The organism is Gynurincola endophyticus (genome assembly GCF_003991195.1).
GTDB classification, from domain to species: Bacteria; Bacteroidota; Bacteroidia; order Chitinophagales; family Chitinophagaceae; genus Gynurincola; species Gynurincola endophyticus.
This window is the reverse complement of the sequence record NZ_RCWL01000003.1, coordinates 115,343-173,013: the sequence shown is the minus strand read 5'-3', so window position 1 is coordinate 173,013 and position 57,671 is coordinate 115,343. Positions and strand designations below refer to the sequence as shown.

47 protein-coding genes (1 of these 47 cut by a window edge) are annotated in these 57,671 nt (G+C 38.0%); 27 read left to right on the top strand and 20 right to left on the bottom strand.

What is annotated here, in order from left to right; translation table 11 throughout:
* On the top strand, positions 1 to 1,134 hold the 3' portion of the coding sequence (locus D9O48_RS07285; protein ID WP_233589200.1) for a chromate transporter. Its footprint begins 126 nt before the window's first position; 1,134 of the gene's 1,260 nt are visible here — the last part of the coding sequence; its start codon lies off the left edge, out of view; the stop codon is at positions 1,132 to 1,134.
* 37 nt (positions 1,135 to 1,171) lie between these two features.
* Positions 1,172 to 3,778 (top strand): MGH1-like glycoside hydrolase domain-containing protein, encoded by a 2,607-nt coding sequence (locus tag D9O48_RS07280; protein ID WP_126972166.1) that lies wholly within the window; start codon positions 1,172 to 1,174, stop codon positions 3,776 to 3,778.
* On the opposite strand, the gene D9O48_RS07275 is transcribed toward D9O48_RS07280, so the two are convergent.
* A complete protein-coding gene (locus tag D9O48_RS07275; protein WP_126972164.1) occupies positions 3,775 to 4,257 on the bottom strand; it encodes a hypothetical protein in 483 nt (160 codons plus the stop codon). The two genes, D9O48_RS07280 and D9O48_RS07275, sit on opposite strands and share 4 nt — an antisense overlap.
* 220 nt (positions 4,258 to 4,477) lie before the next feature.
* Between D9O48_RS07275 and D9O48_RS07270 the strand changes: the two genes are divergently transcribed.
* The 3 genes from D9O48_RS07270 to D9O48_RS07260 are packed head-to-tail and all read left to right on the top strand — an operon-like array spanning position 4,478 to position 7,419.
* Complete coding sequence (locus D9O48_RS07270) at positions 4,478 to 5,500, top strand: DUF4421 domain-containing protein (protein ID WP_126972162.1); 1,023 nt, start codon at positions 4,478 to 4,480, stop codon at positions 5,498 to 5,500.
* Positions 5,501 to 5,531: 31 nt separating this feature from the next.
* Positions 5,532 to 6,557 carry an LLM class flavin-dependent oxidoreductase gene (locus D9O48_RS07265; protein ID WP_126972160.1) on the top strand — a complete coding sequence of 342 codons (1,026 nt, stop codon included), beginning with the start codon at positions 5,532 to 5,534 and terminating at the stop codon, positions 6,555 to 6,557.
* A 58-nt stretch (positions 6,558 to 6,615) separates the two neighbouring features.
* Positions 6,616 to 7,419, top strand: a complete 804-nt coding sequence (locus D9O48_RS07260; protein WP_126972158.1) for an amidohydrolase — start codon at positions 6,616 to 6,618, stop codon at positions 7,417 to 7,419.
* Here D9O48_RS07260 and D9O48_RS07255 read toward each other — a convergent pair.
* The 7 genes from D9O48_RS07255 to D9O48_RS07225 form a co-directional block, all read right to left on the bottom strand.
* The gene (locus tag D9O48_RS07255; RefSeq protein WP_126972156.1) at positions 7,399 to 8,892 is read right to left on the bottom strand and encodes a S41 family peptidase; all 1,494 of its coding nucleotides are present in this window, start codon (positions 8,890 to 8,892) and stop codon (positions 7,399 to 7,401) included. The genes D9O48_RS07260 and D9O48_RS07255 overlap by 21 nt on opposite strands.
* 3 nt (positions 8,893 to 8,895) lie before the next feature.
* The gene (gene thiL, locus D9O48_RS07250; RefSeq protein WP_126972154.1) at positions 8,896 to 9,930 is read right to left on the bottom strand and encodes a thiamine-phosphate kinase; all 1,035 of its coding nucleotides are present in this window, start codon (positions 9,928 to 9,930) and stop codon (positions 8,896 to 8,898) included.
* A gap of 10 nt (positions 9,931 to 9,940) precedes the next feature.
* Positions 9,941 to 10,711 carry an inositol monophosphatase family protein gene (locus D9O48_RS07245; RefSeq protein WP_126972152.1) on the bottom strand — a complete coding sequence of 257 codons (771 nt, stop codon included), beginning with the start codon at positions 10,709 to 10,711 and terminating at the stop codon, positions 9,941 to 9,943.
* 191 nt (positions 10,712 to 10,902) lie between these two features.
* Complete coding sequence (locus D9O48_RS07240; RefSeq protein WP_126972150.1) at positions 10,903 to 11,943, bottom strand: serine hydrolase domain-containing protein; 1,041 nt, start codon at positions 11,941 to 11,943, stop codon at positions 10,903 to 10,905.
* A 14-nt stretch (positions 11,944 to 11,957) separates the two neighbouring features.
* The gene (locus D9O48_RS07235; RefSeq protein ID WP_126972148.1) at positions 11,958 to 12,920 is read right to left on the bottom strand and encodes an NAD(P)-dependent alcohol dehydrogenase; all 963 of its coding nucleotides are present in this window, start codon (positions 12,918 to 12,920) and stop codon (positions 11,958 to 11,960) included.
* A 50-nt stretch (positions 12,921 to 12,970) separates the two neighbouring features.
* On the bottom strand, positions 12,971 to 13,810 hold the full coding sequence (locus tag D9O48_RS07230) for a universal stress protein (RefSeq protein ID WP_126972146.1): 840 nt from the start codon (positions 13,808 to 13,810) through the stop codon (positions 12,971 to 12,973).
* 18 nt (positions 13,811 to 13,828) lie between these two features.
* Positions 13,829 to 14,440: a hypothetical protein gene (locus tag D9O48_RS07225; protein WP_126972144.1), complete on the bottom strand. Its 612-nt coding sequence runs from the start codon at positions 14,438 to 14,440 to the stop codon at positions 13,829 to 13,831.
* Positions 14,441 to 14,714: 274 nt separating this feature from the next.
* Between D9O48_RS07225 and D9O48_RS07220 the strand changes: the two genes are divergently transcribed.
* The 5 genes from D9O48_RS07220 to mtgA all read left to right on the top strand — a co-directional run bounded on the left by D9O48_RS07220 (position 14,715) and on the right by mtgA (position 19,553).
* On the top strand, positions 14,715 to 15,845 hold the full coding sequence (locus tag D9O48_RS07220) for a glycosyltransferase family 2 protein (protein WP_126972142.1): 1,131 nt from the start codon (positions 14,715 to 14,717) through the stop codon (positions 15,843 to 15,845).
* Between the two features lie 134 nt (positions 15,846 to 15,979).
* A complete protein-coding gene (locus D9O48_RS07215) occupies positions 15,980 to 17,512 on the top strand; it encodes a GH3 family domain-containing protein (protein WP_126972140.1) in 1,533 nt (510 codons plus the stop codon).
* Positions 17,513 to 17,548: 36 nt separating this feature from the next.
* Entirely contained in the window at positions 17,549 to 18,196 is a 648-nt protein-coding gene (locus tag D9O48_RS07210) for a LysE family translocator (protein WP_126972138.1), read from the top strand.
* A 35-nt stretch (positions 18,197 to 18,231) separates the two neighbouring features.
* Positions 18,232 to 18,801, top strand: coding sequence for a hypothetical protein (locus D9O48_RS07205; RefSeq protein WP_126972136.1), 570 nt, complete (start codon positions 18,232 to 18,234; stop codon positions 18,799 to 18,801).
* Between the two features lie 44 nt (positions 18,802 to 18,845).
* The gene (gene mtgA / locus D9O48_RS07200; RefSeq protein WP_126972134.1) at positions 18,846 to 19,553 is read left to right on the top strand and encodes a monofunctional biosynthetic peptidoglycan transglycosylase; all 708 of its coding nucleotides are present in this window, start codon (positions 18,846 to 18,848) and stop codon (positions 19,551 to 19,553) included.
* A 1-nt stretch (position 19,554) separates the two neighbouring features.
* Here the strand turns inward: mtgA and D9O48_RS07195 are convergent, their stop codons facing one another.
* Positions 19,555 to 21,228, bottom strand: coding sequence for an ArnT family glycosyltransferase (locus D9O48_RS07195; protein ID WP_126972132.1), 1,674 nt, complete (start codon positions 21,226 to 21,228; stop codon positions 19,555 to 19,557).
* A 27-nt stretch (positions 21,229 to 21,255) separates the two neighbouring features.
* Complete coding sequence (locus tag D9O48_RS07190) at positions 21,256 to 21,783, bottom strand: AAA family ATPase (RefSeq protein WP_126972130.1); 528 nt, start codon at positions 21,781 to 21,783, stop codon at positions 21,256 to 21,258.
* Between the two features lie 41 nt (positions 21,784 to 21,824).
* Here D9O48_RS07190 and D9O48_RS07185 point away from each other — a divergent pair, with 41 nt between their 5' ends.
* Both D9O48_RS07185 and D9O48_RS07180 read left to right on the top strand, forming a co-directional pair.
* Positions 21,825 to 22,412 carry a Crp/Fnr family transcriptional regulator gene (locus D9O48_RS07185; RefSeq protein ID WP_126972128.1) on the top strand — a complete coding sequence of 196 codons (588 nt, stop codon included), beginning with the start codon at positions 21,825 to 21,827 and terminating at the stop codon, positions 22,410 to 22,412.
* A 61-nt stretch (positions 22,413 to 22,473) separates the two neighbouring features.
* Positions 22,474 to 23,346, top strand: coding sequence for a pirin family protein (locus D9O48_RS07180; protein WP_126972126.1), 873 nt, complete (start codon positions 22,474 to 22,476; stop codon positions 23,344 to 23,346).
* A 167-nt stretch (positions 23,347 to 23,513) separates the two neighbouring features.
* Here D9O48_RS07180 and D9O48_RS07175 read toward each other — a convergent pair whose 3' ends face one another.
* Together D9O48_RS07175 and D9O48_RS07170 are read right to left on the bottom strand one after the other, a co-directional pair.
* Positions 23,514 to 24,110 (bottom strand): NifU family protein, encoded by a 597-nt coding sequence (locus D9O48_RS07175; RefSeq protein ID WP_126972124.1) that lies wholly within the window; start codon positions 24,108 to 24,110, stop codon positions 23,514 to 23,516.
* A gap of 107 nt (positions 24,111 to 24,217) precedes the next feature.
* A complete protein-coding gene (locus D9O48_RS07170; RefSeq protein ID WP_126972122.1) occupies positions 24,218 to 24,610 on the bottom strand; it encodes a MerC domain-containing protein in 393 nt (130 codons plus the stop codon).
* 100 nt (positions 24,611 to 24,710) lie between these two features.
* Between D9O48_RS07170 and D9O48_RS07165 the strand changes: the two genes are divergently transcribed.
* Complete coding sequence (locus tag D9O48_RS07165) at positions 24,711 to 25,358, top strand: SCO family protein (protein ID WP_233589199.1); 648 nt, start codon at positions 24,711 to 24,713, stop codon at positions 25,356 to 25,358.
* A gap of 11 nt (positions 25,359 to 25,369) precedes the next feature.
* On the top strand, positions 25,370 to 25,786 hold the full coding sequence (locus D9O48_RS07160; RefSeq protein WP_126972120.1) for a Fur family transcriptional regulator: 417 nt from the start codon (positions 25,370 to 25,372) through the stop codon (positions 25,784 to 25,786).
* A 174-nt stretch (positions 25,787 to 25,960) separates the two neighbouring features.
* On the opposite strand, the gene D9O48_RS07155 is transcribed toward D9O48_RS07160, so the two are convergent.
* Together D9O48_RS07155 and D9O48_RS07150 are read right to left on the bottom strand one after the other, a co-directional pair.
* Positions 25,961 to 27,679 carry a M3 family oligoendopeptidase gene (locus D9O48_RS07155; RefSeq protein WP_126972118.1) on the bottom strand — a complete coding sequence of 573 codons (1,719 nt, stop codon included), beginning with the start codon at positions 27,677 to 27,679 and terminating at the stop codon, positions 25,961 to 25,963.
* Positions 27,680 to 27,759: 80 nt separating this feature from the next.
* Complete coding sequence (locus D9O48_RS07150) at positions 27,760 to 28,404, bottom strand: DUF5606 family protein (protein WP_126972116.1); 645 nt, start codon at positions 28,402 to 28,404, stop codon at positions 27,760 to 27,762.
* A 197-nt stretch (positions 28,405 to 28,601) separates the two neighbouring features.
* Here D9O48_RS07150 and D9O48_RS07145 point away from each other — a divergent pair, with 197 nt between their 5' ends.
* The gene (locus D9O48_RS07145) at positions 28,602 to 29,021 is read left to right on the top strand and encodes a hypothetical protein (RefSeq protein ID WP_126972114.1); all 420 of its coding nucleotides are present in this window, start codon (positions 28,602 to 28,604) and stop codon (positions 29,019 to 29,021) included.
* A gap of 41 nt (positions 29,022 to 29,062) precedes the next feature.
* On the opposite strand, the gene D9O48_RS07140 is transcribed toward D9O48_RS07145, so the two are convergent.
* From D9O48_RS07140 to D9O48_RS07130, 3 genes are read right to left on the bottom strand one after another with little or no spacing between them, the layout of a single operon-like run.
* Positions 29,063 to 30,475 carry a nicotinate phosphoribosyltransferase gene (locus D9O48_RS07140; RefSeq protein ID WP_126972112.1) on the bottom strand — a complete coding sequence of 471 codons (1,413 nt, stop codon included), beginning with the start codon at positions 30,473 to 30,475 and terminating at the stop codon, positions 29,063 to 29,065.
* Positions 30,475 to 31,278, bottom strand: a complete 804-nt coding sequence (locus D9O48_RS07135) for a rhomboid family intramembrane serine protease (RefSeq protein ID WP_126972110.1) — start codon at positions 31,276 to 31,278, stop codon at positions 30,475 to 30,477. The genes D9O48_RS07140 and D9O48_RS07135 overlap by 1 nt, the downstream gene beginning before the upstream one ends.
* Positions 31,279 to 31,281: 3 nt before the next feature.
* Complete coding sequence (locus tag D9O48_RS07130; RefSeq protein WP_158624842.1) at positions 31,282 to 31,758, bottom strand: GNAT family N-acetyltransferase; 477 nt, start codon at positions 31,756 to 31,758, stop codon at positions 31,282 to 31,284.
* A 64-nt stretch (positions 31,759 to 31,822) separates the two neighbouring features.
* Between D9O48_RS07130 and D9O48_RS07125 the strand changes: the two genes are divergently transcribed.
* From D9O48_RS07125 to D9O48_RS07115, 3 genes are read left to right on the top strand one after another with little or no spacing between them, the layout of a single operon-like run.
* Complete coding sequence (locus D9O48_RS07125) at positions 31,823 to 33,013, top strand: dipeptidase (protein WP_126972106.1); 1,191 nt, start codon at positions 31,823 to 31,825, stop codon at positions 33,011 to 33,013.
* A gap of 1 nt (position 33,014) precedes the next feature.
* Positions 33,015 to 35,186 carry a penicillin acylase family protein gene (locus D9O48_RS07120; RefSeq protein ID WP_126972104.1) on the top strand — a complete coding sequence of 724 codons (2,172 nt, stop codon included), beginning with the start codon at positions 33,015 to 33,017 and terminating at the stop codon, positions 35,184 to 35,186.
* A 21-nt stretch (positions 35,187 to 35,207) separates the two neighbouring features.
* Positions 35,208 to 36,788 carry an N-acyl-D-amino-acid deacylase family protein gene (locus D9O48_RS07115; RefSeq protein WP_126972102.1) on the top strand — a complete coding sequence of 527 codons (1,581 nt, stop codon included), beginning with the start codon at positions 35,208 to 35,210 and terminating at the stop codon, positions 36,786 to 36,788.
* 92 nt (positions 36,789 to 36,880) lie between these two features.
* On the opposite strand, the gene D9O48_RS07110 is transcribed toward D9O48_RS07115, so the two are convergent.
* The 3 genes from D9O48_RS07110 to mqnC form a co-directional block, all read right to left on the bottom strand.
* Positions 36,881 to 37,174, bottom strand: coding sequence for a hypothetical protein (locus D9O48_RS07110; protein WP_233589198.1), 294 nt, complete (start codon positions 37,172 to 37,174; stop codon positions 36,881 to 36,883).
* Between the two features lie 95 nt (positions 37,175 to 37,269).
* Complete coding sequence (locus tag D9O48_RS07105) at positions 37,270 to 41,487, bottom strand: response regulator (RefSeq protein WP_126972098.1); 4,218 nt, start codon at positions 41,485 to 41,487, stop codon at positions 37,270 to 37,272.
* 171 nt (positions 41,488 to 41,658) lie between these two features.
* Positions 41,659 to 42,783, bottom strand: a complete 1,125-nt coding sequence (gene mqnC / locus D9O48_RS07100; protein WP_126972096.1) for a cyclic dehypoxanthinyl futalosine synthase — start codon at positions 42,781 to 42,783, stop codon at positions 41,659 to 41,661.
* A 169-nt stretch (positions 42,784 to 42,952) separates the two neighbouring features.
* Between mqnC and D9O48_RS07095 the strand changes: the two genes are divergently transcribed.
* The 9 genes from D9O48_RS07095 (at position 42,953) to D9O48_RS07055 (ending at position 57,038) form a co-directional block, all read left to right on the top strand.
* A complete protein-coding gene (locus D9O48_RS07095; protein ID WP_126972095.1) occupies positions 42,953 to 44,191 on the top strand; it encodes a M16 family metallopeptidase in 1,239 nt (412 codons plus the stop codon).
* A gap of 3 nt (positions 44,192 to 44,194) precedes the next feature.
* Positions 44,195 to 45,481, top strand: a complete 1,287-nt coding sequence (locus D9O48_RS07090; RefSeq protein WP_126972093.1) for a M16 family metallopeptidase — start codon at positions 44,195 to 44,197, stop codon at positions 45,479 to 45,481.
* A 7-nt stretch (positions 45,482 to 45,488) separates the two neighbouring features.
* Entirely contained in the window at positions 45,489 to 45,848 is a 360-nt protein-coding gene (locus D9O48_RS07085; protein WP_126972091.1) for a phage holin family protein, read from the top strand.
* Positions 45,849 to 46,436: 588 nt separating this feature from the next.
* On the top strand, positions 46,437 to 48,446 hold the full coding sequence (locus D9O48_RS07080; RefSeq protein ID WP_126972089.1) for an alpha-ketoacid dehydrogenase subunit alpha/beta: 2,010 nt from the start codon (positions 46,437 to 46,439) through the stop codon (positions 48,444 to 48,446).
* Positions 48,447 to 48,525: 79 nt separating this feature from the next.
* Positions 48,526 to 53,769 (top strand): alpha-2-macroglobulin family protein, encoded by a 5,244-nt coding sequence (locus D9O48_RS07075; RefSeq protein WP_126972087.1) that lies wholly within the window; start codon positions 48,526 to 48,528, stop codon positions 53,767 to 53,769.
* Positions 53,770 to 53,988: 219 nt separating this feature from the next.
* A complete protein-coding gene (locus tag D9O48_RS07070; protein WP_126972085.1) occupies positions 53,989 to 54,576 on the top strand; it encodes a hypothetical protein in 588 nt (195 codons plus the stop codon).
* A 17-nt stretch (positions 54,577 to 54,593) separates the two neighbouring features.
* Positions 54,594 to 55,229, top strand: a complete 636-nt coding sequence (locus tag D9O48_RS07065) for an HD domain-containing protein (RefSeq protein WP_126972083.1) — start codon at positions 54,594 to 54,596, stop codon at positions 55,227 to 55,229.
* A gap of 984 nt (positions 55,230 to 56,213) precedes the next feature.
* The gene (locus tag D9O48_RS07060; protein WP_126972081.1) at positions 56,214 to 56,621 is read left to right on the top strand and encodes a cupin domain-containing protein; all 408 of its coding nucleotides are present in this window, start codon (positions 56,214 to 56,216) and stop codon (positions 56,619 to 56,621) included.
* A gap of 6 nt (positions 56,622 to 56,627) precedes the next feature.
* Positions 56,628 to 57,038, top strand: a complete 411-nt coding sequence (locus tag D9O48_RS07055; RefSeq protein WP_126972079.1) for a DUF1801 domain-containing protein — start codon at positions 56,628 to 56,630, stop codon at positions 57,036 to 57,038.
* Positions 57,039 to 57,671 lie beyond the last annotated feature (633 nt).

The window sequence follows — 57,671 nt, the reverse complement described above, 5'->3', positions numbered from 1 at the left end:
GTGACTGAAAAAGAAGTACTCGATTACAATTCATTTTGCCAGTTATTGCCCGGCGCCAGCTCTACCCAGGTACTTACTCTGATCGGATATAAAAGAGGAGGAATTCCTCTCGCTATTCTTTCTCTATTAATCTGGATCTCCCCTGCCTGCATCATCATGGGTGCATTCTCTTTTTTTATTAATATTATTAACCCGGCAGTTAGTGAACAAATCTTTCGCTTTATTCAGCCGATGGCAGTAGGTTTTCTCGCTTTTGCTGCGCAGAAATCTTTTCACTTAGCCATTAAAAATACTATTACCTGGGTTATAATGATTGTTAGCTGTATTGCAACAGTTCTTCTATTTAAAACACCCTGGGTTTTTCCTATACTTATTATAGCCGGTGGCTTTGTTACTAACCTTAGTGATAAAAGAATTCCTGAAAAATATGACCGTCCTAAGAAAATTAAATGGGCGAATATCTGGCTCTTTGCGAGTATCTTTTTTGTTGCCGGGGTGGGCTCAGAACTGGCAAGAAAGTATGACCTTCCCCATCGCCGCCCCTTAAACCTATTTGAAAATACTTACCGTTTCGGAAGCCTCGTATTTGGTGGCGGTCAGGTACTTATTCCCATGATGTTCGAGCAATGGGTTGAAAGACCAAAAAACGAAAGAGTTATTCTCAAAAACCAGGATAAAAAAGAAGGTGTAATTGAAATCTATCGCGATGAATTTTATACCGGAGCAGGTATAGTGCGTGCCGTACCCGGACCAGTATTTTCAATTGCCTCTTATATGGGTGGACTTGCAATGAAAGACAAAGGTTTCTGGTGGCAATGTCTGGGTATAACATTAGGAGGAATTGCCATCTTTCTTCCCAGTGCATTGCTGGTATTATTTTTCTATCCGATCTGGCACAACTTGCAACGGTATGTAATCGTTTTTAGATCTATAGAAGGTATTAATGCCGTAGTAGTTGGAATAATGATTTCTTCTACTTTGTATATGATGCGTGATATCAGTTTGATTAATATGCAAACAATCAGTATCGCCAATATTGCAGTTATCGTCGGCACTTGGTTTATATTATCTTATACCAAAATATCGTCTCCTTTTATCGTAATCGCTTGCTTATTATTGGGATGGATGTGGTAAATACGGCTAAATCGATTTAGCGAAAACTTTAATAGAAATGATGAATCAAAATACTGAACAACAGCGTTTGATCTTAAATGCTGCTAAAAAAATTCCTTTAGAACTTTGGGGCCCTTACATTAGCGAACGTCAGTGGGGAACCGTACGAGAAGATGAAAGTATCAATGCTGACGCCTGGGGCTACCTGCCTTTTGAAGAAGCGCATTACCGTGCTTATAAATGGGGTGAAGATGCCATCGCAGGAATCTCTGATATGTCGCAGAACCTTTGTTTCGGAATTAGTATGTGGAATCACCACGACCCAATTCTGAAAGAACGCCTTTTCGGTTTAAACAATTATGAAGGAAATCATGGTGAAGATGTGAAAGAACTATACTATCATCTGGATAATGTTCCTTCGCATTATTACATGCGCTATTTGTATAAATACCCGCAAAAAGAGTTTCCTTATAAAGAGATTAAAGACCAGAATCACAAAAGAGGAAAACTCGATACAGAGTTTGAAATATTGGATACCGAAGCTTTTCAGAATAATGAATACTTCGATGTAGAAGTAACTTATGCGAAAGAAAACTCAAAGGATATTTTTATCAGAGTAGTAGTTACTAACCGGTCAGCCACCGAAGCTCCCTTTACACTCATCCCTACCCTTTGGTTTTTTAATCGCTGGCAAACGGAACCGAATCTGAAAAAACCGTCTATTCAACGAATCGATGACCAGTATGTAAAAACAGTACACGACAAACTGGGAAATTATCATTTTTATTTTCCGCAGCCTGCTGCGTCACTGATGACTGAAAACGAAACGAACTGGAAGTTGGTTTCTGGAAAAGGACAGGATATTTTCACGAAAGATGCTTTCAATAATGCTATTATCGGGGGCTTGTACAATGAAGCATTGATGTCGAAAAAATCAGGAACTAAATTCGCACCGGTATACCAAACTTCTATACCGGCGAACAATAAGAAAATCTGGTTTTTCCGGCTAACAAATAAAGCAGTTGAGAAGCCTTTTGATCTTGATATTGATGCTCTTTTTCAAACCAGAATGAAAGAGTGTGATTCTTTTTATGAGTCACTTACCGAAAATGTTACCGATAAAAATCTTAGGTCTATTCAGAAAAAAGCACTGCAGGCTCTTTTATGGAGTAAACAGTTTTATTATTACGACGTTGAAAAGTGGATTGAAATCTCTAATTACGAGCTTAAACAAACCGGTCGTAACAGCGGATGGAAACATTTAAAAAATGAAGATATTATCAGTATGCCCGATAAATGGGAATACCCATGGTATGCAGCCTGGGATCTGGCATTCCAGTGTGTGCCGATGGCAATGGTAGATCCTACTTTTGCTAAACACCAGCTACTGCTGATCATGCGGGAATGGTACATGAAACCCGACGGACAGTTACCAGCGTACGAATGGAACTTTTCAGATGTAAATCCTCCGGTACAGGCATGGGCAGCCCTGCAGGTATATCGAATCGAAAAACAACGGATCGGTAAAGGAGATATTCCATTTCTGAAGAGAGCTTTTCATAAACTGATTATCAATTTCACGTGGTGGCTTAACCGAAAAGATCCAAGTGGTAATAATATGTTCGAAGGAGGATTCCTCGGATTAGATAATATCGGTGTATTTAACAGAAGTCTTCATTTACCAAATGCAAAACTCGAACAGGCCGACGGTACCAGCTGGATGGGTATGTATGCCCTCAACATGATGGACATCGCATTGGAAATAGCCCTTTATGATAACAGCTATGAAGACAGCGCTACCAAATTTTTTGAACAGTTTGTACTGATTGCCGAATCGTTGAACGAACACGGCATGTGGAATGATATCGATAAATTCTTTTACGATACGCTTACCCTTCAGGATGAACAACCTAAACAAATGCAGATTTTTTCTATAGTCGGACTCACTTCATTGTTTGCCGTGTCTACTATTGAAAAGAGAAAGTTTGATAAACTGAAAGATTTTAAAAAACGGGTAGAATGGTTTGAGAATTACCGTAAGCGGAATAACAAATTCTGGCCGAATACGGAAAATGAAAACTCTAATTACCTGCTACTGTCGTTAGTTCCGAAAGACAGATTGTTAAACCTGCTCGACAGACTATTGGATGAATCACAATTTTTATCAAAGTACGGAATCAGGGCTTTGTCTAAATACCACAAAGATCATCCCTATACTGTTCAGATAGGCGGACAAATTTATTCTATTCAATATGACCCGGGCGACTCTACATCAGATCTCTTTGGTGGAAACAGCAACTGGCGTGGCCCCATTTGGATGCCGATCAATCACATAACCATTCACTCCATTCATAAATACGGCGAATTTTATGGTGATGATTTAAAAGTTGAATGCCCTAAGGGTTCAGGAAACTGGTTAAATCTTGAAGAAGTTGCAGCAGAACTCGTGCAAAGATTATTGAAATTATTCAGCCGTGACGAAAAGGATGAAATTCCGAGCTACGGTATTCATAATGCTTTTTATCAGCGACCTGAAAATAGAGACCTGCTCCTGTTTTATGAATATTTTCATGGCGATGATGGAAACGGACTGGGCGCATCACATCAAACCGGATGGACAGCTTGTATTGCCGAATTAATTCATGAATTATATACAAAAGATTAACGATCGAGAGAGACCTCCTCTCTCGATTTTTTGTATTCGAATTGTAAATCTTCGTGAAGTGTTTCCAGAACCTGGTCAATCTTTTTAAGCTGAGTTTTATACAAATTCATCATTACGGCGGAACGATGCACATCGTAGCCTGAATGTTTAAGCAGGTGAAGAAAATAAATTAATATTTCTGCCTGGGCTTCTTTCTGACCAATGTAGCGGATATGTTTATTAGCTATTCGTAAAACTTTCCGGATCGTTTTTTTTGCCAGAAAAGTTTGTTGTGTATTAAGCGTTTCAAATCCTATCTCCATTTCTTCTTTTACATGTTGAAGATAACCGGACAAATCAGATTCGTCAAAAAGCAAATAACTCAGCAATTCTTTATTTTCAGCTTTGAACCGGGCCAGCCTTAAACAAAGCTCTACCAGTTCTGATTGTTTTTTATCTTTCAGAGCCTGTTTTAAAACCTGAACATTTGCTGCTTTCATCTCAAATAACTTTTCTTTTCGTAAAACAGATTTGAATTCGTAAAATCTGATATCTGTAAAAATAACTACTTATAAATGATTTATTATCACTCATGACGATAAGAGAAACTGGAATAAGAAAATTATATATTATTTTTCTGACCCGGTTGTTTCAACTTATTTTTGACACCCCTGCACAGAGGTATCACATTTGTAGTAATTTTCATATATAAATAATTATATGTTATTGAAAAGGCTTTTTGTTTTATTGGTAGCGGTATTGCCTTGTTCATTGTATGCACAGGATGCAGACACTGCGTTTAATGAAAATTATTACGAATCATTCAGTAATCTGATTACTGCCAGAACTTATTTTTCGCAGAAATATACCAATTTTACGATTGCCAGTGGCAGTTCGCTCAAAAATCTGACTTATAACCCAAATACGACTTTAAATTTTGGGATAGGTGCTACTTATGAATGGTTCACTTTAAACCTGGCGTATGGATTTGGTTTTCTGAACGGAAATGACGAAAAAAAAGGCGAAACCAAATACCTTGATCTTCAATCTCATATTTATACCCGTAAGATGACCATTGATTTTATGGGTCAGTTTTATAAAAGCTTTTATTTACGCCCGCAGGGAAATGCGGCGCCAGACGCTTCTTCTTATTACATCAGGCCTGATATTAAAATCCGGCATTTTGGAATTGCCCCTTATTATGTATTAAACTGGAAAAAATTGTCTTTACGAGCTCCTATGATTCAAAATGAATGGCAAAAGAAATCAGCCGGAAGTATTTTACTGGGCGGTGATATTTATTATGGAGTAACGATGGCAGACAGTGCCTTTGTTCCTGCTTCCTTGTCACATAACTATGATCAGTTTGAGGTAAATAAAATCAGGTATTTTAATATAGGACCCGGAGCAGGTTATGCTTATACACACGTAATTGATGAACGATTTTATGCTACCGGAGCCATGACGATCAGTTTTCCGTTGGGCTGGCATAAAGAATGGACGGATAATGGCTATTCAAAAGATGTAAAGTTTTTGCCAAACCTTACCTACAGAGCGGGAATCGGTTACAACGATGAAAAAAAGAGTTTTGGCCTGATGTGGGTAAACTCCAGTTTTCAGACGATGGGCGAAACAGGAAAATATAAAGTACGCACCGGAAATGTACGCTTAACATATGCGTATAGATTTACACCGGGCCCAAAATTGAAAAAGAAACTCAAAATATTCGAGAAGAAAGATTAAACAACTGATTTCCTTTGGTTGTTAATTCTACATGAAAACAATTCGTTATAGTGTTTTAGACCAAACCCAGATGCGCAGTGATTTAAATGCGCACGAGGTTTTTGAAGAATCGGTTGAATTGGCACAATATGCTGAATCATTGGGTTTTACCCGTTATTGGTTTTCTGAACATCATAACTCCCGCACATTAGCAGGTGGTTCTCCTGAGATTTTAATCGCCAGAATCGGCCAGGTTACCAAAACAATTAAACTCGGATCGGGTGGAATCATGTTACCCAACCACTCTACGCTAAGAATTGCCGAACATTTTAAAGTGTTAGAAGCGATGTATCCTAACAGAATTGACTTAGGCATTGGCCGTGCACCGGGTGGAGACAGGCAAACCGCACAGTTGTTAAATCCTTCTAATACATTCGATCCCAAGCAATACGTTCAACAGATTGCCGAACTTCAGTTCTACTTTAATGTAGAAGAGCAAAAAAAGCCCGGTAATATCAAGGCTATTCCTGTGATTGACACGGCTCCTTCCATCTGGATGTTAACTTCAAGTGGAGAGAGCGCTTACCTGGCAGCACATTTTGGCGTGCCAATATCTTTTGCTCAGTTTATCAGCCCATATGGTGTACCTGAAGCGTTAAACGGATATCGTGAAAGTTTCAAACCTTCTATTCAATCTGCCTCCCCCCAAACGATGGTCAGCTTTTTTGCATTTTGTTCTGAAGATGAAACAGAAGTACATGCGATCGGTACTATGATGGACTATCGTTTGTTGAGTTTTGAAAAAGGAAGATTTGAAGAAATTCCGACCATAGAAGCAGCCTTAGATTATCCTTATAATGATTATGACCGTGCCCGCATACTGGAAAACCGCAAAAGAATGATTGTTGGTACACCGGCACAAGTAAAAGCACAAATACAAAAAGTTATTGAAGAAACGGATGCGGAAGAAATTATGTTTGCTACAATGACTGAAACTAAAGAACAGCGATTTGAGTCGTATCGCTTATTTGCAAAAGTGATAAATGAAATAAATGATGAATTGAAACTTGAAAAGTAAGTACGAATGATACTTTTTTCAGGATCAATGCTTAATTTCCAATTGCAAAAATCATCGTATGTCAACGCTCACCATTACTACTATTCAATCGAATCTTCATTGGGAAAATAAACCGGCTAATCTTAAAATGTTTAGTGATAAAATTGCCGGCATTGAAGGCAAAAAAGAAATTGTGGTTTTACCAGAAATGTTCAATACGGGCTTTTCAATGAAACCCGAACTTTTTGCTGAAACAATGGATGGTGAAACCGTAGAATGGATGAAAAAGATAGCTGCTGATAATAAAATTGTATTGGTAGGAAGTATAATGGTGAAAGAAAATGACCGGTTTTTTAACCGGTTGATATGGGCTTTGCCGAACCGGCAGATTGCACATTATGATAAGCGTCACTTGTTTGCCTATGCCGGGGAGGATGAACATTACACACCAGGTTCAAAGAGGTTCATTGCCAGCATAAAGGGGTGGCGCCTGAACGGATTAGTTTGTTATGATTTACGTTTTCCGGTTTGGTCGCGCCAACAAATGAATATTGAAGATGATTATGTAGAGCCGGAGTATGACATTTTATTATACGTAGCTAACTGGCCCGAACGTCGTAATCTTGCCTGGAAAACTTTATTACAGGCACGCGCAATCGAAAACCAGTCTTATGTTGTTGGTGTTAATCGTGTAGGAAATGACGGTAATAATATTTATCACAGCGGCGACACTATGATCATTAATCCGATGGGCGAAGTTTTATATCACTGCGAACATAAAGAAGAAATAAATACCATTACACTTGAGAAAAATGAACTGGCCGAAACAAGAACCAAACTACCGTTCTTGCTGGATGCAGATTTATTTTTGATCCACACGTAAATTGCTTAGATAATCTTTCAGATACAAGGTTACCGGATCTCTTTTCAGCCGGAAATCCATAAGTGTTACCGGTAAAGCAATATCAGGTTCAACGCCTCTTCCGGTTTGCTGAAGCGTTGAGTCAATTATTAAGCGGTATAAGGGAACATTGACATTGATTTTACTATTAGGTAATAGTATTTTGTAGCTACCCATTGCAGTGGTTCCATAAGCACCGCCACCGGTTTCTTCTCCTATAATGGTAACATTTTGTTGCCCCTTCATTTTTTGAGCAAAAATTGCACTGGCAGAATAAGATAATCCTCCGTTTAACACAAAAATTTGTCCGTCGAAGTGATTCTTTTTCTTCAAACGGAAAGTATGTTTTTCATAAAACTTCAAATGAAATAAACCTTTATCATCTTTTGTACTGAAGAGGTGAATGACTCTGTTTTTCCAGTAGTTGGTAATGTACTTTTTATAAGAAGAATTTCTCCTGATTCCATAAGCCTCCTGTGCCATATGAAAAGAGCTGTCTTTTACATATGATAAAAGTTTGGTAGTGCTGCTCATCAATCCACCTGTATTTCTGCGAAGATCTATTACGAGGTATTGAATATTGTTTTTTCGAAGTGCTTTAAAACTTCTTCTGAAAAAAATATCAAGATTACCATCATTTTTGAAAGTATTAATGGTCATAAACCCCGATGAAAGAGAGGTGTCAATTTGTAAGTTTCTGTAGCTATTCAGTTTTGGTAAAGCCGGTTTGGGAATGCTTGAAGTATCCTTTGGAGTTTCTTTTACTGTACTGTCTTTTTTTACAGGCTTTTTAACTTTGAAGCTGGCAGATTCGGTTTCCCCGAATCTATTTACGAATTCGATGTTCCAGATAGAATCTCTGGCTATAATCTGGTAAAAGTAAGCTGTTAAAATGATGTTGCCATTTAACTGACTGATTTTTCCGCTTTCGTTAAAACCGTCAGATTGAACATAATTTTTTAAAGTAGAGATAATTTCATTACCCGGGATATTATTGATTTTTTTTATAATAGTACCGCGGATAAAATTCTGATTAACGGTAGTATCTGTAACATTGGCTGTTACCAGGGTATCACCTATCGCTCTTAAATGAAAAGGATACACGACGCTCGGGCTGTTGTTACTTCTTGACAAATGATAACCCGAGAAAGAACAGGACGTGTGGGCACACTTAATCGGAGAAAGTGTGGCAGATATAAAATGTTTAAAATCAAAAATGGTCATGGAGTCTTTTAAAGACTCATATTGATTTTCAAAAAAATGATAGATAGAATCTTTGGGCGCAAACCAGTCAAGGCTGGGGTGCGACTCTTCTAATACCCCCTTCAGAACAGCAAAATCTTCGCGTAATTCTGAAGGGGATAATTTGGTAGATACAGGAATAGACTTAGTGGCAGAACAGCTGCTTAAAAAAATAAACAACACAAGTAACAAGCCGCAATAATTCCTGATCATACATTACTTTTTAAAAGCATTCCATCCCTGAGCGGTAATATTATGAGTACTGCCCCCTTTGGTGATAATTTTTCTTCCTTCTTCCAAATCAGTCATATAACCGATAACACTGATTTGTTCATTTAAAACGAGTTTATCGTATTCTGATTGTGGAATAGTGAACAATAATTCATAATCTTCCCCGCCACTTAAAGCGCAGGCAGTCGGATCTATTTCGAACTTAAAGGCGGCTTTTTTCATGTCTTCATGAACCGGAATTTTATCCTCATAAATCACACAACCTAAACCACTTTGTTCGGTAATATGAATGAGCTCTGAGCTTAATCCGTCAGAAATATCCATCATCGAAGTCGGCTTAACGTCGTTCTGTTCCAGAAACTCAACAATATCTTTTCTGGCTTCCGGCTTTAACAGCTTTCCGATAACATAAGCTTCGTTTTCAAGGTCGGGCTGAACATTTGGGTGTTCAAGATAAATTTGTTTTTCTCTTTCGAGAAAAAGCAAGCCTACATAAGCACCACCCAGATCACCGCTACAACAGATAAGGTCTCCTTTTTGAGCAGTGCTTCTTTTCACAAACTGATCAGGCTTCACCTCGCCGATAGCGGTTACTGAAATCACGAAACCTTTTTGCGACATAGAAGTATCGCCTCCGATCAGGTCAACACCGTATTTTTCGCAGGCAGCGTACACGCCTTCATAAAACTCATTTAATGCCTCAACACTAAAGCGATTGCTGATACCGATACTTAAAGTTATTTGGGTTGGAGTCGCGTTCATCGCATAAATATCGCTGATGTTTACAACTACTGATTTATAGCCCAGGTGTTTGAGCGGAGTATATACTAAATCAAAATGTACGCCTTCAATTAACAAGTCAGTAGTAATAACGGTTTGTTTACCGAAGTGATCAATCACTGCAGCATCGTCTCCTACTCCAACTATCGAAGAAGCATTTTGAAATTCAATATTCTTAGTGAGGTGTTGAATTAACCCAAACTCTCCTAACTCTGCGATTTCTGTTCTCTGTTGACTCATAACAAAAAGTTTATTGGTGAATTCTGGCTAACATGTCTTCGTGTAATATCGTATTGGAAGCAAGAATACCCGGTTGATAAACACTGTATTCATTTCCCTGAAGATCGGTTACTTTACCACCGGCCTCTTTTACAATAATATATCCGGCGGCGCCATCCCATGAATGAATCTTGTGTTCATAGTAAGCATCTAAACGACCGGCGGCAACCCAACACAAGTCTAACGCTGCGGAGCCAAGTCTTCTTACGCTGATACCGTTTTTAATAAATTTTCCTATACTGGTTAGCGGATCATTTTCAGACTCTACGTAGTTATAGGGAAAACCGGTAGCGATACAAGCTTTGTTAAGATCAGCTTTTTTGGTAACATGAATTTGCTCCCCATTTAAGGTAGCACCTTTTCCTTTTTCAGCAAAGTAAAATTCATTCATGAACGGGTTATATACAGCTCCCATGATAATTTCTCCGGCCTTTTCTACCGCAATGCTCACACAACAAACAGGAATACCCTGTGCAAAGTTCACCGTTCCGTCAATAGGGTCAATTATCCACTTGTATTCACTTGCCTGCTCCATTTCTCCAGACTCTTCACTTAAAATAAAATGATCGGGAAAGTGTTTACGAATTACTTCAAAAATTGCCTTTTCAGAAGCCGTGTCGGCCTCCGTAACCGGATTATAAGCACCCTCTTTATTGCTAATCTGTAAGTTTTTTGTATTGAAATAGTATTGGATGACTTTTGCACCCGCTTCCGTTGCTTCTAAAAGTACGTTCTTTAACATTCTGCAAAGATAATCCGATCAGTCTAAACAAAGTTATAAAAGAAGTATTGTAGTTGACTGTATCAGCTACTGAAATGGCTACCAGCAATTTTCGCAGTATGGTTTGTGCCGGGAGTTGTTAAAAAACACAAAACTTCTTTCTTTTTGGCCCAAAGGTTCTTATGATCTGTTAGTGTGATATTTCCAATAGCTCATAATAAGGTTTGCATGAGTTTAATCATAAGACGAAATGATGAATCGGCGTAGGCCACCTGATTAACGGTGCCACTTATATACAGGTTTTTTTCAGGGTTGCAAAATGCTACAGCACCGGAAAGTCCTGAGTGGCCAATGAGTGCCGGTATGGCTCCTGTAGGATTAAATATCCATAATAGTTTAAAACGGTGAATGCCTATCCCCGATTGAAGAGGAAAAAAAATAGGTTTCCATTGAGTTAATTCCTCAAGATATTCATACGGAAAAAGCACTCCTGTAAAAAAAGCATGCAGAAATACCATCATCTCACGAGACGTTGATACCATACCTCCATCTGCACCGAAAGACGACATGGCCTGAGGAATGTGCAAAATCTTGTTTTTGTAATATAACGGCTTTGGGCGTATATCCAGTTTATCCGAATATTGATAGGTTCTTTTAAGATTTAAAGGCTCAAACAGTTGTTCTTCATATACTTTCTGAATCTGTTCCTGAGAAATAAATTCTATTATTTTCCCAAGTAACTGGAAATTAGTGTCTGAATAATGCGCTTTATTTTTAGCTCCGGGTGGAAAAGGAGGCGGCAGACTTTTGCTGCGGGCTATCGCCTCATCAAACGTCCAGCTAAAATCAATTCCGCTCAGTAGTTGGTTTTCCCAACTATTTCCTGAGGCGTCTTTCTTTTGAAAGTAATCTGGTATTCCTGAAGTGTGCGCAAGTAAGTCTCGAATAGTAATTTCGTGAGAATAGTCTCTTCCCTTAACGACATTTAAGCCCGCTACAATATCAGAGGAAAGATATTTTCCAATTCTATCGTTTAAATCCAATAATCCTTGTGACCGGTATCGTAAAATAATCGCCGTAATAAATAACTTGGTCGTGCTGGCGATAAAGTATGATTGATCTGTTCCTAAATTTCCTGAAGCACCACACCAATTTTCTTTTCCATGCTTTATACAAAAGGAGGTACCAAATATTTTTTTATTGTCAACAGCACTGTCTAAAATTTTCTGTAGCAGCTTGTGTTTAATAATCATGAATAGCTTTGGGTTTAAATAATGTTAAGGATAACATTACCTGTTTTCTGACCGGTTTCAACATAACGGTAAGCGTCAATTATATCTTTCAGCGGATAACTTCTATCTATTACCGGAGTGAATAATCCATTTTCGGCAAGGCTCTTCAGAAATAAAAGATCCTGTTTATTTATAGACGGAATCGGAAAAAGTACTCTCTTTCCTCGCAACATAGGTGTTATGAATGCCAACCATATATTTTCAGCATTTTTTCCTAATTCCGTAGAGATATAAATGCCTTTTGGTTTCATTAAATGCCTGCACTGCCTGAAAGAGCTTTTGCCTACTGCATCGAAAACAAAATCAAAGCGATGAGTAATGGCGGTAAAATCCTCTGTTTCGAAATCGACCACAAGATCTGCTCCCAGAGATTTTATTAACGGCACATTTTTACTATTTGAAACGGCAACCACGTATGCACCGATCTGTTTGAGCAGTTGAACGGCAGCCGATCCGATTGCTCCGGATGCTCCATATACCAATACCCGATCATTCGCTTTTACCTTTGCAGCACGGATATTTCCAAGTGCGTAATGACTTCCTTCCGTCATTGCAGCTGCAGTTTGAAAGTTGAGTTTTTCGGGCATCAGTACCACCGCTTTGTTTTCCTGTATAACCTTGTATTCAGCATGAGAACCGAAACGCTGATCATCGTAGCCAAAAACCCGGTCACCCGGTTTAAAACTTTTTACTCCGGCACCAATATTTACCACAACTCCTGAGAACTCACATCCCAGAACCTGGTTCCTGGGATAAACTAATCCACTAAAGAAGCGCGATACAAAGTATTGTGCACTTCTGAACCCGGCATCAGTTCTGTTTACGGTACTGGCATGTACCTGAATTAACAATTCGCCGTCTTTTGCAGACGGAGCTGCTGTTTCGGCAATACTTACCACCTCAGCACCCCCATAGCGTTTATATACAGCAGCTTTCATGTAACTAAATTTATCAACTTAAACAGATCATTTAGCAGGCCTTTTTAATTTTATTGAACGTCTCTTAAAATAAGCAACGGTGTTTCTGTTTTACCGGTAAGGCCTTTGCTTATGCTACGTTTGAATAGTCCTTCAAAAAACCCATAAGATTTTGGTATGGTAATAATTAATCCAGCGCTTTCCTTTTCAGAAAACGTTGTAATTTCTTCTACAATGCTACTCCCTTCCGTGTAATGATAATCAGGATTGAATACATCCAGCATTGCATGCATTTTATATTGGTCAGTTACGGTTTGAGGACTAAATGCTTTATTTTTTAAAGCAACGTTTAAAACCAGTAGCTTTGCCTCAAAAGACTTTAACCACCAGGCTATAGCTGACACAGGAGTATTATTATTAACCTGCTTTAAGTCACAGGCAAAAACTATTTTGCGAATAGGAAGAAAGGAATATCCGTCTGGAATAATAAGCAATGGTACCGTACAGGAGTCAGCAAGCGCCACGGTATTACTACCTACCAGAAACTTTTCAAGATTGCTCTTGCCTGTTGCCCCGGCAACGACTAACCCTGCATTTCTTTGTTCAACCAGTTGTTGTACCCCGGATTCTAAGGGAAGTTTGTTAGTGATTGCTTCTATTGAAACATTATGTTCATCGTTCAATAGGTTCTTGATTTCATTTAGAGTGATTTCAAGCGCCAGCATACTTGCTTCATGCGCCAGAGTTGTATTGGTAATAGGTATCGATACGTCAGAAGATGCTGTTGCATTGTGGTAAGAATGATAAACGATGATTTCCGAAACTTTTACAACCTGCGCTAGTTTTGCTGCATATTTTACGGCATTCATAGCAGGAGCAGAAAAATCAGTGGTGATAATGATCGTATTCATAAAACAAATAATTTTATTTTACTGTTTGTTATCTTCACGTACAACACTCACATCAATTTGATTGGCATTTAAGCCATGACATAATTCAATCCAGATATTTTCATTTTGCCTTCTTAACAAAAACTGTTTGTACTTGTAGGGCATCGGGTCATACATATCTGTTACATAATTGGGTTTTTCATGTTGAATCATTTCGCTTGCTGCGTAGGGCAAACCCCCGGAAAATATTTCTACTCCCCCTAACTGTTCTATTTGTTCTTTTAACATATTTACCAGAAACGTATCTTCAAAAACATCTCCGTTTTGATAAACAGTTGCATGAAAATATTGACCATTTACTTTTTTTACCAATGAATCATTATGGAAAAAATACTTCTCCTCTATTCTTTTTTCTTTTTCATTGGCAAATCTATATCCTTCGGGTGCTACAACATAAGGAAAATTCCCGACTTCTTTAGTTGATAATGGAATCTTTTCAAAATTAAAAGCTTCGGTTGATTTGTTTTTTTCAACTGCTTCTTCTTTTTGACGATCGTTATTATGTGTGGTATCCTCGTTGGGCTTCTTATTCTGATTGCAAGAAATCATTCCTAACAAGGCAACGGAAAAGAAAACGGTTGTTATTTTCATGTTTATAATTTTAAGATAGCAATGTGTATTTATTTACAAGAAGAGTGATGTATTCAATCGGTAAACTTAAAGAACTAGTTTTAAGAGATCATAAACAAATTGTTAAGTATCTGAACAAAAACCGGTGAGCTTCAGACAGCTTACATTTTTAGCAGTAACTTTTACAAATAATAGCGGTCTTGTTTTTCCGGACCTTCAAAGGAAAAATTGCGGTAATCTGATTTTGTAATTGTTTTTGATTGATTTATGAAGAAAATCCACTTAATTCGTGTTGATGAAGTTATCTGTGATTATAGTAAACTATAATAGTGTGCCGTTTTTAATTCATTGTTTACATACGGTTCATCAGGCTAAAGAGGCGTTGATGAAACAACTGTCTGTAGCAACAGAATTGATTGTGATAGATAATGCCTCTACCTCTGGCGACATTCACCTGATAAATCAGTATTTTTCTGATGTAAAGATTCTGGTGAATGACGAAAACCTTGGCTTTGCCAAAGCGAACAATCGGGCGTTGACAATGGCTACAGGAAACTTTGTATTGTTTTTGAATCCGGATACACTCGTTCAGCCACAAACCTTCGTATATACAATAGAACAGCTATTGAAAAACGAAAAAATAGGCGCGGTGGGAGTAAGAATGATTGATGGGGCCGGTCGCTTCCTGCCAGAATCGAAACGCGGATACCCTTCTCTCTGGGCTTCTTTCATGAAAATGAGTAAGCTGTATAGATTGAATGAAAGGTCCTCGTTTTTAAACAAATATTATGCTCCCCATATAAAAGAAAAAGCGAATGGAAGGGTTACGGTACTAAGCGGAGCGTTTATGTTGGTCAGAAAGAATATTCTGGATGAAGTAAACGGTTTCGATGAGCGCTATTTTATGTATGGAGAAGATATTGACCTTAGTGTGCAGATAGAAAAAGCAGGGTATGAAAACTGGTATCTGGGGCAACACACCATTGTGCATTACAAGGGAGAATCAACCGTTAAAGACAGGGTTTATCTCAAACGTTTTTATGGAGCGATGGAGCTGTTTGTAGCAAAATACCACCCATGGCAAACACCCTATCTTAATAAGATACTAAAAAGTTTCGTAAAAATCAAATCTGGAAAACTGCAGCCTGAAGATAATCAGAATCATACTATAACAAATGAAATTTCGTTAGAATATGAGCTTTTAAATAGCTCATTATTGCCGGAACATAAAATTTTTGCAGCCAATAAGCCAAAGGCAACCAAAAAGGTATGGGTAATTAACCGCGAGGAAGGGATCGAGGGCTTTATTAAATTTTTGGAAACAAACATTTCACGGTGGAAAGGAGTTTATATCCACCCTTATCCCTTCATAATAGAAAGCGTTTCGGGTGACCGCCGGGGTAGCATTTATCGAACGGATCTGTAACTTTATCGAAGGTTGAGCGTCCTATTAAAAAAACGCTAATTTTTACCAGTTTTTAGTCAATCAAAATTGAAAATGGAGAATTAGCCATAGTTTTCATTAATTTTGAATTTGCCGAACTTTAAAAGGCTTCATGCATGGGTTTGAAAGACATAAATTTACCTTCAAGTATCAGGAGCGTATTGCGTTTGTCAAAGACGCCACCTGCTCAACATCAAAAAAAGGTATTAAAACGATTGCTTAAAAAAGCAAAATATACGGCTTTTGGCCAGGCCTATGATTTTGAGTCGATGTTAACACAAGAAGATTGGGTAAAAGCCTTTCAACAAGCGGTTCCCATTCATGACTATAATTCCATTACAGAAAAGTGGTGGCACAGAACGCTCGAAGGCGAGGCAGATGTTTGCTGGCCTGATAAGGTAAAATATTTTGCACTTAGCTCGGGTACTTCTGAATCAGCCTCTAAATATATTCCTATCACGAACGACTTAATGCGTGGTAATCAGCGCATTATGATAAAGCAGCTATTGAGCTTAAGGTCTTATCAGGATCTTCCGATGAGAAGTATCGGTAAGGGCTGGTTAATGCTGGGTGGGTGTACAGATCTGGAAAAGGGTCCCGGATATTTCGCCGGTGACTTAAGCGGTATTACCGCCAAAAATGTTCCTTTTTGGTTTAGCCCGTTTTATAAACCGGGTAAAAAGATTGCAAAAACCAAAGACTGGCATGAAAAAATCGAAAAAATTGTTGAAGAAGCCCCTAAATGGGATATTGGTTTCGTAGTGGGTGTTCCGGCATGGATTCAGATGTGCATGGAAAAAATCATAGAACGATACCAATTAAAAACAATTCATGATATCTGGCCTAACCTCGCTTTTTTTGTACACGGCGGCGTTAGTTTTGAACCTTACAAGAAAGGATTCAATAAATTGGTTGCCAAACCGTTAATATTTATAGAAACATATCTGGCGTCTGAAGGTTTTCTGGCTTATCAAGACAGGCAGAATGCGCAGGGGGGAATGAAACTGGCGTCGAAAGATCATATTTTCTTTGAGTTTGTTCCTTTTAATGATCAGAATTTTGACGTAAATGGCAATATCAATCCGAACGCGATCGCTTACACCATTGGTGAAGTAGAAGAAGGAAAAGATTATGCATTGTTACTGTCAACTCCGGCCGGAGCATGGCGTTACCTGATCGGTGATACCATCCGGTTCGTAAATCTTGAAAAAAGAGAGCTGATTATTACCGGCAGAACCAAACACTTCCTGAGTTTGGTGGGCGAACACCTCAGTGTAGACAATATGAACAGGGCTATTCAGTTAGTTGCAGATGAGCTGAATGTTTCTATACCGGAATTTACAGTGGCCGGTGTACCTCACGGATTATTCTTTGCGCATCAATGGTGGATAGCCAGCAGCGAAGTAATAGATTCACAGGTATTCAAGGAAAGACTGGATTTTCATTTGAAAAAATTAAATGACGATTACGCAGTTGAAAGAACCAGTGCGTTGAAAGATATATATGTAGATGTATTGCCGGTGGATACCTTTATGGCATTTTTACAACATAAAGGTAAAGTAGGAGGACAACACAAGTTTCCGAGAGTGATGAAGGGCAAAATGTTAGAAGATTGGAATGATTTTCTACAAAATGTATCACTACCATAATTTTGAAACTTATAGTAAAATATCCGAAAATATCGCATGTGGGAGGCTATTATTAGTGGAGTAACATTAGGATGTATTTTAGCATTATCTGTAGGACCGGTCATATTTACTGTCATTAAACAAAGTTTAACCAACGGTTATGTTGGCGGATTTAGTTTTGTGACGGGGGTATGGGTGAGCGACCTGGTATTGATTGTGGTTTCGAACGGTTTTTCATCGTTGGTAACTACTTTGTTAGAATATAAACATGTAATTGGCTACGTAGGAAGTTCTTTTCTGGTGATAACCGGTATTTACTATTTGTTTTTCAAGAAAGTTTCTATTTCTGCAAACTGTGATGATGTTAGTAAATTTTCGAAGAAAACCATGATGAAAATTTTTTCAAGTGGTTTTTTGATCAATACGCTTAATCCCAGTGTACTCATTTTTTGGTTAGGGGCAGCTACTGCCTTTTCTGCCAAATATAATTTTCAGGAAAGAATTATTATTTTCTCGGTTTGTTTATTGGTGAATATCGCTGCTGATTCTGCGAAAGTATTGTTGGCGGGCAAATTACGCAAGCGTTTAACACTGAATACACTCTCTGTAGTAAATAAGGTTTCAGGTATAATATTAGTAGGTTTTGGTATTGCATTATTGTACGGTACCATCTTTTACGCAAATCAAATATTAAATCAACATTGATACGTCTCGTACTTTTACTTATTCTGTTTTGTTCTGTGCAACCGCTTGTTGCGCAAAAAAGCGATGTAGTGATTATAAAGAATAAAAAAGGAAATACCGTAAAAGTTTACGGAGAGGGTTCTTTTATACGCGGGGTAACAAAATATGGCCATTCTGTAAATGGCTTTATTTCTCACATCGAAAATGATACGCTTGCCATTCTTCACGGAGAAACGGCTTTGTTCAAAACAGAGATGGGAACCGTCATCGATACGATTCACAGAACCATGAAGTTCCATTATCTCGATTTTCAAAAACTGGATCTTGATGCGAACACTCAATTCGGTGGAAAGAATAAGTTTGTAGATGTATATCTTGATAAAATTCTCGCTATCGGATCGTTAGGTTTTATTGCGCTTGAAACTGTAAACGGCCTCAGAAGCAGTGAAAAATTCAGTAGTAACAACCGTTGGAGATCAATTGGTATTGCTGCAGGTGTATATGTTGTATCCAGGGGTATTAAGAAAATCCGCACCAGTAGAGATAACGTTAAAAAGTCATATTACTTCATGTATATAAAAGCTGACGAAATTAAAGACTTAATCAAGTCAGACAAGGATATATAAACATGAAATATTAAATTGCAGCTTCCTAGCAAAATACAACTCGGATGCCTATTAAACGACGTGGATTGGGATTGCGCATATTACGTTTTCTCAAAAAACTCTTTATATTTTTAGTTCTCTTTCAATTCTTCTACATCTTACTCATCCGGTGGGTAAACCCTCCTATTACTTTTACACAACTTGGAAGTGTATTAAAGTTCGACGGTTTAAAACGAGATTATGTTGACCTTGATGAAATGTCTTCTTATGCAAAACTGGCTGTAATTGCATCAGAGGATCAGCTTTTTGCAGAACATAGAGGGTTTGATTGGAAAGGAATAGAAAAAGCCATTGAGTATAACAAAACCAATGAGGGAAAAAAGGTTCGTGGCGCATCAACTATTTCACAACAGGTTGCAAAAAACGTATTCTTATGGCAAGGAAGGAGCTGGGCAAGAAAAGGTCTGGAAGTTTATTTCACCTTTATGATTGAAACCTTCTGGCCGAAGAAAAGAATACTGGAACTTTATCTGAACATATCGGAAATGGGAACCGGCGTATATGGTATTGAAGCTGCAGCACAGCATTATTTTCAAAAACCAGCCTCTAAACTAACCCGGAAAGAAGCTGCATTGATTGCCGCTTGTTTACCTAACCCTAAGGTATATACAGTACAACCTCAGTCAAAATACGTTAGCAGAAAATATCCATGGATATTAAAACAGATGACGAATATTCAAAAAGACGAAAAGATTCTGGCACTGATTCAATAAGCTATTTTATTTCAATTGTGTACCCTGTACTATTCAATGAGGGGTGATGCTCTATTGCTGATTCAATACCTAACCGGGCAAAGTATTTTCCTTTTGGTAAGTCATTAGGTAGTTCAAATGAGATCACAAAATACTGCTCACTGTATTCTATATGCTCTACTGTATAACCATTGGAAACTACGCTTAGTTTTCCGGTTTCGTCTTTTAAACCCAACAATATTTTTGCGTCTTTATATTTTGGATTTTTAAAGTGAAACAAATACCCCTGCGGGCTACGGAATAAACCACTCACCGAAATTATTGAATCACGTACAACCGGAGCCCTTCCTAATAATATTTGCACCCGGCCAAAAGAAAAATAATCAGTTGTATAGTAATGGCCCATGTCAGGCTTTTCTTGTAACGCACCGGCAAACGGAGCTTCCTTGTTGCTGCCGAATACATAAGCAGGTTTGCCAATTAAACTGTCTTCAATCGTCCAAAAGTTATAATTATTTCTTCTATAGTTTAACGTATTTAAGCTATAAGATAATTGTTGATTGTAAAACCAAAACTTTGAAGGACTTTGATAAGAGTTTATGAAAACCACATGCTCACCCCGGGCAATACTATTGACTTCTGACACCCATTCAGGGTTGTTATGAAACTCATTGTGTTTGGCTACTTTTCCTGCAAAAGGTATTTCAACAATCAGAATAATTCTGGCAAAGAGTACCAACAATAGAGTGACCGGCAGTAGTCTGTATACCCATTTCACATATTGGCGATGACTGTCAATGTATTGATAGCTGATGACCATTAATCCGACTAACGCGGGCAATGTCCAGTTGGCTTCTACCCTTCCTTTTAAAGAACTGAATAAAAAGAAAATCAGAAAGCCCCAAACGCTGAATTGCAAAGCCTTTTCAGTAAGATTCTGACTTTTATATTTAAAATTCATCCATAAGAATAACCATCCTAATAATGGTCCCATCAATGCAAGTTGCCCTAAGATATATTCGGTTGTAAAACTGAATTTGTAAACAGGAGCATTTCTTTCATACAGATGATATTGTACAGAGGGAAAGTCGTGTTCCCATTGCCAATATAGATGAGGCGCAAATAATAGTAAACCAATCAATCCTGCAACATACATTTTTCCTGTTGCTGCAAGTTTTATATTAGAAAGAACGGTAAATAGAATTACCAGAATACCATGGTACTTACTATACATTAGTAAAGCGGCACTTAATGCGAGTAAGAAAGTATTGAACCATGAATCATTATCAGTAAATCTTCTGTACACCCAAAACCATAATGCTGTAAAAAAGATAAGGGGAATATCCGGCACGGTTATCATACCACCGAGATGTGCAACAGCAATAGATAAAGCAATGGCGTAAAAGAGAAAAGGATTTTTTTTATTGGTTAAATCATAGATAATAAGAATAGTAACCGTATTGAGTATAATACTCAACAATCTTACACCCAGTTCATTTGGAAAAATTGCGTACCCCAGTTTAATCATCCATGCAATCATTGGAGGATGATCGTAATATCCCCAATCAAAGAATTGGCTATAGACCCAATAATAAGCCTCATCATGAAACAGTTCGGTAAAAAAAGCCTGAATGATATTTACTAAAAACCAACCGGCAAAAAAGAACTTAAAATGATTCTTTGAAAGGAAACTCATCAGGTAAAAGTGTTATAGATATGAATGCTACAAAATTGCTTCCAATCCATTAACAGCATTTAAGAGTCGTTGTTCACTATCTCCCGAAATTTCTATCCAGGGAACCTGTTGAAATTGTAAAATTGTTTTATAATAGTTGTAAACAACTTTTCTTGCTTCTATATCGGGTAGCTCTCGTAGTGGGTCTTCTTGCCACGGAAGATCAATGTTACAGAGTAAATACAAGTCGTATTGTTGTTGATTGTGCATCCGGAAAACTGACTCATCACAGTTTCCAAAAACATATTCACTCCATACCTGTATAACATATAAGTTGGTATCGATAAAAAGATATGGATGTTTATTTTCAATAGCAATAGTAGTGTATTTATTTTCAAGATGAATTTGGCCCTCTGCTATTTTTTTTAAATCATCATATTGATAATCGGCTCCGTTCTCTTCTAAAAATGTTCTGGCATATTCGGGTACCCACAGGCATCCATAATGTTTAGCCAATGCTTCACATAATGTACTTTTTCCTGTAGATTCGGGTCCTATTACAACAATTTTCTTCATCTTCGTGTGAAGTTACATTATTGCTCATAAAAACTGCAAAGATGGAATACGCAATCAGTTTGGCAGATCATTTAAAGAAGTATATCCGTTTGTCTGATAACACGATCAACGAGCTTACAAACCTTACTACAAGAACCGTATTAAAGGGTGAGTTTCTTTTGCGGGCAGGAGAAACCAGTCGTTATTCTTATTATGTAGAAAAAGGATTATTGTCGTATTATTCAATAGACGAAAAAGGCAAATATCATATTATACAGTTTGCCGCTGAAGAATGGTTTATGGCTGACAGGTGCAGTTTGTTTTTTCAGCAACCATCACCCTATTTTATTGAGGCAATAGAAGATACGGTAGTTACTGTAATTCCGCTGGATTTTTTTTCAAAGCTTTCTGAATCAGAACCGGCTTTTGTAGAGATGAATACCAAAGCATTGCATCATCATATCTTACACTTGCAAAAGCGTATACATCAGCTCTTATCTGCTTCGGCAGAAGAGCGGTATAAAGATTTTCTTGAAATGTATTCGTCTATTGCTGCACGAATTCCACAAACATTGTTAGCAGCTTATCTGGGAATTGCTCCGGAAAGCCTCAGCAGAGTACGAAAAGAAATAGCGCAAAAACGATCTTAACCTACATCAATGTTCAGCTTAAGGTAAAGGAAGATCTTTGTGTTATGTAAAACAGAAAGCTATGAAACATAGAAATGTGGAAAGAGTTCTTTCTTTAGGCGAACCCCATTTTGTAGGTGACGGATTCAGGGTTTTTACATACAATCCTTCTGCTGCGATTGATATGAAAAGAATGGATCCCTTTATTGTAATTGATTATCATCCTGAATATTACTATTCACCAACTGATACACCGCGTGGTGTGGGTGCACATCCGCACAGAGGTTTTGAAACGGTAACGATTGCACAAAAAGGCAAGCTTGCCCATAAAGACAGTAGCGGTGGCGGTGGCATTATTGAAACCGGACAAACACAGTGGATGACCGCCGGTGCGGGCGTATTGCACAGTGAGTTTCATGAACGTGAATTTGCTCAGGAGGGCGGTTCTTTACAAATGGCCCAGATATGGGTGAATCTTCCTGCTGCAGTAAAAAATACTGCTCCCGATTATATAACATTTAACAACCATGACAGAACTGTTGTGCTACCTGAGCAAAACGGATATGTAGATGTGCTGGCTGGTAGTTTTATGAATGTAGAAGGAAGTGCAAAACCTTATTCTAAAATAGAAATGTATAATATTTACCTGGCTAAAGGAGGAAAGATCAAACTCAATTTACCCGCCAATTATAATACCGGAATGATCGTTTGGAACGGCAATATACAGGTTAATGATGAAGCTGTTGAAAAAGACGAATTTGCGTTAATGGAAAATAGCGGCGACAGCAGCTTCGAAATCAGCAGCAAGGACGGAGCGGCGATCCTGTTATTGAGCGGAGAGCCTTTGAACGAACCTATTATTGCGCACGGACCTTTTGTAATGAATACAAGAGACGAGATCGTTCAGGCTTATAGAGATTATAGTGCAGGTAAGTTCGGCACATTAGATGAGTAATAGCGACAACAAAACTTCTTGCAGCACGCGTAACAGAAGAATGAGGTAACCGCAAGAACAGCTCTTATTGATGCCCGGAGGATTGTGCCGTCAACAAGCATGTCATAACAATAAACAGCCCCCAACATTGTCGGGGGCTGTTTTACTATTGTTGAGTTATATAGAACTTATTCAGCCTCTGCTAAAACTTCTTTTACTTCAGGAATCATGCGTTTCATCATCTGCTCGATACCCGCTTTTAATGTAATCATTGAAGAGGGGCATCCGCTGCATGAACCTTGAAGCATTAAGTTTACAACGCCGTCTTCATAGCTTTTGAACTGGATAGCTCCTCCATCCATTTCTACTGCCGGTTTTACGTAGTTTTCAAGAAGTTCTTTAATACGCTTTACAACATCGTCGTCATCTGCTGCAACAATATTGCTGCTTTCCGGTTGAATGGCTGCGATTTCGTCTTCATTGATCACCGGTTTGTTTTCTTCCAAGTAATCTTTCAAAAACTGACGAATGGTAGGAATAACGTCATTCCACTCGGTTTCATTCGTTTTTGTAAGTGTTACGAAATTGCTTGCAATGAAAACAGCTCTGATGAATGGAAATCCGAAAAGCTCAACAGCTAATGGGGAAGGCTTAGCACTTTCTACATCAGGAAAATCAACGCTTTTACCAGGATACAACAGTTTGTTTGCCACAAACTTCATTGTTTCCGGATTGGGAGTCATTTCTGTATAGATGCTAATAACCGGGTTTCCTGTTTTAATCATGATGCCACTTATTTTAATATATACAAAAGTAACAAAGAGTCACGACTATTGTTGGCTGAAATGCAAAAAATACTTTTGTTACCGAAAAAAATCTTTAGAGAATCCGCTTAGTGATTACAGTCGTCGTGATGGGCATGGTTATGTACCCTGCATTTTCTGTAATTGACCCAGTGAGCGGTTACGATCAGAATAACGGCAGGAATCAGGAGAAAATAACTTACTTCGTGCCATATTTGTTTGGAAATCAATAAAATAAACCCTGCAATGAATAACAAAATAGGAAATAAAGAATGGTGATGTTTTCTGAACCCATGCCACAAACTCCAGATACCCACCACCAGGGCCAATAAAATCATCAGATATTCAAACATTTCATTGTTTAAAATGTTGATTCCAAAGAGTGGTAGACTTGTGGCTACAAGAGGTAAAACTGCACAATGTATCGCACAAGCAACCGAAGTTGCTATACCCAACGCGTCCCAGTTTACTTTAAAATTCATTGCGCAAAAATAAACAAAAAAAGTAAATATTTGCAACTCTGTTGCAAAGTTATGTTAAATAGTATTTTTGAGTGTAATTTTGCGGTTTAAATAGGTGATTATGAAAAAAGCGCTTTTGTATTTCGGATTTTTTATTGTGATAGCTATTGGATTCTATTTTGCAATGACCAAATTGATTCCGGGATATGGAATAGTTAAACTGCCGGTATTGTCATATGTTCAACCGTTTGAGTTTTATAATCAGGACGGTAAAAGAATCTCGAACAGAGACCTGGAAGGAAAAGTATATGTGAGTGAATTCTTTTTTACTACCTGTAAATCAATCTGTCCGATCATGAATACAAATATGCTTGATTTATACACGAGCTATAAAGACAGTACTCAATTCAGAATTTTATCACATACCTGTGATCCTGAAACCGACACTGTTGACCGCTTGAAGGTATATGCTGATTCTTTAGGAGTGGATACGGATAAGTGGATTTTCCTTACTGGAAGAAAAGACAGCCTCTACAATGCAGCCAGAAACTCATATCTGCTGGATGATCCGAAAAATAATCTGAAAAGTATTGAAGAGCAGTTCATGCATACACAGTTTTTTGCGCTGGTTGACAAAGCCGGCCGTGTAAGAAAAGTGTATGACGGATTAAAGAAAGAAGAATTGAAAGAGCTTCACCAGGATGTTAAGAAGCTCATCGAAGAACCGGTTGACCAAACCCGCTTTGTAAATAATATTTTTGGTAATTAAAAGTAGTTGTTATGGATAACCTGATTGATGATATGCTAAAATCAAACAATCTGAGTATTACGGGGAGCAGAAAAAAAATTCTGGAAATATTTTTTTCGAGTAACGGCGCATTGGCTCACGGCGACATCGAAAAACGAACCAGCGAAAAGTTCGACAGGGTTACCGTATATCGTACACTTCAAACATTCCTTGAAAAAGGAATTATTCATACCATTCCTACAGCGGATAATGCTATCCGTTATGCACTCTGTAAAGATTCTTGCGGAGAAGGCCATCATCATGATAATCACGTTCACTTTATCTGTAGCGGTTGTAATATTACGATTTGTTTAGAAGATGTTTTGATTCCTTCCGTTAGGTTGCCATTTGGTTTTGTTGCGGAAGAACAACAAATGGTAGTGAAAGGAGTATGTAAAGACTGTAAATAAAAAAAGCCCCGATGTAGAAACATCGCGACTTTTGGTTAAGGCTCTGATTAGTAGCTTCTTTATATATAAAAGCAATACAATTGCTTTATACAGATCAAAAATGTGTATACCAAAGATAATAAAAAAAATGAAATAAAAACTACCCTAAAAAGGGTATTTAAAATTTTAATTTATTCATAACGTTTCCATTTCTTTTTGCACAAATTGCATCAACTTTGCAATATGTTGTTCACTAAAGTCGAACTTTAAACCTGCAGCCTGATATAATTCAGGTAGTGTTTTTGTGTTGCCGAGTTTTAGTGCATTTATATAGTTTTCAATAGCACGTTCTTTATTCTCTTTATATTGAGCATATAAACCGATTGCACCCAGTTGTGCAATTCCGTATTCTATGTAATAGAAAGGAACTTCGAATAGGTGTAACTGTTTCTGCCAGAAATATTTTCTATATAATTCCAGTCCGTCTATGTTTAACTCTTTAGAAGTAAATTCATTGAATATAGAAACCCATGCGGCCTCTCTTTCTGCTGCCGTATGTTGCGGATTCTTATATAACCAGAACTGAAATTTATCAATTGTTGCAATCCACGGAAAAATCGTGATGACACGTTCAAACTGATAAAACTTTGCACGTTTTAATTCGTCTGCGTTTTCAAAAAATGTATCCCACTCATCCATGGTGAACAATTCCATACTCATCGATGCTACTTCAGCAATCTCCATCGGATACTCTTTAAACGATGTTAACGGTAATGGGTGCGCGAGAAATGAATGCACGGCGTGCCCGCCCTCATGAACCATTGTTATAACATCGCTCATCTGCCCGGCAGCGTTCATGAAAATAAACGGAGCTCCGGATTCTGCGAGCGGGCAATTATATCCACCCGGTGCTTTTCCTTTACGGCTGTCTAAATCAAAATGATTCATTGCTTTCATTTTCTTCAGGCAGTCGGCGAAAAAAGGATTCACTTTTTCAAAACAATTAATACTTTTTGCCAAAAGCTCATCACCTGATGTAAACGGTTTTAACGGTTTTACGTTTGCCGGTAAAGCTTCCAGGTCCCACGGACGAAGTTCGTTCAACCCCAGGTCTTTTTTCTTTTGCTGATAGATCTTATCTACCAACGGCATGATAGCTGTTTTTACTGCTGTATGAAACTGAATACAATCTCTTTCAGAATAATCGAAACGCCCGAGTTCCTTGAATTTATAATCAACATAATTCTCATAGCCTGCGTTTTTCGCCACCTGATGTCTTAATTGTATCAGTTCGTTGAATAAATCATCGAGTTTGTCTTTTACAGTCAATCTCTTTTCCTGTATCTGTCTGTAAACCGATTCTCTTTTTGCACGATCGGGATGTTCCAGGTACTTGGCAGCTTGTTGCAAAGTATATTCCTGGCCATCTACTTCTACGGTTAATGCGCCTACAATTCCTCCGTACTCCTGTTGCTTTACGCTAAGCTTCGTAGTAAGGGGAATGTTTTCTTCGCGAAATAAATCAATACTTTTCTGTATACTTCTGATATAAGTAAAGTAAAGGTCTTTATCTAATTCGCTCAGATAGGGAACAGCCAGCAATTTTTTGTTTAACTGATCGGCGTACACCTGAATTTCCGGTTGAATCGTTGAAGCAAAATCTATAAACGATTGTTTAATGGCTTCGTTTTCGGTATCGCAGGTCATTCTGATATGCCTCCAACAGTAATCTTCACTTACAACAGCTTCCAGCTCACTAAGGTCTTTCAGCCATTGTTCCAGTTCTGCCCTATTGTTGATTTCTCTATTAACTAATTGATCGAAAAAGGGTTGTAAATCGCTCCATTTGTTGATGCTAAATACTTCCGGTAAAAAGTTCCTTTCAATTTTTTTAATATCTGCTGATAAATTCATAGTCATAGTATTTAAAACAAAAGCTACAACGGATCGGTTGTAGCTTTTGTAAAATAAATATTTTGAAACAAACAGAGTAATTATTCTCCGTCAGATTTTTTTGTTGATTTAGCAGCTGCTTTTTTTGCTGCTTTTTTGGGAGCCGGGGCTTCTTCGCCTTCAGCATCCGCTTTTTTTGCTTTTGGAGCTGCTTTTTTAGCTGCTTTTTTTGGAGCCGGAGTTTCTTCTTCAGCAGCTTCTGCCTTCGGTTCTTTAGCGGCCGCTTTTTTAGCGGTTTTTTTCGGAGCCGGAGCTTCTTCTTCAACAGGAGCCGGAGCTTCAGTTTCTTCCGCTAAAGACTCTTCATATCTTTTCAGTTCGATATTGTTTTTATCAATAATAGCGAACCATTTTACCATTTTCTTTAAATCGCTGGCATATACACGCTCAAAATCTAATTCAGGAACAACTTTCTCGAAATAGGCTTTCAATGCGGCAGCATCTTTTCCGTCAGGAACAGCTTCACTACTGTTTTTCATACCGATGAATACTTCAATGAGATTAACGTTCTCACGAACAGTATATACTTCGATGCTTTCTAAGTGAGAGAAGTTGTGCACGCGACTGGCCACAAATTTTGTGGTATTGTCTTCTAAAGAACGAACAATCGCACCATTACTTTTTGAGCTAACTAACTCAAATAAACCTGGTAACCCGGTTACCGCTATGATTTTTCCATATTCCATACCTAAATCGATGTATTTTAAAGGGTCTGCAAGATAAACCAATTTTTTACAAACCCACTTTATGTGTAAGCAAATTAACGCATTTATACTTTTTTAAACTACAATTCTGACCAATTTCATCATTTTTTGCTTTAAATCGCAAGATTTGTGCAGAAAAACCGTCCAATTAATAATAAACATCCTAAAAACAAAAGAATATGAAAAAGTTTGCCTTCATTTTGGTAGCTACAGTATTCACCAGTATGTCAGTTTTGATGGCTCAACCGGGCGGTGGCCAGCGAATGACAGTAGAACAACGAGTTGACAATGTTATCAAAGAAGCTAAGTCGTTGAAACTAGATGCAGTGAAGACCGATAGCGTAAAAGCAATCTTTACCGAGTTCTACCAGACGCAACAAACTCAGATGGAAGCAATCCGTAACAGCGGCCAGCGTCCTGATTTTGAAACGATGCGTGCTAATAATGAAAAGCTTTCAGGTGAAAGAGATAACCGCTTAAAAGCAGTTCTTACAGCTGATGAGTGGAAGCAATGGGAGAAAAAGGTAGCTCCGAGTCTTAACCAACGCCCTGGTGGCGGACGTCCCGGCGGCCCTGGTGGTCCTGGAGGAAATTTCTAAATTATATTCAAGAGACTGTATCCACTACAGTCTCTTTTTAATTATTGATATATTCTGCTTATAATTTCTTCAAACGTATATTCCTTTAATATTGTACCGTTTTCAAAAACAGGAACCATCAGATCCTTTGCATCGTTTTCTTCTATCCGATAAGTTTTATACGCCCCCTCTTCTTTTACCAGCTTCAGCTGGCCTTTTTTCGACTTCTTAAAGGAACGTTGTAATACACCGTATTTATTTAATTCCAGCGGATTTTTTTGTACATCAATCGGTGCTCCATTGATCTCTGCATAGGAACATTTGAGTGCAAACTGGTTTACATCCCGGTCGGGCTTTTGCAGTAGCGCCCCGCCCATTCCAAGTACCAGGTTTTCGGCAGAGATACCGTTTAGTTTCAGGCAGGCATATATCTGGCGGATGCTATCAAGATTCACGCCGTCGCCCTGTATTACCCGAATCTGTTTGGGCAGTACTTTATATCCTTTCTCATTAAAAGTAAATCCGAACTTTTCAAATAATATATCAAATACCCTCAGCAGGGTAAATGTTGGGTCGCCCGAGTCGGGACGAATCACCAGTGTTCCTTCTCTGCTCAAAATCAACTCTTTTAGCGCGGTGCCCCAATAGTCGGCACAAGCCCTGAAGATATCAAATGAATCAGATACACATGCAACGGTACCTGTTGGATACGTGCGTAACACATGTTCAAAGACGGCGAGTTCACCCTCCTCGCCCAATAAGGTGCAGATAGAGTGTTCCGTTGCGGGAATAGACTTGCCAATGATAGATGCAGCCTGATAATATTGTTGCGCAAAAACCGACCCTACAATGGTATCGCTGCCAACAAAATTGAGCAAATGCGACATGTCGCCGAGTCCGGCACTTTCTACCGAACTGACACCTCTGAATCCGAAATCATTTAAAACATAAGGTATTCCGGTAAAACTTCCGGCAGAGGCTGTTTCCTGATAATATTCCTCTACTATAAGCCTGATATGATGCGATAAAGTGGCTACGGTAATGGGATACCAGATCTGCACCAGCAAGGTTTCTAAGAAATTGGTGAGCCAGTAACATTGAGGATCTGTATTTTCAATCGTCATTAAAACATTGCTGTTTTCTACCACTGAACCCTCGGGTACTGCGTTGATCTTTACCGGTAACCTGCCCCCGTGTTGATGAAGGATATACTCAAATATTGTGCGGTCAAATACATCTTGCCGTTGAAATACTTCTGTTAGCACTTTTTCAGCAGCATTGATTTTATCTTCAGTAATAACCTGCCCGCTTAAATATTTTTTGAGATAATATTGAAGTCCGAAAAAAACAGTAGCGGGAAATACTCCTCCCCTCGATTCGAGATACGAATAGATTTTATTGGTACCCGGATAATAAAGCTTGTGATGTGCATATTTATATCCATCGGCCAATAGAATAATATTATCAGACGTCATTATTGTTGTTTTTTTGAGTATTCGTCGAGAAATCTTTTCTCATCTTTATTCAATGCATCCACCCCTTTTTGTTTTATTTTATCAAGAATGCTGTTCAGGCGCTCCTGATCACTGATTTTATGAACATTATACTGCTGATCGATATTCATTTTAATCACTTTAGCTTTTTTAGGTCTGAGTGCTAATGAATTTTTATCCAGATAAATAATAGCACACAATGCAAGCAATAAACCTGTTGCAACCATCCAGTTGTGAGTAACGGTTGCTGTTGAAAATATGGTGGCCAGCAGAATGGCAGCGATACCGGAAACTGCAAATCCTACACCTGAAACCGGTACTTTTCTTTTTATCTGATTGTAGATAATGAGGCCGATTACCAGTGCCGATAAAATAACAAAGTTCAATGGCAGAATAAAGAAAAAACGAATTTCCCCAAATGGATTAATTGCAGTATTGAGTATAAATAATCCGAAAATTAAAGGCAAACTTCCCCAGATAAATTCAGTAGAAGACCGTAGTCTGTAAATAGCATAATAAGGGGCTACCGATAATACCACTGTGATAATGGCTGCGAATAGAGGTCCATATACAGCTTCGGTTCCGGCAAGTATAAAGAATACGTTTAACGCTGAGAATAGAACACCTATCCAGTTCTGATTATCGAAGATCGCTGTAAAAAGACGATACAATTGCCCTTTTGTAATAGCCGCCTCATCGTACGACAACTGAACTTTTGTAGGATAATGACTGGCTATTCTTAAACCGGCCAGCACAAATATTATGATAAAAATTATACTAAACATCTTTTAATAATTGAGTGGTTTCTCCATGTAAATTACACCATTCAGTGGATTATTGTAATAGGCCGTACGTTCTTTAAAGCCGAGTTTTTCATACAACTTTACGGCACTTCCCAATTTTTCCAACGTGTCGAGTACCATCGATTTAAAACCGTCTTTACGGGCATGTTCAATAATTGCTTCTGCAAGTTCTTTACCAACCCCTTCTCCCCGGAATGCAGGCAATACGAATAATCGTTTCATTTCGCAGGTTCCGGGAATATTCAATCTGGTATAAGCCACACAGCCTGCCAGTTCATTATTCCATTTTCCTGTCAGTAATAAGCCGTTTTCTCCGCCATATTTTTTTAGAGGGTCACTCAACTCTTCGTCAAAATTCTGAAAACAAATGTTTTCATTTAATTCTAACGCATATAAATGAAATAATTGTTTTACAGCTTCTAAATCTGCTGACTCAGATGAAAGTATTTGGATTTTTAGCATAATATGTCTAAAGTGTTGATTAAATTTAGTACGAAAAATTTTATACCCTGAAATTGATTTTAAGATGAAAAAGCTAACCCTATCCATTGCTGCGCTGGTTGCTGCTACTGGTATTTACGCTCAGGACTTTAAAAAGGTTCATGAAAAAGCTATTGTGATTGATACCCATAATGATATTTTGACCTCTGCCCTGCAGAAGGGATTGGTCTGGGATCAGGACCTCACAGGAAAAACACATTCTGATTTAAACCGCTTTTTAAAAGCCGGCATTGATGTGCAGGTGTTTTCTGTGTTTTGTAATGAAACCTATGGAAAAGGAAAAGCATATGCCCGCGCCAATCAGCAAATTGATACATTGGATGCGGTAATTGCCAGAAACCCTCAAAAAATTAAAAAAGTAACAACTCCTCAGGAATTGCAAACAGCTGTTCGTGAAAAAAAACTGGGTGCAATGATCGGTGTGGAAGGCGGTCATATGATTGAAGACAACCTGTCTTATCTCGATGCTTTGTATGAGCGCGGGGCAAGATATCTGACCCTCACCTGGAACAACTCTACCAGTTGGGCTACTTCTGCTATGGACGAAGAAGCATTCAAAAAAAATCCAACTTCATCAAATGGGCGTAAAATCGGCTTAAATGACTTTGGTGTTAAAGTAGTAAAACGTATGAACGAGTTGGGAATGATGGTTGATCTGAGTCATGTCGGAGAACAAACTTTCTGGGATGCTATTAATACGACTACTAAACCGGTGATTGTTTCTCATAGCTGTGCGCATAGTATTAACCCTGTTTTCAGAAACCTTACCGATGAACAAATTAAAGCGGTTGCTAAAAACGGAGGTGTGATACATGTTAATTTTTATGCATCTTTTCTGGATGCCGATTTTGTAAAGAAGAATAATGATTTACAAAATAAAAAGAAGGCCGAAAGAGAAGAAATGCTGAAAACAAAAGATGCGGCTACTGTTACAAAGTTATTGAATGATAAATATGCCCCTTTGCAGGCAGCTATCCGACCGCCATTATCAAAATTAATTGATCATATCGACCATATTGTAAAAGTTGCAGGTGTTGACCATGTGGGCCTCGGTTCAGACTTCGACGGTATTTCTGCCGCTACCAAAGAACTGGATGATATTACCGATATGAATAAAGTTACCAAAGCTTTATTGGCTAAAGGTTATTCAACAACTGACGTGGAAAAGATTTTGGGTGGAAATTTTATCAGACTCTTCACTCAAAACGCTCAATAAGATGAAAAAGCTTGCCATCGGATTACTTTTTTGTCCGTTACTCGGAATCGCACAGGTAAATAAATCAACCATTAATCAGTGGGATAAAAAAACAAAGCGTGTTGAAATTATACGCGATCAATGGGGTGTTCCGCACATCTATGGAAAAAAAGACGCAGACTGTGTTTTCGGACTCATGTATGCTCAGTCGGAAGATGATTTTTATAGAATTGAATCTAATTATATCGATGTATTAGGCCGTAGAGCTGAAGTAGAAGGAGCCGCATCTTTTTATGCAGACCTGTATAAAAAACTGGTATATGATGCCGATGCTGCTAAAGAAGATTATACAAAAGCTCCTGCCTGGCTTAAAGAGTTGCTGGATGCATGGGCCGACGGAATGAATTATTTCCTGTATAAAAACACACATATAAAACCTAAACTGCTTACTCATTTTGAACCCTGGTTTCCTCTGATGTGGACCGATGGAAGTATCGGTTCTATTAATACTGCAGGATTTACCGCCAGAGATGTTGAGGGTTTTTATCGTGAACAAAAAGAAGTTGCTTATCAACCTCCTGTACCCATTGATGAAATTCATGATGGTTCAAACGGATTTGCTTTCACTCCTTCAAAAACAACTTCGGGTAATGCAATTTTGTATATTAACCCGCATACAACATTTTATTTCAGACCCGAAGTTCATATGATCAGTGAAGAAGGGTTGAATGCATATGGCGCCGTTACCTGGGGGCAGTTTTTTGTATATCAGGGTTTCAATGATTTTTGTGGTTGGATGCACACTTCCGGATACACGGATGTGGCAGACTCATATTATCTGGATGTAAAAAATGAAAACGGAAAATATTTTTACAAGTATGAAGGTGCATGGAAGCCTGTGATCGAAAAAGAAATAACCGTTCGGTTTAAAAACAGTAATGGATTTGAAACAAAAACCATTAAAACATATGCTTCGCATCATGGCCCTGTGATGGGTATCAGACAAGGAAAGTGGATTGCCATTAAATCTAACAACAGAGACATGAACGGGTTGATTCAATCGTGGAAAAGAACAAAGGTTCAATCTTTCGATGAATTTAAAGCAGTAATGGACCTTCGTGCAAATACCTCTAACAATACAGTATACGCTGATAAAGCCGGAAACATTGCCTATTATCATGGTAATTATGTGCCGGTACGGGATACTGCATACGACTGGACAAAACCTGTGGATGGTTCTATTAAAGCAACAGAATGGAAGGGGTTGCACGATATCGCCTCTACTGTTCATTACATCAATCCGGCTAATGGCTGGATACAAAACTGTAACTCTACTCCGTTTACGGCAACAGGTAAAAACAGTTTATCTCCGTCTTTTTTTCCTTCATATATGAAAACTGATGTTGAAAACTTCAGAGGAATCAATGCGGTGGCTATTCTTGAAAAATCCGGTAAACTTAGTTTGGATGATGTGATTCATCAGGTAGGATACAACACCTACTTACCTGCTTTCGAATACCTCGTGCCCGGTATTATTAAACACTATAAAGAAGTATCCGGTTCAGGCACACAATATGCACATTTAAAAGAAGTGATAGATAGTTTGTATGGATGGAATTATCACTCTTCGGTAAATAGTGTTGCTACGAATGTTGCTATAGAATTTGCACAATCTTTACAATCTCCGATTTCAAGATTGAAAGGTAATATGATTGAAAAGTATCAGCAATTCGCTAATGAGTTTCCGGCTGAAAAAACGGTTATTTTGTTAGACAGTGTTGTAAAACTGATTGAAAAAAGAAATGGTACCTGGAAAACCACCTGGGGAAGTGTGAACAGGTTTCAACGCATAAATAATTCAGTTGAAAATGTTTTTGATGATCAACAGCCAAGCATTCCGGTAGCGTTTGCCGCAGCAACATGGGGCTCTTTACCTTCTTATGTGAGTAGATATAACGAAAATGGATCTAAGAGATATGGATATAGTGGAAACAGTTTTGTAGCGGCAATTGAATTCGGAGAAAAAATAATTGCGAAAACCGTATTGAGTGGCGGTGTATCGGGTAACCCGGCCAGTAAACACTTCAATGATCAGGCATCTTTATTTGCAAACGGACAATTTAAGTTGATTAATTTTTATAAAGAAGATGTACTGAAGAATGTAGAACGAAAATATCAACCCGGAAAAAAATAGTTGTAACCAACCCGCACGCTTATGTTAAAGAAATTATTAGCACTCGCATTGCTCAGTCCATTTATGCTGGCAGCACAACAAAAAAGCTGTGATGTATTAATCGTTAATGGTAAAATTATCGATGGTACAGGAAACTCCTGGTACTATGGAGATATAGCAGTGAAGGGAGGCAAGATTGTAGATATCGGAAAGCTGGCTGCTTCTTATACTGCCAGTAAAACAATAGACGCTAAAAAGATGATTGTATCTCCGGGCTTTATTGATGTACACGGTCATATAGAAAGTATATTGAGAAATAATCCTACTGCCGAAAATTATATTTATGACGGTGTTACTACGGTAATTACCGGAAACTGTGGTGGATCAGCAGATGATATCGGCGGATTTTTAGGTGAAATCAATGAAAAAGGCACCTCAATAAACGTCGCAAGTTTGATTGGTCATAACAATGTTCGCAGAATGATCATGAACCGCGATAACCGTTATGCTACACCGGAAGAGCAGTTAAAAATGGATGCGCTGATTGAAAAAGGAATGAAAGACGGTGCGCTTGGTATGTCAACTGGCCTGATATACATTCCGGGAGCTTACTCCAATACGGAAGAAGTGGTTAGTCTGGCAAAAGCTACTGCTAAACATGGCGGAGTGTATGTGTCGCATATCCGTAATGAAGAAGGAGGCGTAATCGATGCGGTTAACGAAGCAATCCATATCGGACGAGCAGCCAATATACCTGTTCAGATTTCACACTATAAAGTGAGCGGTAAAGTGAACTGGGGTAAATCGAAAACCACGATAAAGATGATTGAAGATGCGCGGAAAGAAGGGTTCGATGTTACGATTGACCAATATCCCTATACCGCGAGTTCAACAAATCTGGGCGTTCGTTTACCGGATTGGTCATTGGCCGGCGGGCAAGACTCGATCGTTGCCAGATTAAATGATGCACCTACAAGAGCACGTATTAAAAAAGAAATGCTGGCTCAACTGGCCGGATACGGGTATAAAAATTATAGCTATGCGGTTGTTGCCAACTATAGCGCAGATACCAGCTTTAACGGAAAAAGTATCACTGAAATTAATAAGAGCCTTGGCAGAAAATCAAATGCAGCTACCGAAGCAGAAACGATTATGGAAATGATTGCGAAAGGAGGTGCTCAAATGGTATATCATCAGATGAATGAAAATGATATCAAATATATCATGAGTTATCCGTATAGTATGTTCGGTGCTGATGCCGGTGTTCCGGTTATGGGCGTTAGCAGACCGCATCCACGCGGATATGGTACCAATGCACGTGTATTGGGGAAATATGTTCGCGAAGAAAATGTTATTTCTTTAGAAGAAGCCATCCGGAGAATGAGCTCATTGGCCGCACAAAAATTTTATCTTAAGGATAGAGGGTTATTAAAAGAAGGCTACGCTGCTGATATATTGATTTTTGATGAGAATGAAGTAGCTGATAAAGCAACATTCGATCAGCCGCATCAGTATTCAGTAGGATTTAAATATGTACTGGTAAACGGAGATGTGGTGATGGATGAAGCAAAACATACCGGCAAAAAATCAGGAAAGGCACTTTATGGACCAGCAAAAGAATAAGAACGTTATTTATACAGGCTATTATAAATACAGATCCCACTCAATTGAGTGGGATCTGTATTACAATAAACATATAACCCTATTAAAAACAACTAAGTTGTAGCAGTCTTCAGTATTGTGACAGATTTTTTTTCAGCAGTCAGCTTTCTAAAAATCCACATCAAGGTAAAAGTTGGGATAAAGTCTAAACCCGGCGACAGTTCTTCTACAAAGTTAAAAACTGCACCTATAGCGCCTTTTTTACCTCCGAATAGTAAATAAAATACTAAAGCGGAAAAAGGAGCCCACACTAAATCTGTTAATTCGCCCAATACCGGTAATGTAAAACTTAAGTAGCCTACAAAATCCATTATCAGGCAGACAATCAAACTGTTTCTTTTCAACACAACAACCTCCCTGTTTATAATAATGACGCTTTTTGACATGGAATGGTTGCCTCAGATCAAATTTTTATTCTCACTTGTTTGATTATCAACGATGTTTAAACTAATAGTGTGCGTTGTTTCAGTACTTTTACAATATCTTCATATCGATAGGGCTTACTAATGAAATCATTGATTGCCACATCATTACATTTTTGCCGGTCCTGGGCACTGTCTGAAGAGGAAATGGCAACAATCGGAATATTACAGTAGGGTGACTTGAGTTTTCTGATAAGTCTGGCGGTTGTAAATCCATCCATTACCGGCAGGTTAAGGTCAAGAAATACCAAAACCGGTTCAATAGAGGTAATTTGTTCTAAACAGTCTTTGCCCGATGAAACCGCAATTACCTCGAACCCCAGCCCGTTTAACACTTTTTCTATCAGCATTCTATTGATTTCGTCATCTTCTACTACCATGATAATGGCTTTGTTTACTGCATCTTCATATGAAACATCATTGGGAGAGTGTTCCATTGCGGCAGAGAAAAGCAGTCCGTATAATTCGTATGTTTTTACCGGTTTCGACAAGATATTGCTAATGCCCGCATTGCCTGCCTGCTGCTCGTAAAGGTTGTTTTCTAAAGCCGGCATCATCAGAATGCATTGATGCATCGGAAATTTCAGTTCGCGGTTGACTCTCTGAATGAACTCAATTCCCTTATTCTGATCAATGTATTGATCTACTAATACAAGGTTTATTTCAGCATTTTCGGTCAGATACAAAACTGCTTCTTCAGTATTTTCAGTACAGACTACCGGAATGTTGAAGTACTCAAGGGTGGTTTTTATATAATGCGCAGTATGTTTGTTTTTTTCAATGATTAATGCCTTTTTTATACCGATTGGCAGGTTGTTCAGATAAAGAGGCTCTGGTACTAATACTTCTACATTGAGTGTAAGAGTAAAAGAGGCTCCTTTGCCCATTTCACTTTCAACGGATAACTCTCCATTCATCAGTTCGGCGAGGCGTTTTGAAATAGACAAGCCTAATCCCATTCCACCATGCGGCCGGTTAACATTACTGTTAGCCTGGCTGAATGAATCAAAGATTGTTTTAAGCTTTTTAGGAGAAATACCATAACCCGTGTCTTTTATTTTGATAGCGATTTTTTGCATTGCCTTACCCGACTCATGTACAATATTACCTACGGTCTTCACCGAAATAATTACATCTTCACCCGCAGGGGTAAATTTAAAGGCATTATTCAGCAGGTGGAAAAGAATTTCACGCAGCCTGAATGAATCGGTTACAATTTTGGTTGGTAATCCCGGATCTGCAAACGAAGTAAAGTTTACATTTTTATCTAAAGCGTGTAGTTGGTAAATGTCAAAAACATCGGTCATAAAGTCTTCCAGCATAAAGCTTTCTGCTTTGAGCGCAAGCGTACCTGATTCAAGATTAGAATAATCGAGAATATTGTTAATCATTTGCTGAAGATCTGTGGCCGACTTCTTTACATTCTGTAAAAACTCCTTTTGACTCTTATTCACATCGCTCTTTATCACGAGGTCTGTAAAACCGATAATACTATTTAAAGGAGATTTAAGCTCATGTGTGGTGTTTGCCAGAAAAGACGATTTTACCGTATTGGCCAGTTCTGCATTATTCTTTGCATCTATTAATTGCTTTTCTACATTTTTCCGTTCGACGGATGCGGCAATACTTTCTGTGAATGATTGCAAAATGGAGATTTCAGTATTGCTCCAGCCGATATTTTCTTTGTTGGTGAAGCTGACAAATCCCCATAGTTCATTCATTACAAACAGCGGCATGAATGTAACGGTTTCAATATGATTTTGAGTAAGATAGTTCTTTACAATAGGATCACTGATTGTGTTACATCTTCCGGTAAAAAACTTTTTTTGCTCCAGCGTTTTGTAAACCGGTGAAACTGTGAGTAAGGGAATGGCCTCGTCTCTGCTGAAAGGATCTACCTGATTCCCTTTCCAGTTAAGGATACATTTTGTTGAATCATTGGGTAATTGTGCCGAATGATTGAATGAATAAACGCCGATGTTGGCAATGTTTAGCTGCGCCCCCAGTTTAGAAACGGCTGTTTTTAAAGCGGTATCAAGGTCTGCGTTCCGGATGAGTTCATAGGTTGCGTCTGCAACGGCTTGTAAAAGTTTGTCTTTATACAAAAGTTTGTGTTGCGCCTCTTTAATTTCAGAAATATTATGGGCGATACACAAAACGCCCCAGATAGATTTGTCTGCTGAAAACAATGGTATCCGGATAGTGGTCATTGTGTACGGCCTTTCTCCGATATGAAAAGTTTCTTCTAAAGTAAATTTAGTCACTCCTGTTTTCAACACTTCGTTGTCAGAAATCAGGTTGGGTGTAATATGTTTTTGAATGTAAGGAAGATTTAACTCCAGCTCCGTCCGTCCGATAAATTCCATTGCAGGTAATTGCATCTGTTCTGCGTACGATTTATTTACCAGCAAGTAGCGTTGGCCGGTGTCTTTAATATACATCCAGTCGGGCGTAGAGTTAATCACCGTTCTTAACAGTTCTTCAGATTGTTTAATCTCTTCTAATAGTTGTTCCCGTTCTGTTTCAACAATTGTTCTTTTGGTAATATTTCTTGCAGAACAGATAAACTGAATGTCACCATCCTGAAATAATGGCTTGATGATACATTCAAACCAGATATAAAACTGGCTTTTTGATAATACTTTAAACCGCAATGTTTGCGGCTCAGGATTTTTTTGAAAGTTCTTTAATTTATTCCAGTTGATTTTGTCGAAATCTTCAACGTGAATAATCGAAGAAAAATGTTCGTGTTGTATTTCTCTGGGCTGGTATCCCAAAGCTTTTTCGATGGAAGGCGAAACATAAGTAAAAAAACCTTGCTGATTGGTAATGGCGATTATATCGTCAGCATTATCAGCGAGTAACTTGAATTTGAAGTTGCTTTCAATTAATGCATCTGCCGAACGTTTTTGATTCGTAATATCCTGTGCAATACCGAAAGCGGTTGTTTTGTCGATCAATTTTCCGCTCACATAAAACCATCTGGTTTGTTGTTGGGCATTAATGATTTCGAAAGTGAAATTAGATTCTTTGTCAAGAGCTTTCGAGGAAATTGCTTTAACGATTTCATCTAAAATTTTATGATGATATTTTTGAGGAACATAGTTATTTAAAAACGAGTCAAGTGAAATGGTTTGTTCACCGGGCGCATCAATACCGAGAACCTTTAGCATTTCTCTGCTCAGCCGAAGGTCTCTGGTAAGAAAATTATACTTCCAGCTTCCCATTTTTGCATGTGTCAATGCGAAGGTCTTTGTTCTTAATACCTCTTCCTTTCCTTTTTCGGCATAATGTTTTTCATTGATATCGATTCCTAACACCTGAATCTCAGAAGTATTTTCTTCGGGGGATGATAAATTGATAAACTCCCAACTGGTCCAGAGTTTTTCGTCTTCACCTACTACCGGAATTTCCAGTTTCAGCGTAAAGATTTGTTGCGGGCGGTGGATACACTCTTCCAGAATCTGACGGCAACGATAAAGGTCTTTCGGTTGAACGAGGTCGTAAAAGGTGAGTAGATGTATGTTATCAGCGTTATATTTAAATTTTTTGATAAAGGCCGGATTTACATAATTCAATTGAAATGAATCATTTAACCGGAGTATAAAGTTCGTTTGTGAATTAAGTATAGAGCTTAGATAAACTTTTTCTTTGAGTAATTCAGATTTTGTAAGCAGCAGGTTCGACTTGTTTGAACGGTAATTTCGAATCAACGGTTCCAGAATCAGATACATTAGTGCAATAATTGCCAGAAATAACGAAATAAACTTTCCCGGAGTGATTTCATTAAAAGTATAATACTCCACCGACCAAAGCTTGAAATTGTTCAATAGGTTGTCAGAAGCAACAATGAAAGCGTTTTTGGCAATGGTTACCTGGCCTGTACCTGCGGAGAGAGCATGTTGCAGCTGGCTATAGCTCACATTATAGTTCTCAAAAAGTGAGGATAAAAAAATACGGTTTTTGTCTTTTGCCAATATGCTTAATTCCTGAATGGTTTGTTTCAGGTTCTGGTAGGAGGCCGCCAGCGAATCGCTAACTGTTAGATATAACGCTTTGTTTTCGGTTAATGTATTAACAATGGCTTTTTGGTCACCAATAATTTCAATGGTGTGATTGATCTTATGATAAAACTGTTTGTTCGGTTGGAAGAGGTAGTAACCAAAAAAGTTTAACAACAGTACGACTGCTATTAAAAAAAGTAGAGGGCGGAATAGTTTTCTAAAATTAGATTGCATGGATATTCTAGGGTGGATTTTCTACTTTAAAGTTATACAAAAAAAATAAGGAGCCAGTAATTGTTAACGACAAAGGAGGTTAAAAAGTATAACAATAACCCGTATATGTATATTAAAAAAGCCCCATGTGTATGCGACATGGGGCTGAACAGTTATTTTAAAAGAGAAATATTAGTATGTAATCTGTTGTTCTTCAATCTGCTGTGGCAATTCTCTGAACTCATACTGTTGGGTTCTGAGTTGCGGGATAAATCCGGCCTCGCTGATCGCGTCCTGAATACTTTTATAGGTAAACCGGTGTGGTGCTCCTGCTGCACTTACCACATTTTCTTCAAGCATGATTGAACCAAAATCATTTGCTCCGGCATGTAAGCATAACTGAGCGGTTTGTTTTCCTACGGTTAGCCACGATGCCTGGATATTAATAATATTTGGCAACATGATTCTGCTTAAAGAAATCATGCGGATATATTCGTCAGAGGTGGTCAGGTTATGTACTCCTCTGATTTTTGCCAATAAGGTGTCTACATCCTGGAAAGTCCACGGGATAAATGCCAGAAACCCTTTTGCATAATCTGGTTTTTTCGCCTGTACTTCTCTGATTTTTTCCAGGTGTTCAAAGCGTTCTCTGAGGGTTTCCACATGTCCGAACATCATTGTTGCAGAGGTGGTAATATCCAGTTTGTGGCATTCGTGCATAATATCGAGCCATTCCTGAGATCCGCATTTCCCTTTAGAAATGAGACGGCGTACACGGTCAGTTAATATTTCAGCTCCGGCTCCGGGTAAAGAATCCAGTCCGGCTTCTTTGAGAGCGGTTAAAACCTCACGGTGTGTAGACTTTTCAAGCTTGGTAATATGGGCTACTTCGGGTGGCCCTAATGCATGTAGTTTTATATTTGGATAAAGATCCTTCAGTTGTTTAAAGAGGTCGGTATAAAATGTTAATCCCAGCCCCGGATGGTGCCCGCCTTGTAATAAAAGCTGGTCTCCCCCCCAACGGATCGTTTCTTCGATTTTTCTTTTATAAGTCTCAATATCAGTGATATAGGAATCTGCATGACCCGGAATTCTGAAGAAGTTACAAAACTTACAGTTTGCAATGCAAACATTTGTTGTATTTACATTTCGATCAATCTGCCAGGTAACTTTTCCGTGCGGAACATGCTGTTTACGCATTTCATTCGCCACATACATGAGTTCGTTCAGAGGGGCATTTTCATACAGAAAAATACCTTCATCAACACTCAGAAACTCGAAGTCAAGGGCTTTTTTATATATATCCTTCAGGTTCATAATACTTATTTCGCCTTCAAATTTACAAAATGATCATTGACAATGGTTGATAAAACTCATTTGAGCTTATTTAATTAACAATTATAGTTGAAAACCGTTTAAAACAAACAAATGAATAAACTATATTGTTATTTTGTATGTTTGACAGAACGGATAATTTTTAAGAAAAATGATTGAATATAAAAGATTTCAACTAAAAAACGGATTGAGGGTATTGGTTCATGAGGATCCTACAACTCCGATGGCAGTAGTGAATGTAATGTACGATGTTGGTGCCAGAGATGAAGATCCGTTAAGAACGGGTTTTGCTCACCTGTTTGAGCATTTGATGTTCGGCGGCTCTGTAAATATTGAAGATTTCGACGGAGCTTTACAAATGGCGGGCGGAGATAACAATGCTTACACCACTAATGACCTGACAAACTATTATATTTCTATTCCTGCAGAAAACCTGGAAACAGCTCTTTGGCTGGAAAGCGACCGCATGTTGTCGCTCGCATTTAGCGAACAGAGTCTGGATGTTCAGCGAAAAGTAGTGTGTGAAGAGTTTAAGGAGCATTATATTAACAAGCCCTATGGTGATGTTTGGTTTAAGCTTCGCCAGATGGCCTATAAACAACACCCTTATCAATGGATGACTATCGGAAAAGAGTTGTCGCACATTGAACACGCTACCCTCTCTGATGTAAAAAACTTCTTTTTTAAGCATTATACACCGGCAAATGCCATTTTGGTGGTTGCGGGTAAAGTGAAATACGATCAGGTAGAAAAATTGGTAAAAAAATGGTTTGAAGATATACCGGGAGGTGTTAAGTATGACCGTAACTTACCACTGGAACCAGAGCAATCCGATGCCCGAATTGAAAAAGTGAATGCACCGGTTCCGGTAGACGCTTTGTATAAATGCTGGCATATCGACGACCGCTTGTCGCATGGATATTATGCGGCCGATCTGATTACTGAAGTATTGGGCGGAGGTTCATCTTCCCGCTTGTTTCAGCAGTTAGTAAAAGAAAAGCGCCTGTTCAGTAATATAGATTGTTATCAGATGGGTAGTATCGATAAAGGATTATTGGCCATCGAAGGTAAGCTGGTAAAAGGTGTTTCTATCGAAGAAGGAGATAAAGCCATTCAACAGATTATCGATGAGTTGTGTGAAAAAGGAATTTCTGAAAAGGAACTTACCAAAATACAGCACAAAACAGAGTCTTCACTCGCATTTGAAGATATGAGCGTTTTAACCCGCGCCAATAACCTGGCTTTCTATGAGTTGCTGGGCAATGCAGCGCTCTTTAATGATGACCGCTCCAAATACTTTGCTGTTACTGCAAATGATATTAAAAATTACAGTCAGCAAATATTTGCACCTACTCATTCGAATACATTATATTATTTAGGAGAGAACTAGAATATGATAAATAGAAAAATTGCGCCTGCAATCAAACAACCGGTTGAGTTTAATATTGAATTACCCGACTGTGAGTGTTATACGTTAGACAATGGTGTGTTACTGTATTATATCAATGCCGGGGCAGAAGATACATTGATGGTAAACTGGGTATTTTCGGCAGGTAACTGGTTTGAGGAAAAAAGAAATGTAGCTATTGCAGCAAATCAATTGATAAAAAACGGAACACATCAGCATTCGGCATATGAAATAAATGATCATTTTGATTATTACGGAGCTTATTTCAACCGGAACTGTTATAGCGAAACCGCTGAAATAACATTACATTGTTTAGGGAAACATGTAACCAACTTATTGCCAATGGTAGCTGAATTAATTCAGGATGCCTCTTATTCGGAAGAAGAGCTACAGATCTATAAACAAAATGCACAACAAAGGTTAACCGTGAATTTGCTGAAACCCGATTTTGTAGCCGGCAGAGAGATTGATGCAATGCTTTTCGGTGAAGAACATCCTTACGGTAAGTACAGCAAACACGAAGATTATCAGTCTTTATTACGTGAAGACCTGATCGCTTTTCACCAGCAACATTATAAAGAGGGTAAAGTTGTATTATTTGCAGTTGGAAAATTACCCGAAGGTTTTTTACCTTTAATGAACGATCTTTTCGGTAAATTTAAATGGAAGCCCTATACTAGCACAATTATTGAGCCGGTACATATTATCCGGCCAAGTGCAGAAAAGAAGAAAACAATCATCGTAGATGAAAAGGGAGTACAGGCATCTATCCGTATTGCCAGGCCTTATATCGGAAAATCAGATCCTCATTATCACGAACTGGTAATACTAAATGCAGTTTACGGAGGATACTTTGGATCAAGACTGATGGCAAACATCCGCGAAGAAAAGGGGTATACCTATGGAATATACAGCGGTATACTGAATTATATCAAACATAGCGGATGGATTGTAAGTACAGAAGCAGGAATTGATGTGAAAGACGATACTATAAAGGAAATTTATTATGAAATGGATATCCTGAGAGACGAACTGATTGATGAGGAAGAATTATTGAACTGTAAAAATTACATGATGGGTGCCGTATTAGGCGATCTGGATGGTCCGTTCCAGGTAATTGCCAGATGGAAATCACTGATTGTGCAAGGGTTTGATAAATCGTTTTTTGATAAAGCGATCAATGTTATAAAAGAGGTAGACGCTCCGGAACTGAGAAAATTAGCACAGCAGTATTTAAAACCTGACGAATTTTATGAACTAACCGTAATATAACTAACATATGAAGCAGATTATACTAAAGATGATGATAACGTCAATAGTCGCCTTTGGCTTATCGTTTATTCTTGACGGCGTACAAATGAAAGATTTTACCACTGCAATTATTCTGGCTATTGTACTTTCAATACTGAATATTCTGGTAAAACCCTTATTAATCATTTTTACTTTACCCCTCACGATATTAACTTTAGGACTGTTTCTTTTTGTAATTAATGCCATCATTATTTCAATCGCCGATTATTTTATTGATAGTTTAGTGATTACCAATTTCTGGTGGGCTTTATTGTTTAGTTTGCTTTTGTCGTTGGTAGTATCTTTTCTCTATCAGGAAAGTACCGGCCGCGAAAAAAGAGAAGAATAGATTGAAAATGAATAATATTCAAAAAAACACACCCGAAAGGTGTGTTTTTTTATGTAAAACACTGGTTTTTTACACAAACAATGATTATATTGTGCTTGTGTTGATGGTATCTAGATAAGAATGATTGTTCGGAGCCGGTTGAACAATCTGATAATATCACTATCTCAAAGGGACGTAACAGCAATATTTCTTCATTATTCCGGTAGATTAACAGCTACCAGCTGTTAAGTTTCATGAACGTCCGTATTTCCTTCAGTTTTAATGGATGAACTGATTTAAGAAAAAACATGACCCGATTTCAATTTATTGAGAGCGGATACGCATTGTTATGTTGTATTGTTTTAGGTCAGGTGTATTTAAATCATTGTTTGTTTCGTAAGCAGTAACTAATCACTATATCTATAAATGACTTTCATTATCAGTACGTAAACGGGGCTGTATCATCAAAAATGATCAGCCCCTTTATAAGTAGTGTGTTGGTACTATCCGTATAAGCATAAAGCTTTGTCCATAAAATAAACTTTCCGTCAAAATCAACTTTTTAAGTGAATTAAAATGTAATTTCAAGCACTCAAATTGTTTTGTTTCATGAATTTTGACAGAAAAGCTTGGAGCAACGATGAATTGCTTGCTATATACGAACAACTGCTATATCCTCGCCTGATTGAAGAAAAAATGCTGGTGTTATTACGCCAGGGCAGAATTTCAAAATGGTTTAGTGGAATTGGCCAGGAAGCCATTGCCGTAGGTGTGGCCTCGGCCCTCGAAAGTGATGAATGGATAATGCCCCTTCATAGAAATCTTGGTGTATTTACTGGTAGAAACATGCCCTTAAGTAAACTCTTTAAGCAGTGGCAGGGTAATCAGGATGGCTATTCAAAAGCCCGTGAGAGAAGCTTTCACTTTGGCGCAAAAGAACACCATATTTGCGGCATGATTTCACACCTGGGCCCGCAGCTGGCTTTGGCCGACGGAGTAGCGCTGGCATATAAACTGCGTAAAGAAAACAAAGTAGCCCTTGCTTTTTCAGGTGACGGTGGTACCTCCGAAGGTGATTTTCACGAAGCCCTCAACACTGCTGCTGTTTGGGAGCTTCCTGTGATATTTGTTATTGAAAATAATGGCTACGGATTAAGTACGCCGGTGAATGAACAATACCGTTGTGAAAGCCTGGTAGATCGTGCGAAAGGCTATGGAATGGAGGGCGTAAAAATTGACGGAAATAATATTCTTACCGTTATTGATACCATCAAAGGTGTACGTGATTTCTGTATCAAAAATCAGAAACCCTATCTGATCGAATGTATGACCTTCCGTATGCGCGGACACGAAGAAGCGAGCGGTACCAAATATGTTCCGAAAGAGTTGTTCGACTTATGGGCAGAAAAAGATCCTATCGCCAACTTTGAAAAATTCCTTTTAAATGAAGAGATCTTATCTACTGAAGTAATCGAAGCAACACGCCAACGCTTTAAACATACAATAGAAGAAGAATTAAAAGTCGGATTTGAAGCCACTCCATTAGTAGTGAATACACAACACGAGCTGGATGATATCTATGCGCGTAAAGTATCAACGCAAAACATTACTGTACTGGATAATTCAATAAAAGAGATTCAGCCTTCTATCCCCCAAAATGAATATAGAATAATTGATGCTATCAAAGAAGCAATGCTTCAGTCGATGGAACACCACGACAATCTGATATTAATGGGGCAAGACATTGCAGAGTATGGCGGCGCTTTTAAAATTACTGAAGGCCTGGTGGAGAAGTTTGGTAAAGAAAGAGTTCGGAATACTCCCCTTTGCGAAAGCGCCATTGTAGGAGCTGCGTGCGGATTAAGCCTGGAAGGATTTAAGTCAATGATGGAAATGCAGTTTGCCGATTTTGTTACCGTTGGATTTAACCAGATCATCAATAACCTCGCAAAACTACATTACAGATGGGGGCAAAATGCCGATGTGGTTATCAGGATGCCAACCGGCGGCGGCGTAGGTGCCGGTCCGTTTCACTCTCAAAGTAACGAAGCCTGGTTTGTACATACTCCCGGTTTGAAAGTAGTATATCCTTCTTCTCCGGCTGATGCGAAAGGATTGCTGATTGCTTCATTTAATGATCCGAATCCGGTGATCTTCTTTGAACACAAAGCGCTTTACAGAAGTATAAGCGGAAAAGTACCACAACAATATTATGAAATAGAAATAGGAAAAGCCAGACTGGTAAGGTCAGGCGACGAAATGTCAATTATAACTTACGGTGCCGGTGTTCATTGGGCCGAAGACTATGCCGCAGAACATCCGGAAATCGCTATCGAGATACTGGATCTGAGAACTTTATTGCCATTAGATTATGACGCCATCAGAAAAACCGTACAAAAAACCGGAAAAGTATTATTGCTGCACGAAGACACACTCGTAGGCGGTATCGGTGGTGAAATAAGTGCCTGGATTACCGAAAACTGTTTCGAATACCTGGACGCTCCTATTTTGAGATGTGCTTCACTGGATACGCCCGTTCCTTTTAATATTCAACTGGAACAGAACTTCCTGGCGAAATCAAGATTGCATGAAACGGTTCAGCGGTTAATGAAATACTAGAAACATTTTGATTGACGGGCGATACATCGCCTGTTGATAATATCGAAATAAATTAATAAGTTTAATAAACTCTTGGTATATGAGGAGGTTATTAAGCTTATTTTTTTTGCTGGCAACGGTTATCTCTTCTACTGCTCAGCAACCCCTGACATCTTATAGTGGCCTGACCTGGGTATATAAAATACATCCGGATGCTTTTGATGATAAGAATAAAATCAAACAGAAGGAAATTGCCCGATATCTTCAGTTTGTTGATACAACCAGGGATTTCTCTTTGTTCAATCGTCAGCAGACCAAAGGCATTTACTATTACTCCACTGTAGCACACAATTATTATCAATACTTTGTTGAAAGTAATGTTTATAATATTACAGACCTGAAAGTGAATTTCTTAAAAAATAGTAAAGGAATACTGCTGGTAATAAGAAACAAAGACGGACAATTGGTAAAGTCGGCAGAAGTGATAGCATCTAAAAAATTAGTTCCATTTAATGTAGAAAACAACGGCTACTTAGTAGAAGCAGACAGCGAATACTTACGCATAAAGTATCAGGGAGAAGAACTGTTTTATTCTCTAAAAACATTTTCGTCCGGCTATCGCAAAAAAAGCAATCGGGGCGTAAAGGAATTCTGGGCAAGCAGTAAACCGATGTACCGCATGGGTGATACATTGAAAGTGAAGTACTTTAATAAAAAGATGTCTCGTTTTGACCGCGTAAACAACCCTCTCAGAGTAAGCTTGTCGTCGCAAGGTATATGGAAAGACACTGTGTTTTATGTGAAGCCGTATCGTAAAAGTTTTTATGAATTCAGTTTTCCGCTGGCCTCCTGGAATTTTACGTTAGATAAAGATATCACGGTGTCAGTATCAAACAGAGGCGTTTACTCATATCATTTTATCCCGTACACGCAGTATGAGTTAAAAGATCTGCTATTAGATTATCAAATAAATAAGACCACGATTCATAAAGAAGATTCGCTTATTCTTCAGGTAAATGTAAAAGACAAAAATCAATTTTTATTGCATGATGCTACGGTATACGCAGAGGTGGTGTTTAGCAATTTGCGCAAGCAGTCTATTTCAACAAAACAGGAAGCATTTCAAAAAATAATCTGGTCGGGAGAGTTGATAAAAGAAAGTGATGGCCGTTTTTACCTGCGGCTTGCCGGAAATGATTTTCCGGGGATTGATGCTAATTATACCATTTCATTGAAAGCCACCACTTCCAATCAATTAACCATTGAAGAAAAAATAACTCTTATAACCGATCATGACCTGGGTTTTGAGGTATCAACGGTTCGGAACGACAGCATTGTTATAAATGCAGTAAACAAAGAAAAATTAAGCGGCAACTATACGGTGACGTTTTTAAATACTTTATATGAAGAGCTTGCTTCGCAAAAGTTGTCGTTACAAAAATGGGTAGTATTACCTGAAGGAACAGAATATCTGAAAGTTTCATCAGAGGAAGGACAAGTATTTTTGCTGCCGGTAAGTGACTTTTTACAACCTCAGGTAAAAATAGATCAGCAACAAAGTATAACCGTAATAGACGTACAATCACCTGCACCAGTCTGGTACACTGTTACAAAGAATAATAAGATCATCGCTTCAGGATATAAAGAAAGAGCGAATCATCAATACCCTTCAGGTAGTAAGGATGTTTATCTGGTAAAAATATATTATCTGCAGGGTAATGAGTGGAAGGAGGCAAGCTATTCCAGCTCTTTTTCTCCGGCATATAAAATAGAAATTGAAGCACCCGAAAAAGCAACTCCCGGCCAGGAAGTAAATACTCTATTGACGGTAAAAGATCAAAACGGACGCCCGGTGAAAGATCTGGATATTACGGCATCAGGCGTGAAAGAACAATTTGAAAGAACTAATTTTTATGCAGAGAACAGTGTTCCCGCTCAGCATAAAAGAATCAAAATGCAACAGATAGAGAATATCAATCAGTATCAAAAAATAAAGGATGTAAAACAGTTAAAGGAGTTATATGATAATCCGCTCATGCAATTAATGTATACAGATTCTGCTTACATGTATATAGAAGATGCACCCTCAGAGGCTGACCAGCTATTGTTTTATTACATTGGAAAAGACGATTTAATAGCGGTTCTTAAAGATCGTGAACCGGTTCACCTATCTGTTGATAAAAATACAGCAGTAATTTCCGCAAACATGTTAGATCGCACAGAAAAGCTGTTGGTGATCACTTCTAAGAAACAATTCTATATTCACCAGGTATCAGTTCCGAAAGGCAAAAGAAAGGTTTTTGTGGTAAATGAAAAAGGAATGTTTAATAGCAAAACATTGGTGAGCGCAGTAAATGATAAAATCAGATTTACCCCACAATATTTTTCCCTTTCGAATGGGAGATACAGATATACAACTTCTTACCTGAAAGTAGAAGACTACTATATTCCTCTTTTAACAGGAAGCGGAAACTTTATTTTGTCTGGATTACAAAGGGGCTATTCTTTATATAATTACCGGTTGTATAATCAATCATTCCAACCAAATGCTTCGTCTTCATTTTTTATAGATAAAGGGTATATATATGAGAAAAATGAGCCGGAAAGAGATTTTACAAAATTGGGCTACAGAAAAACATTACCGGGTGCTTTGAGAGAAATCATATATAGTGAAAGAGATCTGGATAGTTTACATATTCAGTCTTTATTGTCTTTCAATATTAAACGTAACAGGGAAAATAACTTTTATCTTGATACAAGTAATAGTATATCGCCAAAATATATACTGGTAAGGTATAATGATACATTAAATATTTATGATAGACATTCGGTGAATGTTCAAAGCAACAGCCCCGCTGTAATTTATTACTTTTACAGTTATGGTAAAGTACTGATCGATTCTATTGAAAAGAAGAGCGATTACATAGTAAGAAAAATAGACCCGCAATTAAAACAGGCGAATAATGCGGAAAGAAAAGAGCTTTACCGGTTGTTGGAGAAAACAACAGGTTTTGAGAGTATCAGGTTAGAATATAGTGAAGATTGGACCAGTCTTAATTATATCAAATTAATGGTATTAGATGAGCAATATAATCCCATTCCTTTTGCAAACGTAAAATACGAGGGAGGAAATGCGTCAACAAACGCAAATGGTATTGCGACCATCCCCCTGATAAAAATTCCTTATGTTGAAATATCTGCTCTCGGCTATAATAACGTAAAATACTATTGGCACCAAAAAAGCAATATCATACTAATGAACCCGAAAAGTTACGAATTGGATGAAGTAGTGGTCGTTGGTTATGCAGCTAAGAAGAACCTTCAAGGAGTGCTCACAGGACGGGTGGTTGGTGTTTCTGCAAAAAGTGCTACTATAAGAATAAGAGGTTTGTCTTCCATAGAAAGGGGCTCGGCAGAGGATGAAATAACTAAAATGGAAGATGCTGACTCAGTAACTCCGGAAATCAACGAAGAACCGGAAGTGTCTTATTATGTACCGCGTATGAGAAGTTCTTTTAAAGATGAAAGCTTCTGGTTTCCTGATCTGAAAACAGATATGAATGGCCAGGTAAAGCTGAAATATAAGCTACCGGATGATATTACTGCATGGAAAACCCAATTTCTCGTAACAGACGGTAAAAAACATTTTTACACTAAAAAACTTCCGTTGCGGGTTTATCTGCCGGTATTTGCTGATATTGAACATCCAAAGTTTTTGACCGATAAAGACTATTTTCAGTATACTACCAAAGTTCGTCAGGTAGAAGATACAGGAACAGTCAATATAGAGCAGGCGATTTCCATTAATAACGAAACGGTAAAAAACAGCTCCGGCCGGTTAGCCAACATTCTATCAGAGAAAAATTTTGCATCGGTAAAAAATGATACAGCTGTACATATAGAATACATGGTATCCATAGATCAAAAGATGGTGGATGCTATTGAAAAAACAATTCCTGTTTTTCCTGTGGGAACTTTCATTGCCGATCAGGAATATTTTACACTTACAAAAGATACAGGTATTAGTATAGCGAATCCCTCAGCAAATATTTATCTGGCAATACAAAACAACTATCCGTCTATACTAAACGACCGGATGAAGTATCTGCAGGATTATTTATATGAATGTAACGAGCAACAGGCCTCCAGGTTGATCGGACTACTCTGGCAGAAGAAATTATATGAATCGCGTCAAATGAAATTCAAACATGATTTGCGTATCAAAAAAATTATAAAACAACTTTTGTCGAACCAGAATGATAAAGGCGGATGGTCGTGGTTCGGAAAAAATCCCGCAACAGAATGGATAACCGACCATGTGAATATTGCTTTGAAAATGGCAGTAGAAAATGGATATGAAATAAAACCGGAGGTATTTGCTAAGGTGAACAGGCAGGCACTCGAATGGAAAAATGATGTAAACGCCGATCGTATCATTGCGTTAAAAATACTGAATGAAGCAGTAACAGAAAGTGATATTCGTTTGGGATATAACAAACGCTCTTCTTATCACACATTGTTATTGTCAAGGATATTCAATCTGGAAATAGATTCAGTATTGTCAAGAGTCACAGAAAAAGAAACGATTGCCTACTACTCGTCCCAACTCAACTATGTGTTAGATAACTCTGTAATGACAAGTATAGAGCTGTATAGGTATTTAAAATCGATCAACCATCGTATGACTCCGAAGGTGATGAATTATTTAAAGGAAATATTCTTGTCAAAACAATACTTAAATACTTACCAGTTGTCAAGCCTGATGAATGTGGTGATGCCGGAAATAATCACGGAAGACACTTCATCTGAAAAAAATCGCTTTTGGGTAAATGGCCAGCCGGTAAAATTTAATGAGGAGGGATATTATGAAAATCAATTCAGGTCAACCGATGCTGTCAATGTAAGGTTTGAAGGGTCCTCATTATCCTATTTATCATTTTATACCAAACGTTGGGATACGGCGACAGTTTCCGTCAATAACGGATATCGGGTTACTACCAATTGGGTATCTGCTACGCGGCCGGGAGAAATAGTGAAACTGAAAGTGTCTGTTGATGCCGAAAGAACCGCTGACTATGTGATGTTGGAAATTCCGATTCCGGCAGGATTGGATTATGCTGAAAAGCCTGCTGCCCGTTACGGTGAATATTACCGTTCTTACTATGATCACCAGGTAGTTATATTTTATGAAAGTTTGGCAGCCGGTAAATTTGAAATAGAAATACCGTTAGTAGCACGTTATGAAGGAAAGTATTATATCAATCCGGCAAAAATCAGCCAACAGTATTTTCCGGCATTTTATGGCGCAACGGGGGTGAAGCGAATGGAGGTGGGAGAGAAATAACTTATGGATGAAATTGGGTTAATCCTTTTGGTAATTCTGGATTATGCAATATCTATGGTCATCCTTCAATGGTTATTATAGAAGACTTGAAGCATTCTGCGGTGAATGTATGAAATATTCGCCGCAAACAGGTAAAGCTGCGGCTGCGGTTATGGATTTTCATTGCCATTTTCATCTTATTGGAATATAACGAAATCTGACAGCTTAATGATTTATACATTGAAAAGGAAAGTCGACGGTGTTATGAAACCACCCGCGATCATACTGCTATTATCTTTAACAGTAATATTCTTTTACTGTCGCCAGACTTCTCTTAAAATACTGTTTCATACAAATGAAAAAAATGAAGCTACTGGCCCGGAAGAAATGCAGGTCTATTACTTAAAGAAAAAAGCAATAAATGCAGATTTTAACTATCCGAAATTATTTAATCTGGATGGACTGCTCACCAGAAACGTCAGTTTTGAAAGCCATCAACCATTTGAACCTGTAAGCGGAAGGTTTATTTATTACCAGTTTATAGCTACTTTTAAGGGACAGGCATATAATAGTGACGGACCACTACTTTTTAAAGATTTTCATGATATTCTGATTGTTAAAACAGATGACTCAAACAAAATCATTGATGCGTATCAATATACCTTAGAATGGAGCGAACCACCATTACAGTATGATTTGTTTAAGCTATCATCGATAAATATAGAATTGAAAGATTCAATGAATATCGCTGAACTGAATTTGACGCGGGCTTATAACAGGAGTAGGCATGTAGATACTTTAAAAGAGAATGGTGTTATAAGGTTTTAATATAAAGGCAATTTACAATGTCAGAAATACTGGAAAAAATATTTTATCAACTCCTGTCTACTTACACGGAGAATGCTTCCCGGAAGGATAAATGTTGGAATGAAATAGAACAAAACTATCAGCAGGAGAACAGGCATTATCATAATCTTTCCCACCTTGAGCAAATGATTGCGGCACTCCATGGTGCTGAAATAAAGATTAAAGACTATGATACTTTATTGTTTTCGATATTCTACCACGACATCATCTATCATCCTGCCGCGAGTGCTAACGAAGAACAAAGTGCTGAACTGGCGAAGCGCCGGCTTGAAGAACTGGGCTTGCCGGTTGAGCAGATTGAGAAGGTATGCGGACAGATCATTGCTACAAAAGCACATCAGAGATCAGCAAACACTGATACGAATTATCTGCTTGATGCCGATTTAGCAATTCTAGGACAAGCCCCGGAGATCTATCTTAACTATAGAAAACAGATCAGGGCAGAGTATTCAATTTATCCGGATGCTTTGTTTAATGCAGGGCGTAAAAAAGTATTGCAACAGTTTTTGAACTTTCAGGAGATTTTCAAGACGCCTTTTTTTAAAAACAAATATGAATCTCAGGCGAGAGAAAATTTGCAGAGAGAACTTGATTGGTTACAGCATAGCTCTTAAGACTGCAATAATGAAAAAGATTAAATCAATATTTTATTTACAAATACCTTAGCCATTCATCTCTTTAAGTAATAACCGCGTTTACGGAAACACGTAAATCCTCCCCGCAAAAAAATTTCATATTTAGTCAGGTCCTGATATATTTTCTTTACCTGAGTCCTTAGATAATGCTGAAGAGCCTGTGTTTCTGAATCTGTGCTAATTAATTGAGTTACATAGGAGTTGTTAGCAAAGTTCTTTTCCTTCCTTTTTTCGAGAGTTATTCTGCTGCTTTTTGTTAAATTTACTTTACCCTTCCTGTTCACCATGGGCAGGGTAAAGCTACTCTAAAGTAATCTTTAAGCGATATGAAACCCTCAAAAAAACATACCGATTCCATCATTCTTTCTGCGGTGAATATACATATTATTCTCCGCATTTTTGCGGTGAATAGAGGGGCTTATTCACCGCAAAATAGATTCTGCTACGGGGATAAATGAGAATTATGGTTTAACAAATAAGTACTCCACTGATGAACTTAACAGACGGGGTTATAATAAAGTGACGCAATATTAGTAAGATATGTGATGAAGTATTATAATTTTTCCAATACTTGTTGTTTCGTGATAATTCATATATTGAGTATTCTGTAATATATGCTCTTTTATAGCAGGGTATAAAAATCAGGTAGTCGGGCTATTAAGTGTTTAAAGAATTAAAAATTAACAATAGATGAAATATTTAAAAAAGACATGGGTGAGAGTTGTTGTGAGTTTATTTGCGGGAGGTGTTGTTTCAGAGCTTATCCATATATCCACAGGTGATCCGAATCGACCGATGACTTCTAATTTTACGATTTTGTATGCATTTATTATTTATAGTATTCTTACACGTACTGTGAAAAAAACTTCAAATGGTGTAAAGTAATTTTTAAGGAGTCATAATTTATTTTTACATAGCAGTTAATGGTTTTTCTAATAACTAATTTTCAACAGCTTGTTTTATATGAAACCCTCAAAAAAACATACCGATTCCATCATTCTTTCTGCCGGCGAAGGACGTACTTACCAGTGCGGAAATATGACAGCGATTTTCAAAGCCGATGAAAATGAAACGAATGAAAAGTATAGCGTTTCTGAATGGTGGCTGGAGCCAAACTCGGATGGCCCCGGTGCGCATTTCCATGAAGAGAATGATGAAGTGTTTTATGTATTGGAAGGAACAACTTCTTTTCTGGTAGGTGACGAATGGATCGATGCACCAAAAGGTACTTTTCTCAGAATTCCCGCAAAAACAATGCATGATTTTAAAAATCAAACCAACCAAAAAACCGGCGTTTTAAACTTTTTTATTCCCGGAGGATTTGAGCGCAATATGCCGGCTATTGTAAAATGGTTTGAAAACAATCAATAAAAACGCATGGCTAAAGCAAAACTCACCGATAGCGAACTGGTTACACAACATATTCAAACCTTGTCGCCTTCCATTCAACCCGCAGTGGAATACCTGCGCCGGTTTATTCTTTCTATCGACAAGGAAATTGGTGAACACGTCAAATGGAACTCCCCCGCTTTTTACTATGCCGGAGATATGAAAGTTTTTGATGCCAAAGAGTACAAACGCGACCTGCTGGTAATGAACCTGCGCAAAAACAAAATCATGTGTGTGCTACCTACCGGAGCCACTATAAAAGTAAATAAGGATTTACTCGAAGGTGATTATACCGACGGCAGACGAATGATTCACTTTAAAAATCTTGAAGACATCCGGGCAAAAGAAAAAAAATTAAAAGCTACTATTACAGAGTGGCTGACTTTGGTGGAGAAATGAGAATGACCACTTTTAATCTCCTCATTGAAACTTTCTGCTGATGTTTCTCGTATGTTATAGTATTATTCAAAAGACTTATTACGGAAAACCGTACATTATATACGAATAGTATTCTGACCTTTACCTGTGTTAAAACTGGTAGTTATAATACTATGTGGTAAAAGAATGCGTTATCCACTATAGGGTATCTTAAAACAGCATCTTGTTTTTATTGATTTTTATCAATGGTGTTGGTGTGCAGTACGTATACTGTTGACTGTCAATATGTATTTGTTGGCTTTTGTAATAATATCGGATAAAGAAGGTTACAAAACCCTATTCTGCCCACCCCAAGAAACAGAAATATGTTTTCGGTTTACATTCTTATGTATATTTAGTAGTTGACTGAAACCTGTTTTGCTTTTAAGTAAACGGTCAGTTCAATGCAGCTTACGATTCAGGAATTATTTAATTAGCATAACACAAAGAACTAAAAAATAACACACAACCGGCTTTAAGAAAAGCTGTAAGCTGTTGGTTTCTAATTTTAAGTAAATACTATACGTTGAAAGTAACATTCAAAAAGAAATGACAGCTGCTATTCTATTTGCCTTTGCATTATTTATTTTTTACCTGATGGTAAAACCTAAAAAG

Coding starts and splice junctions, on each gene's coding strand:
- D9O48_RS07280 (WP_126972166.1), top strand. CDS start 1,172: ATGATGAATCAAAATACTGAACAACAGCGTTTGATCTTAAATGCTGCT.
- D9O48_RS07275 (WP_126972164.1), bottom strand. CDS start 4,257: ATGAAAGCAGCAAATGTTCAGGTTTTAAAACAGGCTCTGAAAGATAAA.
- D9O48_RS07270 (WP_126972162.1), top strand. CDS start 4,478: ATGTTATTGAAAAGGCTTTTTGTTTTATTGGTAGCGGTATTGCCTTGT.
- D9O48_RS07265 (WP_126972160.1), top strand. CDS start 5,532: ATGAAAACAATTCGTTATAGTGTTTTAGACCAAACCCAGATGCGCAGT.
- D9O48_RS07260 (WP_126972158.1), top strand. CDS start 6,616: ATGTCAACGCTCACCATTACTACTATTCAATCGAATCTTCATTGGGAA.
- D9O48_RS07255 (WP_126972156.1), bottom strand. CDS start 8,892: ATGATCAGGAATTATTGCGGCTTGTTACTTGTGTTGTTTATTTTTTTA.
- thiL (WP_126972154.1), bottom strand. CDS start 9,930: ATGAGTCAACAGAGAACAGAAATCGCAGAGTTAGGAGAGTTTGGGTTA.
- D9O48_RS07245 (WP_126972152.1), bottom strand. CDS start 10,711: ATGTTAAAGAACGTACTTTTAGAAGCAACGGAAGCGGGTGCAAAAGTC.
- D9O48_RS07240 (WP_126972150.1), bottom strand. CDS start 11,943: ATGATTATTAAACACAAGCTGCTACAGAAAATTTTAGACAGTGCTGTT.
- D9O48_RS07235 (WP_126972148.1), bottom strand. CDS start 12,920: ATGAAAGCTGCTGTATATAAACGCTATGGGGGTGCTGAGGTGGTAAGT.
- D9O48_RS07230 (WP_126972146.1), bottom strand. CDS start 13,810: ATGAATACGATCATTATCACCACTGATTTTTCTGCTCCTGCTATGAAT.
- D9O48_RS07225 (WP_126972144.1), bottom strand. CDS start 14,440: ATGAAAATAACAACCGTTTTCTTTTCCGTTGCCTTGTTAGGAATGATT.
- D9O48_RS07220 (WP_126972142.1), top strand. CDS start 14,715: ATGAAGTTATCTGTGATTATAGTAAACTATAATAGTGTGCCGTTTTTA.
- D9O48_RS07215 (WP_126972140.1), top strand. CDS start 15,980: ATGGGTTTGAAAGACATAAATTTACCTTCAAGTATCAGGAGCGTATTG.
- D9O48_RS07210 (WP_126972138.1), top strand. CDS start 17,549: ATGTGGGAGGCTATTATTAGTGGAGTAACATTAGGATGTATTTTAGCA.
- mtgA (WP_126972134.1), top strand. CDS start 18,846: ATGCCTATTAAACGACGTGGATTGGGATTGCGCATATTACGTTTTCTC.
- D9O48_RS07195 (WP_126972132.1), bottom strand. CDS start 21,228: ATGAGTTTCCTTTCAAAGAATCATTTTAAGTTCTTTTTTGCCGGTTGG.
- D9O48_RS07190 (WP_126972130.1), bottom strand. CDS start 21,783: ATGAAGAAAATTGTTGTAATAGGACCCGAATCTACAGGAAAAAGTACA.
- D9O48_RS07185 (WP_126972128.1), top strand. CDS start 21,825: ATGGAATACGCAATCAGTTTGGCAGATCATTTAAAGAAGTATATCCGT.
- D9O48_RS07180 (WP_126972126.1), top strand. CDS start 22,474: ATGAAACATAGAAATGTGGAAAGAGTTCTTTCTTTAGGCGAACCCCAT.
- D9O48_RS07175 (WP_126972124.1), bottom strand. CDS start 24,110: ATGATTAAAACAGGAAACCCGGTTATTAGCATCTATACAGAAATGACT.
- D9O48_RS07170 (WP_126972122.1), bottom strand. CDS start 24,610: ATGAATTTTAAAGTAAACTGGGACGCGTTGGGTATAGCAACTTCGGTT.
- D9O48_RS07165 (WP_233589199.1), top strand. CDS start 24,711: ATGAAAAAAGCGCTTTTGTATTTCGGATTTTTTATTGTGATAGCTATT.
- D9O48_RS07160 (WP_126972120.1), top strand. CDS start 25,370: ATGGATAACCTGATTGATGATATGCTAAAATCAAACAATCTGAGTATT.
- D9O48_RS07155 (WP_126972118.1), bottom strand. CDS start 27,679: ATGAATTTATCAGCAGATATTAAAAAAATTGAAAGGAACTTTTTACCG.
- D9O48_RS07150 (WP_126972116.1), bottom strand. CDS start 28,404: ATGGAATATGGAAAAATCATAGCGGTAACCGGGTTACCAGGTTTATTT.
- D9O48_RS07145 (WP_126972114.1), top strand. CDS start 28,602: ATGAAAAAGTTTGCCTTCATTTTGGTAGCTACAGTATTCACCAGTATG.
- D9O48_RS07140 (WP_126972112.1), bottom strand. CDS start 30,475: ATGACGTCTGATAATATTATTCTATTGGCCGATGGATATAAATATGCA.
- D9O48_RS07135 (WP_126972110.1), bottom strand. CDS start 31,278: ATGTTTAGTATAATTTTTATCATAATATTTGTGCTGGCCGGTTTAAGA.
- D9O48_RS07130 (WP_158624842.1), bottom strand. CDS start 31,758: ATGCTAAAAATCCAAATACTTTCATCTGAGTCAGCAGATTTAGAAGCT.
- D9O48_RS07125 (WP_126972106.1), top strand. CDS start 31,823: ATGAAAAAGCTAACCCTATCCATTGCTGCGCTGGTTGCTGCTACTGGT.
- D9O48_RS07120 (WP_126972104.1), top strand. CDS start 33,015: ATGAAAAAGCTTGCCATCGGATTACTTTTTTGTCCGTTACTCGGAATC.
- D9O48_RS07115 (WP_126972102.1), top strand. CDS start 35,208: ATGTTAAAGAAATTATTAGCACTCGCATTGCTCAGTCCATTTATGCTG.
- D9O48_RS07105 (WP_126972098.1), bottom strand. CDS start 41,487: ATGCAATCTAATTTTAGAAAACTATTCCGCCCTCTACTTTTTTTAATA.
- mqnC (WP_126972096.1), bottom strand. CDS start 42,783: ATGAACCTGAAGGATATATATAAAAAAGCCCTTGACTTCGAGTTTCTG.
- D9O48_RS07095 (WP_126972095.1), top strand. CDS start 42,953: ATGATTGAATATAAAAGATTTCAACTAAAAAACGGATTGAGGGTATTG.
- D9O48_RS07090 (WP_126972093.1), top strand. CDS start 44,195: ATGATAAATAGAAAAATTGCGCCTGCAATCAAACAACCGGTTGAGTTT.
- D9O48_RS07085 (WP_126972091.1), top strand. CDS start 45,489: ATGAAGCAGATTATACTAAAGATGATGATAACGTCAATAGTCGCCTTT.
- D9O48_RS07080 (WP_126972089.1), top strand. CDS start 46,437: ATGAATTTTGACAGAAAAGCTTGGAGCAACGATGAATTGCTTGCTATA.
- D9O48_RS07075 (WP_126972087.1), top strand. CDS start 48,526: ATGAGGAGGTTATTAAGCTTATTTTTTTTGCTGGCAACGGTTATCTCT.
- D9O48_RS07065 (WP_126972083.1), top strand. CDS start 54,594: ATGTCAGAAATACTGGAAAAAATATTTTATCAACTCCTGTCTACTTAC.
- D9O48_RS07060 (WP_126972081.1), top strand. CDS start 56,214: ATGAAACCCTCAAAAAAACATACCGATTCCATCATTCTTTCTGCCGGC.
- D9O48_RS07055 (WP_126972079.1), top strand. CDS start 56,628: ATGGCTAAAGCAAAACTCACCGATAGCGAACTGGTTACACAACATATT.